Source organism: Martelella sp. AMO21009, assembly GCF_053484295.1.
This window is the reverse complement of record NZ_JBAKFR010000029.1, coordinates 1-50,258: the sequence shown is the minus strand read 5'-3', so window position 1 is coordinate 50,258 and position 50,258 is coordinate 1. Positions and strand designations below refer to the sequence as shown.

50 protein-coding genes are annotated in these 50,258 nt (G+C 62.3%); 20 read left to right on the top strand and 30 right to left on the bottom strand.

Going from position 1 to position 50,258, the window contains the following annotated elements:
* Positions 1 to 138: 138 nt before the first annotated feature.
* The 11 genes from V6766_RS21190 to rpiA all read right to left on the bottom strand — a co-directional run bounded on the left by V6766_RS21190 (position 139) and on the right by rpiA (position 12,503).
* Positions 139 to 753, bottom strand: a complete 615-nt coding sequence (locus tag V6766_RS21190; protein ID WP_448469926.1) for an ABC-type transport auxiliary lipoprotein family protein — start codon at positions 751 to 753, stop codon at positions 139 to 141.
* 149 nt (positions 754 to 902) lie between these two features.
* Positions 903 to 2,273 carry an MlaD family protein gene (locus V6766_RS21185; protein WP_448469924.1) on the bottom strand — a complete coding sequence of 457 codons (1,371 nt, stop codon included), beginning with the start codon at positions 2,271 to 2,273 and terminating at the stop codon, positions 903 to 905.
* Between the two features lie 15 nt (positions 2,274 to 2,288).
* A complete protein-coding gene (locus tag V6766_RS21180; protein ID WP_448469922.1) occupies positions 2,289 to 3,092 on the bottom strand; it encodes an ABC transporter ATP-binding protein in 804 nt (267 codons plus the stop codon).
* 9 nt (positions 3,093 to 3,101) lie between these two features.
* Positions 3,102 to 4,259: an MlaE family lipid ABC transporter permease subunit gene (locus tag V6766_RS21175; protein WP_448469920.1), complete on the bottom strand. Its 1,158-nt coding sequence runs from the start codon at positions 4,257 to 4,259 to the stop codon at positions 3,102 to 3,104.
* A 194-nt stretch (positions 4,260 to 4,453) separates the two neighbouring features.
* Positions 4,454 to 5,284, bottom strand: coding sequence for a UDP-2,3-diacylglucosamine diphosphatase (locus V6766_RS21170; RefSeq protein ID WP_448469918.1), 831 nt, complete (start codon positions 5,282 to 5,284; stop codon positions 4,454 to 4,456).
* 90 nt (positions 5,285 to 5,374) lie between these two features.
* On the bottom strand, positions 5,375 to 6,202 hold the full coding sequence (locus V6766_RS21165) for a TolB family protein (protein ID WP_448469915.1): 828 nt from the start codon (positions 6,200 to 6,202) through the stop codon (positions 5,375 to 5,377).
* Positions 6,203 to 6,264: 62 nt separating this feature from the next.
* Positions 6,265 to 7,923, bottom strand: coding sequence for an NAD+ synthase (locus V6766_RS21160; RefSeq protein ID WP_448469913.1), 1,659 nt, complete (start codon positions 7,921 to 7,923; stop codon positions 6,265 to 6,267).
* Positions 7,924 to 8,214: 291 nt separating this feature from the next.
* Positions 8,215 to 9,594, bottom strand: coding sequence for a class II 3-deoxy-7-phosphoheptulonate synthase (locus V6766_RS21155; protein ID WP_448469930.1), 1,380 nt, complete (start codon positions 9,592 to 9,594; stop codon positions 8,215 to 8,217).
* Between the two features lie 128 nt (positions 9,595 to 9,722).
* On the bottom strand, positions 9,723 to 11,111 hold the full coding sequence (gene gor, locus V6766_RS21150; protein ID WP_448469911.1) for a glutathione-disulfide reductase: 1,389 nt from the start codon (positions 11,109 to 11,111) through the stop codon (positions 9,723 to 9,725).
* A 122-nt stretch (positions 11,112 to 11,233) separates the two neighbouring features.
* The gene (locus V6766_RS21145; RefSeq protein WP_448469909.1) at positions 11,234 to 11,791 is read right to left on the bottom strand and encodes a DUF2059 domain-containing protein; all 558 of its coding nucleotides are present in this window, start codon (positions 11,789 to 11,791) and stop codon (positions 11,234 to 11,236) included.
* A 13-nt stretch (positions 11,792 to 11,804) separates the two neighbouring features.
* The gene (gene rpiA / locus V6766_RS21140; RefSeq protein WP_448428116.1) at positions 11,805 to 12,503 is read right to left on the bottom strand and encodes a ribose-5-phosphate isomerase RpiA; all 699 of its coding nucleotides are present in this window, start codon (positions 12,501 to 12,503) and stop codon (positions 11,805 to 11,807) included.
* A gap of 176 nt (positions 12,504 to 12,679) precedes the next feature.
* Here rpiA and V6766_RS21135 point away from each other — a divergent pair, with 176 nt between their 5' ends.
* Positions 12,680 to 13,357, top strand: a complete 678-nt coding sequence (locus V6766_RS21135; protein ID WP_448428114.1) for an HAD family hydrolase — start codon at positions 12,680 to 12,682, stop codon at positions 13,355 to 13,357.
* Positions 13,358 to 13,441: 84 nt separating this feature from the next.
* On the opposite strand, the gene V6766_RS21130 is transcribed toward V6766_RS21135, so the two are convergent.
* The gene (locus V6766_RS21130; RefSeq protein WP_448469907.1) at positions 13,442 to 15,340 is read right to left on the bottom strand and encodes a L,D-transpeptidase family protein; all 1,899 of its coding nucleotides are present in this window, start codon (positions 15,338 to 15,340) and stop codon (positions 13,442 to 13,444) included.
* A gap of 532 nt (positions 15,341 to 15,872) precedes the next feature.
* Here V6766_RS21130 and fumC point away from each other — a divergent pair.
* Positions 15,873 to 17,264, top strand: coding sequence for a class II fumarate hydratase (gene fumC / locus V6766_RS21125; protein WP_448469905.1), 1,392 nt, complete (start codon positions 15,873 to 15,875; stop codon positions 17,262 to 17,264).
* A 53-nt stretch (positions 17,265 to 17,317) separates the two neighbouring features.
* On the opposite strand, the gene V6766_RS21120 is transcribed toward fumC, so the two are convergent.
* The 3 genes from V6766_RS21120 to V6766_RS21110 all read right to left on the bottom strand — a co-directional run bounded on the left by V6766_RS21120 (position 17,318) and on the right by V6766_RS21110 (position 20,613).
* Positions 17,318 to 18,706, bottom strand: a complete 1,389-nt coding sequence (locus V6766_RS21120) for an MATE family efflux transporter (protein WP_448469903.1) — start codon at positions 18,704 to 18,706, stop codon at positions 17,318 to 17,320.
* A gap of 122 nt (positions 18,707 to 18,828) precedes the next feature.
* Positions 18,829 to 19,506, bottom strand: coding sequence for a glutathione S-transferase (locus tag V6766_RS21115; RefSeq protein WP_448469901.1), 678 nt, complete (start codon positions 19,504 to 19,506; stop codon positions 18,829 to 18,831).
* A 78-nt stretch (positions 19,507 to 19,584) separates the two neighbouring features.
* Complete coding sequence (locus tag V6766_RS21110) at positions 19,585 to 20,613, bottom strand: sodium:calcium antiporter (RefSeq protein WP_448469898.1); 1,029 nt, start codon at positions 20,611 to 20,613, stop codon at positions 19,585 to 19,587.
* Positions 20,614 to 20,756: 143 nt separating this feature from the next.
* Here V6766_RS21110 and V6766_RS21105 point away from each other — a divergent pair, with 143 nt between their 5' ends.
* On the top strand, positions 20,757 to 21,581 hold the full coding sequence (locus V6766_RS21105) for an isocitrate lyase/PEP mutase family protein (protein ID WP_448469896.1): 825 nt from the start codon (positions 20,757 to 20,759) through the stop codon (positions 21,579 to 21,581).
* A gap of 34 nt (positions 21,582 to 21,615) precedes the next feature.
* Here V6766_RS21105 and V6766_RS21100 read toward each other — a convergent pair whose 3' ends face one another.
* Positions 21,616 to 21,783 (bottom strand): hypothetical protein, encoded by a 168-nt coding sequence (locus tag V6766_RS21100; protein ID WP_448469894.1) that lies wholly within the window; start codon positions 21,781 to 21,783, stop codon positions 21,616 to 21,618.
* 243 nt (positions 21,784 to 22,026) lie between these two features.
* Here V6766_RS21100 and carB point away from each other — a divergent pair, with 243 nt between their 5' ends.
* The 4 genes from carB (at position 22,027) to V6766_RS21080 (ending at position 27,107) form a co-directional block, all read left to right on the top strand.
* Complete coding sequence (gene carB / locus V6766_RS21095) at positions 22,027 to 25,509, top strand: carbamoyl-phosphate synthase large subunit (protein WP_448469892.1); 3,483 nt, start codon at positions 22,027 to 22,029, stop codon at positions 25,507 to 25,509.
* A gap of 352 nt (positions 25,510 to 25,861) precedes the next feature.
* Positions 25,862 to 26,194 (top strand): ArsR/SmtB family transcription factor, encoded by a 333-nt coding sequence (locus V6766_RS21090; RefSeq protein ID WP_448469890.1) that lies wholly within the window; start codon positions 25,862 to 25,864, stop codon positions 26,192 to 26,194.
* Positions 26,191 to 26,646, top strand: coding sequence for an SRPBCC domain-containing protein (locus V6766_RS21085; protein WP_448469888.1), 456 nt, complete (start codon positions 26,191 to 26,193; stop codon positions 26,644 to 26,646). The genes V6766_RS21090 and V6766_RS21085 overlap by 4 nt, the downstream gene beginning before the upstream one ends.
* Positions 26,643 to 27,107, top strand: coding sequence for an SRPBCC family protein (locus V6766_RS21080; RefSeq protein WP_448469886.1), 465 nt, complete (start codon positions 26,643 to 26,645; stop codon positions 27,105 to 27,107). The genes V6766_RS21085 and V6766_RS21080 overlap by 4 nt, the downstream gene beginning before the upstream one ends.
* A 15-nt stretch (positions 27,108 to 27,122) precedes the next feature.
* Here V6766_RS21080 and V6766_RS21075 read toward each other — a convergent pair whose 3' ends face one another.
* Complete coding sequence (locus V6766_RS21075) at positions 27,123 to 28,343, bottom strand: aminopeptidase P family protein (RefSeq protein ID WP_448469884.1); 1,221 nt, start codon at positions 28,341 to 28,343, stop codon at positions 27,123 to 27,125.
* Positions 28,344 to 28,688: 345 nt separating this feature from the next.
* Here V6766_RS21075 and V6766_RS21070 point away from each other — a divergent pair, with 345 nt between their 5' ends.
* From V6766_RS21070 to V6766_RS21055, 4 genes are all read left to right on the top strand, one after another.
* Complete coding sequence (locus V6766_RS21070) at positions 28,689 to 29,465, top strand: VOC family protein (RefSeq protein WP_448469882.1); 777 nt, start codon at positions 28,689 to 28,691, stop codon at positions 29,463 to 29,465.
* 183 nt (positions 29,466 to 29,648) lie between these two features.
* Entirely contained in the window at positions 29,649 to 31,172 is a 1,524-nt protein-coding gene (locus V6766_RS21065; protein ID WP_448469880.1) for an MFS transporter, read from the top strand.
* 278 nt (positions 31,173 to 31,450) lie between these two features.
* Entirely contained in the window at positions 31,451 to 31,927 is a 477-nt protein-coding gene (gene greA, locus V6766_RS21060) for a transcription elongation factor GreA (protein WP_448428085.1), read from the top strand.
* A 32-nt stretch (positions 31,928 to 31,959) separates the two neighbouring features.
* Entirely contained in the window at positions 31,960 to 33,030 is a 1,071-nt protein-coding gene (locus tag V6766_RS21055) for a glycosyltransferase family 10 domain-containing protein (RefSeq protein WP_448469878.1), read from the top strand.
* Here the strand turns inward: V6766_RS21055 and V6766_RS21050 are convergent.
* The 4 genes from V6766_RS21050 to V6766_RS21035 all read right to left on the bottom strand — a co-directional run bounded on the left by V6766_RS21050 (position 33,027) and on the right by V6766_RS21035 (position 38,419).
* Positions 33,027 to 33,788, bottom strand: a complete 762-nt coding sequence (locus V6766_RS21050) for a sulfite exporter TauE/SafE family protein (RefSeq protein ID WP_448469876.1) — start codon at positions 33,786 to 33,788, stop codon at positions 33,027 to 33,029. The two genes, V6766_RS21055 and V6766_RS21050, sit on opposite strands and share 4 nt — an antisense overlap.
* A 53-nt stretch (positions 33,789 to 33,841) precedes the next feature.
* Positions 33,842 to 34,846, bottom strand: coding sequence for a phosphate acetyltransferase (gene pta, locus V6766_RS21045; protein WP_448469874.1), 1,005 nt, complete (start codon positions 34,844 to 34,846; stop codon positions 33,842 to 33,844).
* A gap of 148 nt (positions 34,847 to 34,994) precedes the next feature.
* The gene (gene xsc / locus V6766_RS21040; RefSeq protein WP_448469872.1) at positions 34,995 to 36,770 is read right to left on the bottom strand and encodes a sulfoacetaldehyde acetyltransferase; all 1,776 of its coding nucleotides are present in this window, start codon (positions 36,768 to 36,770) and stop codon (positions 34,995 to 34,997) included.
* Positions 36,771 to 36,802: 32 nt separating this feature from the next.
* Complete coding sequence (locus V6766_RS21035; RefSeq protein ID WP_448469870.1) at positions 36,803 to 38,419, bottom strand: GMC family oxidoreductase; 1,617 nt, start codon at positions 38,417 to 38,419, stop codon at positions 36,803 to 36,805.
* A 117-nt stretch (positions 38,420 to 38,536) separates the two neighbouring features.
* Here V6766_RS21035 and V6766_RS21030 point away from each other — a divergent pair, with 117 nt between their 5' ends.
* From V6766_RS21030 to V6766_RS21015, 4 genes are all read left to right on the top strand, one after another.
* Complete coding sequence (locus V6766_RS21030; protein ID WP_448469868.1) at positions 38,537 to 39,772, top strand: TRAP transporter substrate-binding protein; 1,236 nt, start codon at positions 38,537 to 38,539, stop codon at positions 39,770 to 39,772.
* Between the two features lie 91 nt (positions 39,773 to 39,863).
* Complete coding sequence (locus V6766_RS21025; RefSeq protein ID WP_448469866.1) at positions 39,864 to 40,532, top strand: TRAP transporter small permease; 669 nt, start codon at positions 39,864 to 39,866, stop codon at positions 40,530 to 40,532.
* A gap of 9 nt (positions 40,533 to 40,541) precedes the next feature.
* Complete coding sequence (locus V6766_RS21020) at positions 40,542 to 41,903, top strand: TRAP transporter large permease (protein ID WP_448469864.1); 1,362 nt, start codon at positions 40,542 to 40,544, stop codon at positions 41,901 to 41,903.
* A 66-nt stretch (positions 41,904 to 41,969) separates the two neighbouring features.
* The gene (locus V6766_RS21015; RefSeq protein WP_230720847.1) at positions 41,970 to 42,743 is read left to right on the top strand and encodes an IclR family transcriptional regulator; all 774 of its coding nucleotides are present in this window, start codon (positions 41,970 to 41,972) and stop codon (positions 42,741 to 42,743) included.
* 54 nt (positions 42,744 to 42,797) lie between these two features.
* On the opposite strand, the gene V6766_RS21010 is transcribed toward V6766_RS21015, so the two are convergent.
* Positions 42,798 to 43,592 (bottom strand): M23 family metallopeptidase, encoded by a 795-nt coding sequence (locus tag V6766_RS21010; protein ID WP_448469862.1) that lies wholly within the window; start codon positions 43,590 to 43,592, stop codon positions 42,798 to 42,800.
* Positions 43,593 to 43,638: 46 nt separating this feature from the next.
* Here V6766_RS21010 and V6766_RS21005 point away from each other — a divergent pair, with 46 nt between their 5' ends.
* Together V6766_RS21005 and V6766_RS21000 are read left to right on the top strand one after the other, a co-directional pair.
* Positions 43,639 to 44,022 carry a BrnT family toxin gene (locus V6766_RS21005; RefSeq protein ID WP_448469860.1) on the top strand — a complete coding sequence of 128 codons (384 nt, stop codon included), beginning with the start codon at positions 43,639 to 43,641 and terminating at the stop codon, positions 44,020 to 44,022.
* On the top strand, positions 43,997 to 44,245 hold the full coding sequence (locus tag V6766_RS21000) for a BrnA antitoxin family protein (protein ID WP_448469858.1): 249 nt from the start codon (positions 43,997 to 43,999) through the stop codon (positions 44,243 to 44,245). The genes V6766_RS21005 and V6766_RS21000 overlap by 26 nt, the downstream gene beginning before the upstream one ends.
* A 21-nt stretch (positions 44,246 to 44,266) precedes the next feature.
* On the opposite strand, the gene V6766_RS20995 is transcribed toward V6766_RS21000, so the two are convergent.
* The 4 genes from V6766_RS20995 to V6766_RS20980 form a co-directional block, all read right to left on the bottom strand.
* Positions 44,267 to 44,638, bottom strand: coding sequence for a hypothetical protein (locus V6766_RS20995; RefSeq protein ID WP_448469856.1), 372 nt, complete (start codon positions 44,636 to 44,638; stop codon positions 44,267 to 44,269).
* A 16-nt stretch (positions 44,639 to 44,654) separates the two neighbouring features.
* Complete coding sequence (gatA, locus tag V6766_RS20990) at positions 44,655 to 46,136, bottom strand: Asp-tRNA(Asn)/Glu-tRNA(Gln) amidotransferase subunit GatA (protein WP_448469854.1); 1,482 nt, start codon at positions 46,134 to 46,136, stop codon at positions 44,655 to 44,657.
* Between the two features lie 42 nt (positions 46,137 to 46,178).
* Positions 46,179 to 46,466, bottom strand: a complete 288-nt coding sequence (gatC, locus tag V6766_RS20985) for an Asp-tRNA(Asn)/Glu-tRNA(Gln) amidotransferase subunit GatC (protein ID WP_448469848.1) — start codon at positions 46,464 to 46,466, stop codon at positions 46,179 to 46,181.
* A gap of 72 nt (positions 46,467 to 46,538) precedes the next feature.
* A complete protein-coding gene (locus V6766_RS20980; RefSeq protein ID WP_448469846.1) occupies positions 46,539 to 47,243 on the bottom strand; it encodes a metal-dependent hydrolase in 705 nt (234 codons plus the stop codon).
* 111 nt (positions 47,244 to 47,354) lie between these two features.
* On the opposite strand from V6766_RS20980, the gene ruvX reads away from it, so the two are divergent.
* Positions 47,355 to 47,831 carry a Holliday junction resolvase RuvX gene (gene ruvX / locus V6766_RS20975; RefSeq protein ID WP_448469844.1) on the top strand — a complete coding sequence of 159 codons (477 nt, stop codon included), beginning with the start codon at positions 47,355 to 47,357 and terminating at the stop codon, positions 47,829 to 47,831.
* 4 nt (positions 47,832 to 47,835) lie between these two features.
* Here ruvX and V6766_RS20970 read toward each other — a convergent pair whose 3' ends face one another.
* Positions 47,836 to 48,009, bottom strand: a complete 174-nt coding sequence (locus V6766_RS20970) for a hypothetical protein (protein ID WP_448469842.1) — start codon at positions 48,007 to 48,009, stop codon at positions 47,836 to 47,838.
* A gap of 105 nt (positions 48,010 to 48,114) precedes the next feature.
* Between V6766_RS20970 and V6766_RS20965 the strand changes: the two genes are divergently transcribed.
* Entirely contained in the window at positions 48,115 to 49,041 is a 927-nt protein-coding gene (locus V6766_RS20965) for an AEC family transporter (RefSeq protein ID WP_448469840.1), read from the top strand.
* A 4-nt stretch (positions 49,042 to 49,045) separates the two neighbouring features.
* On the top strand, positions 49,046 to 49,423 hold the full coding sequence (locus V6766_RS20960) for a VOC family protein (protein ID WP_448469838.1): 378 nt from the start codon (positions 49,046 to 49,048) through the stop codon (positions 49,421 to 49,423).
* Between the two features lie 22 nt (positions 49,424 to 49,445).
* Here V6766_RS20960 and V6766_RS20955 read toward each other — a convergent pair whose 3' ends face one another.
* The 3 genes from V6766_RS20955 to V6766_RS20945 form a co-directional block, all read right to left on the bottom strand.
* Complete coding sequence (locus V6766_RS20955; protein WP_448469836.1) at positions 49,446 to 49,634, bottom strand: helix-turn-helix transcriptional regulator; 189 nt, start codon at positions 49,632 to 49,634, stop codon at positions 49,446 to 49,448.
* Positions 49,631 to 50,002 carry a hypothetical protein gene (locus tag V6766_RS20950; RefSeq protein ID WP_448469834.1) on the bottom strand — a complete coding sequence of 124 codons (372 nt, stop codon included), beginning with the start codon at positions 50,000 to 50,002 and terminating at the stop codon, positions 49,631 to 49,633. Before V6766_RS20950 ends, V6766_RS20955 begins: the two co-directional genes overlap by 4 nt.
* 143 nt (positions 50,003 to 50,145) lie before the next feature.
* Positions 50,146 to 50,258 (bottom strand): EF-Tu C-terminal domain-related protein (locus V6766_RS20945; RefSeq protein ID WP_448469928.1); only part of this gene is annotated, 113 nt, incomplete at its 5' end.

The window sequence follows — 50,258 nt, the reverse complement described above, 5'->3', positions numbered from 1 at the left end:
GGGTTCACCCCTCTCTGCCCCTGTCGGGGCATCTCTCCCTCAAGGGGAGAGATTGGGGTTGCCAACGCCTCACTCAAAACCCGGCGGCAAGTGCATTTAACCACGCCTGCCAGATAACCTAACCGCAGCATCGCCGGTTCAAAGCGTGAGGGCGATCCAGCTTACGATTTCGGACTGTACCTTGGAAAAGGCATCGTCGAGCGCGGCCACGAGAACGCCGCTGGCTGCGTTGGAGCTGACGGGCACGCTTGCCGTAAACAGCCTCTGCGCCCGCACCACGCCGGTTCTGTCATCCAGCAGCTTGACCGAGAGCTCGACATTGGCGGAGCCCGGCCCCGCGGCGTTGATCGCGAATTCGCGCACCTCGACCACGACCTGATAGTCGATCGCAAGCCCCTGCCCCGGCATTCCGACGCCGGCAAACAGGCCGGTGTTCTCAAGGCCTGCCACAAGCTGCGCCTGGATCACCACGGGAAGCTGGTCGCTCCACTGGGCGCCGGCAAGATAACGCAGTTCCGCGCCGCCGAGACGCACGACGATGCCGCGATTGTTGAGCACCTGGATCGCGGACGGCGTCGGCACCAGAAGCTGGGAGCGCAGCGCCTTCTGGCTCTCGAAGGTCACCACGGGCTGTGCGGACAGATCAAAGGTGTCGGGCGCCGGGCGCAACGCGCAGCCGCTCAGCCCTGCCGCCAGCAGACCGAGCGCGAGAAGCGGTCTCACTCCGGTTTTAACGATCGCGGCAAAAAGCATCTATCCAAACTTCCCCGGGCTTGCCGAATTGGTATCTGTCAGAATTAAGGCATACGCTGGCGATTGCAAAGACCTGACATGCTTGTTTTTTCAGTGGCTTGCCGGATTGCAACCATAGCCCGCATCCGCACGCGTCGTTCGCCGGGCGCTTAGTAACGCTTGCGCCCGTCATAGGTCTTCACGCTGTCGGACCCGAAGATGAATTGCTGCGGGTCGTTGCTGATCGACTCGATCGTGCGGTTCAGATTGTCCACCGTGCGGCGAGTGTCGCTGACGAGACCGCGCACATCCCTGAGGCCGGAGCCCGAGAAGTTCTCGATATTCGCCGCGATCGGCCCGATCCGGGCATTCAGGGTCTCGGCCGCCTGCTTCACCGCGACGAGCGTATCGCGCGCCTGGTCGGACAGCGATTCGACATTGTCGGAGCCGAGCAGATCGTCGACCTTCACCAGGATCTCGTTCACCCGCGTGGACGCCTGATTGAGCTTGATCGACATGTTGGAGACGTTTTCGATCGCCGTATCGATGCTCTGGGTCTTGGCATCGATCGACGCGGCAACGTCCTTGACGGAAGCGACCGCGGATTTGGCGTCGGCCATGACAACCGAGAAATCGTCGATCGAGCTGCCGACCTTTTCAGGGTCGATCGTGGTGACGATCGCATCGACTTGCTTGAACACATCCTGCGCCGTTTTTCCGAACGTAGCGTAGCTTTCGATTGCGTCGCCGAACTGCGTAATGACCTCATCCAGGTTCTTCGAGGCGACGGCAACGTTGGACGTGATCGTCTCAGCATTGTTGACGATCTTGCCGACCTCCTCCGGATTGACCGCCTTGATCAGGACGTCAAGCGAGGCAACGGTCTTGTCGAGGCGTCCGGCGAGCCCGTCGACGGTATCGGACATCTTGCCGATGGATTCGAGGAACTCCCCGATCTGATCGGAATTGTCGGCCAGCGCGCCGGTGAATGTGTCGACGTTCTTGACCGTCTGTGTCAGCGGCGTGCTGACATCATCCACCAGTGTCTGCACCTGCCCGACGGTGTCGTCGAGACGCTTCATGATCCGGTCGGCGGTGGTCAGCAGGTTGGAGAGGCCCGATTTGTCCGCCGTCAGCTCCGCCGGCTCGTCGGTGCGCAGCGATTCCTGCAGGATATTATCTCCTTGCTCGCCATTGGCCGACAATTCGATATAGCCCGTGCCGGTCAGGCCCTGGAGCTCCAGCTTCGCATTGGTGCTCTTGTAGACCGGCGTGGTCGCCTTAACCTGGGTCCGGGCCATGGTATAGCGGGAGTCGGCGGGATCGATCTCCAGCGACTTGATCGAGCCCACCTGGATGCCGTTGAAGCGCACCGCGGAACCGACGCTGAGGCCGTTTGCGGAGCCGGGGATGCGCACGATAAGGTCGGCGACGGGGCCCTGGCGGCCATATTCCTGCATCCAGAAGATAAACCCGGCCCCGGCGGCCAGCACCAGCAGGACGAAGAAGCCGACAACGGTATAATTTGCTTTGGTTTCCATAACTGCCCGTCCGCGCTATTGGCTATTCTGGCCGGCGCCGAAAATGGCGCGGGATCGTTTGCCCCTGAAATAACTCTGAACCCAGGGGTCGTCAAAGGCGAGGAGCTTGTCCAGCGTTCCCTCGACAAGAACTCTCTTCTTGCCCAGCACCGCGATCCTGTCGCAAACGGCGTGCAGGCTGTCGAGGTCATGGGTCACCATATAGACCGTCAGGCCCAAAGTGTCACGCAGCCGGGCGATCAGCTCGTCGAACTCCGCCGCGCCGATCGGATCGAGGCCCGATGTCGGCTCGTCCAGAAAGACGAGATCGGGGTCGAGCGCCAGCGCGCGGGCAAGGGCGGCGCGCTTGATCATCCCGCCTGACAGTTCCGAGGGAAAGCGCTCGGCCGCCTCCGGCCTCAGGCCCACCATCTCGATCTTCAGCCGCGCCAGGTCGTCCATCAGCTTTTTTGGCAGGTCGAGATATTCGCGCATCGGCACCTGCACGTTCTCAAGCACGGTCAGGCCCGAAAACAGCGCGCCGTGCTGGAACAGCACGCCGATGCGCATATCGATCGCCAGCCGCTCCTCGTAGCTCAGCTCGTCGAAATCCTTGCCGAAAATATTGATCGTTCCCGCCTGCCGCTGGTTCAGCCGCAAGACGGTGCGCATCAGCACGGATTTGCCGGTGCCCGATCCGCCGACGAAGCCGAGGATTTCGCCGCGATAGACATCGAGGTCGAGGTTTTCGAGAACCGTCGGCCCGCCGAACCCCACAGTGAGGTCGCGCACACTGAGCACCCTGTCCTTGTCGCCCTGCGGTTGCTGTTCGATATCCACCTCGGCTCCTCAGTAATCGATCGCGGCGTAGAAGATCGCGAAGATGCCGTCGGCGAGAATGACGACGAAGATCGACTTCACCACGGAAGCCGTGACCTTGTGGCCGAGCGATTCCGCACTTCCGCCGACCTTCATGCCCTCAAGCGCTGCAACGATCGAAATGATCACGGCCATCACCGGGGCCTTGGCCAGACCGGAAATCAGGTCGGGAAGGTCGATCGCCTCCTGCAGCCGCTGCAGGAAGGTCTCATAGGTGATGCCGGCATAAAGATCGACCACGACCGCGGCGCCGACGAGTGCAGCAAAATTCGCCAGAATCGTCAGCAGCGGCAAGGCGATGAGCAGCGCCAGCATGCGCGGAAAGACCAGCACCGCGATCGGATCGAACCCCATGACCCTGAGCGCATCGATTTCCTCGCGCATGCGCATCGCGCCGATTTCGGCGGTGATCGCGCTGCCCGAGCGACCGGCGATCATGATCGCGGTCAAAAGCACGCCGATCTCGCGAAGCTGCAGGATGCCGACCAGATCGACCACGAACAGCTCGGCGCCGAAATAGCTGAGCTGGAACGCGCCCTGCTGGGCGATGATCGCGCCGACCAGAAACGACATCAGCGCGATGATCGGCACGGCGCGGACGCCCATATTGTCGATCTGGGCCGCGATCGCGGCCATGTTGACGCCGCCGCGTTTCGAAAACAGTTCGCCGAGCCCGACGAAAAGCGCGCCGAAGAAACCGACGCCGGTATAGATGTCACGACCGGCCGCCACCGCGGAAATGCCGACCGGCTCCAGCACATGCTGGACGATCGACCGGCGTCTGGTCGGCGCTTTTTCGGGCTCCGGCAGTTCCTCGGGAATGGCCTCGAGCAATTCGCCGAGACGGTCCGTCATGCCCTGCATCTCGACTTTAAGACCGGCATCGCCGCATTTGGCCTCGGCCTCGCGAATCAGCCACCCGCCCGCCGTGTCGATAACCCCGACGCCGGAGAGATCGAATGTCACGGAGCCGCCGCCGGCGCCTTTCAGCTTGCCGCCAAGGCCGTCGAGTTCGCCGTAGAGCGCTGCGGCGTTGTGAACGGTCCAGTCGCCTTCAAATGACAGCGTCGCCGGCTGTTCGCCGGACTTGAAGGTGAGAGAGGCTGTGGAATTATCCGCTTTCTGCAAAAGCCATTATCCAGTTTCGTGCGCTCTTGGAACGGGTGGACGCCGCGATCCGGCCGACCGGACAGCGCGCCCCGCGACCTTCGAAGCCGGCGCGCAGCCATGGCGCAACCCTGCAAATAACATTTGCTAGGCTTTTCACGGCCTGTCGGAGATTGCAAGTCTTTTCAATGGCGAGGAGAAGCGTTTGCTGAAGCTTACGCCGCGTGATCCCTGTCGCGGGCGGCCAGAAGCAAGGGCACGGGATCGACCTCCACCGGTTCGGCCGCGACGGGAGCCTCTGCCGTTTCGATCTTCTGCCAGGAGATCAGTTCGAACGTGCCGTCGAAATGCTCGGCCACCGCCGTGCAGCTTTCCACCCAGTCGCCGGTATTGATGTAGCGAAGGCCATCCATATCCTCGATCACGGCGTGATGGATATGACCGCAGATGACGCCGTCGACCTCGTTGCGGCGGGCCTCCTCGACGACCACGCGCTGGAACTCGCCGATGAAGTTGACCGCGTGCTTGACCTGCAGCTTGGCCCAGGCCGAAAACGACCAGTACGGCAACCCCAGCTTGCGGCGGAAGAAGGCGAGAACCTGGTTGATGGCAATCGCAGCATCATAGGCCCAGTCGCCGAGATAGGCGACGACGCGGGCATGGCGCACGACCACATCGAATTCGTCGCCGTGGATGACGAGGTATTTCTTGCCGTCGCCGGCCTCGAAGATCATCCGCTCCGCAACCTCGACGCCGCCGAAATGGGTGCCAGGGAAGTTGCGCAGGAACTCGTCGTGATTGCCGGGAATATAGATGATGCGCGCACCCTTGCGCGCCTTGCGCAGCATTTTCTGGATGACATCGTTGAAGACCTGAGGCCAGTACCAGTTCCGCTTCAGCCGCCAGCCGTCGATGATATCGCCGACGAGCACGATAGTGTCGGCTTCGTGATGACGCATGAAATCGAGCAGGAAATCCGCCTTGGCGGCCTTGGAGCCGAGATGAACATCGGAAATGAACAATGTTCTGAATTGCCTGGGTTCCATGCCTTCGACCCGCCCTGCGTGTGTTGCCGTCACAGGAGTTAAAAGCAGAGTCGTATTTCAACTTGATGACATGCCGTTTTTGGCGGGGATTCAGGCCGGCTGATAGCGCACGAAGGCGAAGGCATCGCCTGTCGGCGACCAGTTCGGCGAATTCATCGTGCCCTGCCCACCGAAAAGCTCGAACAGGGTTTCGAGATTTCCGCCATCCATGTCCATCATCCGCACACGCACCTGGCAGTCGCGGGGGTGATCGAATACGTCCGGATCGTAGGAGATCAGGATGACGCGGTCATTGGTCGGGCATGGATGGGCAAACCAGTTGCCGTAGTCATCGCCGGTGATCTGCTCAAGGCCCGTGCCATCGGGATGCATGCGCCAGATCTGCATCAGCCCGGTGCGCGAGGAATTGAAATAGATCCATTCGCCATCGAAGGAATAGTCCGGCCCGTCATTGCGGCCCTCGCCATGGGTGAGCCGCAGCTCCTCGCCGCCTTCAGCCGCGATCGTGTAGATATCGAAGACATCGTCGCGGATGCCGCAATAGGCAAAGCGCGCGCCATCCGGCGACCAGCCATGCCAGTAGGATGGCAGGTTTTCGGTCACCAGTTTCGGCATGCCGCCTGCGGCCGCAACCGTGTAGATCGCCGATTTGCCGAACTCGCACTTGTCGGAAATCGCGATGGTGGCGCCGTCGGGCGAGATGCCGTGATCATTGTTGCACTGGACGGCGAATCCGGTGTCGATGCGCTGGAGGACGGGTGCGCCCTCAAGCGGCAGCCGATACATGATGCCGTCGCTGTTGACCATCAGGTGGCCGCCATCCGGCGACCAGTTCGGCGCCTCGATCAGCGCATCCGACTGGAACACGACGCGCGCCTGCCGGCTTGCGATATCATAGATTTCAACCGAACTGCGCACCGGACATCTCCTCCACGAACCGCCCGGACCATATCATTCCGAGCGCCGATGTCACGCATCCCTCAACGATCGCGGAAACGGTTGGTGATCGGATAGCGCCGGTCGCGGCCGAAATTCTTCTTGGTGATCTTGACGCCCGGCGCGGACTGGCGTCGCTTGTATTCCGCAATATAGAGCAGATGCTCGATGCGGTGCACGGTTTCCACATCATGGCCGCGCGCGACGATCGCCTCGACCGACATTTCCTTCTCCACCAGGCATTCCAGAATATCGTCCAGCGCCGGATAGGGCGGTAGCGAATCCTGATCGGTCTGGTTGGGGCGCAGCTCGGCGGACGGTTTCTTGTCGATGATGTTCTGCGGGATCACACCGCGCTCCGGCCCCAGCATGCCGTCCGGCCGTTCGCCGTTGCGCCAGGCAGAGACGCCGTAGACCTGCATCTTGTAGAGATCCTTGATCGGGTTGAAGCCGCCATTCATGTCGCCGTAAAGGGTCGCGTAGCCGACCGACATTTCCGACTTGTTGCCGGTGGTCACCACCATTGCGCCAAACTTGTTGGAGATCGCCATCAGGATCGTGCCGCGGGTGCGGCTTTGCAGGTTCTCCTCGGTGATCCCCTCTTCCGTACCCTCAAACATATCGGCAAGCGCCGACATGAAGCCGGTGACAGGCTCCTCGATCGGCACGATATCATAGCGGCAGCCGAGCGCCCTGGCGCAATCGGCGGCGTCCTTGAGCGACTCGTCCGAGGTGTAGCGATAGGGCAGCATCACGCAATGCACCCGCTCCGCGCCCAGCGCATCGACGGCGATCGCCGCGCACAGAGCCGAATCGATGCCGCCGGAAAGGCCGAGCACCACGCTCTTGAAGCCGTTCTTGTTGACGTAATCGGCAAAGCCCAGCACGCAGGCGTGATAATCCGAGGCCTCGCCCACGGGCAATGCCGCCATCTCGCCGGTTTCGATGATCCAGCCATCCGCGCCGCGCCGCCATTTGGAAAGCGCGATCTCCTCGGCAAATTGCGGCATCTGGAATGCAAGCGAGCGGTCTGCATTGAAGCCGAAACTGCCGCCGTCATAGACCAGCTCATCCTGACCGCCGAGCGTGTTGAGATAGACCAGCGGCAGGCCGGTCTCGATCACCTGGCGCAGCGCCACCTGATGGCGGACATCGACCTTGCCGCGGTAATAGGGCGAGCCGTTGGGCGACAGCAGCAGTTCCGCGCCCGATTCGGCGAGCGTCTCGCAAACGCCGAGTTCGCCCCAGATATCCTCGCAGATCGGGATGCCGATCCGGACCCCGCGGAAGTTCACCGGACCGGGCATTTCGCCGGCCACGAATACCCGCTTCTCGTCGAACTCGCCATAGTTCGGCAGGTCGACCTTGTCGCGGATGGCGATGATTTCGCCGCCATCGAGCACCGCGACGGAATTGTGCCGCCCGGCCTCGCCCTGGCGCGGAAAACCGACGATCACGCCGGGACCGCCATCGGCGGTGTCCTTCGCCAGCGCTTCCACCGCCTTCTCACAGGCCGCGAGAAAGGCCGGCTTCATCACCAGGTCTTCGGGCTGGTAGCCGGAGATGAACAGCTCCGTCGACATGATGAGGTCCGCGCCCTTGTCGGCCGCCGTCCGCCGCGCCGCCCGCAACTTCTCCAGATTGCCGGCGATATCGCCAACCGTCGGGTTGAGCTGGGCAAGTGCGATTGTGATGCTGTCCATGGCAAATCCACCTTTCAGGTCTGCAGGGATGGACACCATGTTTTCAGGGAAAAATCAAACCTGAAAAGGCGGAAAGCGCAAAACCACATCGCGCACCAACAATCTCCCCCCTTGAGGGGGAGATGCCCCGACAGGGGCAGAGAGGGGTGAACCCTCTCGGCAAATTCGGAGCTTGCGGCTTTTAGGGCTTACGCCCTTTACCCCTCTCTGTCGCTTTCGCGACATCTCCCCCTCAAGGGGGGGAGATTGTTGGGGGGCTATGCGGCTATGCGCCTTAAAAGCCGATCGCCATCACTCGTTGATCGCGAGCTTCTTTTCCTCGTACGCCGTCTTCATCCGCTCGGCGAGCAGGAAGGCGAGTTCCAGTGCCTGGTCGGCGTTGAGGCGCGGGTCGCAATGGGTGTGGTAGCGGTCGTGCAGGTCGTCGCCGGTCAGCGCCCAGGCGCCGCCGGTGCACTCGGTCACGTCCTTGCCGGTCATCTCGATATGGATGCCGCCCGGATAGCTGCCCTCGGCGCGGTGGATCTGGAAGAAGCTTTCGACTTCCGAGAGAATCCGCTCGAACGGCCGGGTCTTGTACGAGTTGAGCGTGATCGTGTTGCCGTGCATCGGATCGCAGGACCAGACCACCTTCTTGCCCTCGCGCTCCACGGCACGGATCAGGCGCGGCAGGTGATCGGCGACCTTGTCGTGGCCGAAACGGCAGATCAGCGTCAGCCGGCCGGCCTCGTTTTCCGGGTTCACCGCATCGATAAGCCGCAAGAGGTCATCCTCGGCAAGCGAAGGGCCGCATTTGAGACCAAGCGGGTTCTTGATGCCGCGGGCATATTCGATATGGGCATGATCGGCCTGGCGGGTGCGATCGCCGATCCAGATCATGTGGCCCGAGGTCGCGTACCAGTCGCCCGAGGTCGAATCAACACGGGTCAGCGCCTCTTCATAGCCAAGCAGCAGCGCCTCGTGGCTGGTGAAGAAATCGGTCTCCGACAGCGCATGGTTGTTCTCGGCGCGAATGCCGATCGCGCGCATGAACGACATGGTTTCCGACAGCCGGTCGGCGAGCTTCTGGTAGCGTTCGCCCTGCGGGCTATCCTTTACGAAGCCGAGCATCCACTGATGGACGTTTTCCAGATTGGCATAGCCGCCCATGGAAAAGGCGCGCAGCAGGTTCAGTGTCGCGGCCGACTGGCGGTAGGCCATCAGCTGGCGCTGCGGATCGGGAATACGGGCTTCCTCGGTGAAATCGATGCCGTTGATGATGTCGCCGCGATAGCTCGGCAGCGTCACCCCGTTGATCGTCTCGTTCGGGCTGGAGCGCGGCTTGGCGAACTGGCCGGCGATGCGGCCGACCTTGACCACCGGCTGCTGCGCGCCGAAGGTCAGCACCACGGCCATCTGCAGGAAGGCGCGGAAGAAATCGCGGATCGTATCGGCGCCGTGCTCGGCGAAGCTTTCGGCGCAGTCACCGCCCTGGAGCAGGAAACCGCGGCCCTCGGCCACCTCGCCCAGCGCCTTCTTCAGACGGCGCGCCTCGCCGGCAAACACCAGCGGCGGATAGCTCGCAAGCGCGGCCTCTGCCTCGGCCAGTTTTGCCTCGTCAGGATATTCCGGCACCTGAAGGATCGGCTTGTGACGCCAACTTCCGGGGGTCCAGTTCTTCGCGCTCGTCATCATCTCATACCTGCTTTTTGGCGGCCCCGTTTCCTGGGCCGAGCCGTTCTCTCTCCCATTGTGGGCGCGCTTATAGACGTTTCCGGCTTTTTTGTATAGCCGCGACGACCGCACGCGCGGCAGCGGATCTAAACCCGCTCGCCGTTCTTCACGCGGTAGGTCGGCTGGTACATCGTCACCAGTTCCTCCGAGGCCGTCGGGTGAACCGCCATGGTGCGGTCGAAATCGTCCTTGGTGCAGCCGCCCTTCAGCGCGATGCCGATCAGCTGCGCCATTTCGCCGGCCTCATGGCCGAGAATATGGGCGCCGACCACCTTGCGGTCGGCGGCGTTGACGATGAGCTTCATAACCGTGCGCTCGTCGCGGCCCGACAGCGTCGCCTTCATCGGCCGGAACTTGGCGAGGTAGACCTCGAGTTCCTCGTAGCGTTCGGCCGCAACATGTTCCGGCAGGCCGACCGTGCCGATTTCCGGCTGCGAGAACACCGCCGTTGCGATCAGGTCGTGATCCGGCTTGGTCGGGTTGTCCTTGTATTCGGTCTCGATGAAGCACATCGCCTCGTGGATCGCGACCGGGGTGAGCTGGACGCGATCGGTGACATCGCCCAGTGCCCAGATATAGTCGACATTGGTGCGCGAATAGTCGTCCACCATGATCGCGCCCTTGGCGTCCAGTTCGACGCCAACGGATTCAAGGCCAAGCCCCTTGGTGTTCGGCTGCCGTCCGAGCGCCATCATCACCTTGTCGGCGTTGAAGACGTGGCCGTTATGGGTCTGGGCCTTGAGCCGGCCATCGGCCGCCTGGGCGACGTCGACAATCGTGTCGCGGCAGATGACCTGGATGCCCTTCTTCTCCATCGCCTCGCGCAGATTGACGCGCATGTCCATATCGAAGCCGCGCAGGATTTCCGGGCCGCGATAGATCAGCGTGGTCTCGACGCCGAGCCCGGCGAAGATATTGGCGAATTCAACCGCGATATAGCCGCCGCCGGTGATCGCGATCGACTTCGGCAGTTCCTCCAGATGAAAGGCCTCGTTGGAGGAGATGCAAAGCTCGGAGCCCGGCATTTCCGGGTGCGGATTTGGGTGGCCACCGACGGCGACCAGGATCTTCTCCGCGGTCACTTCCTGCCCGGAGGACAGAAGCCGGACGCGATGGTCACCGGCGATCTCCGCCCGGGTCTCGAGAATCTCGGCGCCGTTGGTTTCCAGCCCCTTGCGGTAGAGCCCTTCCAGCCGGGTAATTTCCCGGTCCTTGGCGGCAATCAGCGCCGGCCAGGAGAAACTGCGCTCGCCGACGGTCCAGCCATAACCGGCCGCGTCCTCGAAATGCTCGGGATATTGCGAGGCATAGACGAACAGCTTTTTCGGCACGCAGCCGCGAATGACGCAGGTGCCGCCGAACCGGTATTCCTCGGCGATTGCCACCCTCTTGCCCATGCTAGCGGCAAGGCGGGCGGCGCGCACACCGCCGGAACCGCCGCCGATCACAAACAGGTCGAAGTCATATTGCGTCATGGGAGGGCTCCTTGCGGTGGGGTATTCCGGGACAATCGATTTTGGCTGAATATGGCGACTTTCCGCCAAAAATAAAGCCCGCCGGGGTCGGCGGGCTGTTATGCAACGGGCGAATGGCCCTTTTACTGCGCGGGCAGTGCCGGAACCTCGGTCGCCTCGACGGGCGTGCCGCCATCGGCTTCGATGCGCCGGTTCAGCTCTGCCTGGGCCTGCTGGGAGAGATCGCGGGCGATGCCGCGGGCCCATATATCGCCGGCCTGGCCGAGTTCGCGCGCGGCGATCGGGCCGTACTGGATGAACTTCTTGCCGACATCGGAGTTGTAGAATTCAGCAAGCTGGTTGAGTTCTTCCGCAGTGAAGATGTTGGCGTAGATCTGCGCGCCTTCCTTCTCGAGATCGGCCCGGCGCGGGGCCAGCGCGATCGCCGTATCGGTGACGACCTCGTCGATCACCGTGTGGTAGTTCGGATAGACCTGCGTGAGTTGGGCCTGAACGAGGTCCGCCTGATTCGGCAGGATCTCGTCGAACTGGTTGTTGATGCCCAACGCCTGGAGCGCGGCTTTGGCGGCGGCCTCATGCTCAGGCGAAATGTCCTGCGCAGAAGCAACCGAAAAGGCGCCAAGTCCCATAATCGTCGCGGCGATGGCCACGGAAAGGCCGAACCTGGATTTCATTTTCATAAAGGACTCCTGTCTACTCAGTTGCTTTGAGTGTACGTACACCGCCGTCGGATGCAACGATGGCGAGTGTCGCGATGTCAATGAACAGCCCGTGCTCCACAACGCCGGCGATGGCGTTGAGCGCGTCTGACAATGCCTGTGCATCGTGAATGCGGCCAAATGATGCATCGATAATATAGTGTCCGCCATCGGTCATATAGGGCCCGTCGCCCGATTGGCGAAGGTCGAGCGACCCAGAAAGATTGAGCCGCGACGCGGCGCGTTCGATGGCAAGGCGGGTCGCGCCGAGCCCGAACGGCATGACCTCGATGGGCAGCGGAAAGGCGCCGAGGCAATCCACGACCTTGGTCTCGTCAGCAATCACGATCATCGCTTTAGAGGACGAGGCCACGATCTTTTCGCGCAACAGCGCGCCGCCGCCGCCCTTGATGAGATTGAGCGCCGGATCGATCTCGTCGGCGCCGTCGATCGTGAGATCGAGCTCCGGCGTTTCGTCGAGCGAATTCAGCGTGATGCCCAGTTCCAGGCACTGACGCGCCGTCGCCTCGGAGGTCGGAACCCCGATGACATTGAAGCCGTTGGCAACCTTTTCGCCGAGGAGCGCGATGAATTCCCGCGCCGTGCTGCCGGTTCCGATGCCGAGCCGCATACCGTCCTCGACATATTCAAGCGCGGTTTCCGCAGCCTTTATCTTCAATTGACGCGCATCCATGCGTCACATGCTCCTTTTGGCTAACGGTAAGGTGTTTACACGCCACGCGCGTCAAACAAAAGACCTTTTGCGCCGAGGCCGCGCAAATGCTTGGCATGCTTGCTGCCGGCGGTTATGAACCGGGCCGGGAAGCGGACGGCGAGCGTCGTCTGCCGGAAAATGAAGGATCGTCCCCAATGCCCGCACCGCTCGCCATATTCGACCTCGACGGCACGCTGATCGATACAGCGCCCGATCTGATCGCAAGCCTGAACCACGCCATCGCGCCTGCGGGGCTCGCCCCCTATGGCATCGAGGACACGAAGATACTGGTCGGCCGCGGCGTAAGAGTGATGATCGAAAGGGCCTTCGAACATCGCGACCGATCGCTCGACGAGGATACGTTCGATGCCTGTTTCGAACGCTTCAGCGAACACTATCGCGCCGGCATCCCCGGTGAAAGCCGCCCCTACCCCGGCATCGTCGCGGCGCTCGACCGGCTGAAATCCACGGGCTTCGATCTCGCCGTGTGCACCAACAAGCGCGAATCGTTCACCATGCCGCTGCTCGAAGCACTCGGTCTCACCGGCTATTTCACCGCGATCACCGGCGGCGACACATTCGCCTTCCGCAAGCCCGATCCCCGCCACATCACGGAGACCATCGCGCGCGCCGGGGGCGACGTCGCCAATGCGGTCATGGTCGGCGACAGTTCCAATGATATCGATTCGGCAAAGGGCGCCGGCGTTGCAACCATCGCCGTCACCTTCGGCTATGCCGACCGCCCGGTCGCCGAAATGGCCGCCGACCGGATGATAAGCGACTATGCGGCGCTGACGTCGGAACTGGCGCTCGCGGTGATCGCACGGCGATAGCTGCCGCCGTCCCCGAGCCCGACAACGCAAAAGGCGCACCCGCAAAACGGACGCGCCTTCTTTGATTTAGGGCCCTGGCAGCGGTCAGCTACCGAGGCGGGCCTTGCTTTCGGCTTCCATGGCCCGCTTCAGATACATGTCGCGGTCATAGACATCGTCATAATACTGGACCTTGCCGGTATCATCCGGCCAGGCCGTGAAATAGGCGACATAGACCGGGAATTTCTCCGGAACGTCGACCGGGGTGTTCTTGCCGGTCGCGATATAGTCGTCGATATCCGACTCCGGCACGCCGAGAACGGCGGCGGCCATCTTGTTGGGATCGGAGAGACGCACGCAGCCATGGCTCAACGCCCGCATGTCGCGCTCGAAATAGCTCTTCTGCGGCGTATCATGCATGTAGATCGCATGATCGTTCGGGAACAGGATCTTGAGCTGGCCAAGCGCGTTGCGCTCGCCCGGCGGCTGACGCACATCGACCATCGGGGCGGACGCCCAATTGACGGAAGACGATGACACCCGGCGGCCATTATAGCTGACCTCGTAACCGATCTGGTCGAAATAGCTCGGATTGGCGCGCAGCTTCGGCAGGTATTCGTTGACGACGATCGAGCGCGGAATGCCCCAATAGGGGTTGAATTCGACCGTTTCGATCTCGTCCTTGAAGAAATAGGTCTGGTTGGTGGGGTTGCCCACCACGACGCCCATGTCGAAGCTTTCGCCGTTATCGTCATGATAATAGACGCGGTAGGCCGGCTGATTGATGAAGACATAGCGCGGACCGAAATCATCCGGCAGCCAGCGCAGACGCTCCATGGCATCGAGCACCTTCTGGGTGCGGTCGTCATTGGTTTCGACGTCGAAGGCCCTCACCGTGTTGGGGCCGACAACGCCGTCGACATAGAGACCTGCCGACTTCTGGAAGTCCTTCACCAGGGTCACCAGTTCGGGCGTGTATTCCTCGCTGACGCCGTCATAGGCCGCGAAGATTTCCGCATGGTCCACCTTGAATTCGGGCGAAGCCTTGCGTTCAATCGCCTTGACCACGCTCGGGACGTTCTGGTTGGTCTGGCCCGGACGGATGAACACGCTGCCGGTGAAAACGATCGGCTCGACCACGTTTTCGGTGTTGCGCAGTTCGGCGAGCTCCGCCTTCAGGTCCTGGAAAAACTGGTTCTGCGGATTGTAGCTTTCGATGAATTCGGCAACGTCAACCGTTCCGGGGAGGCTGTCGATCGCTTCGCCGAGATCGACCGGGGTGCGCTTCAGGTCGTGGAACTCGGAAATCCGGTTAGGATCGACGCGGCCGCGCCTGGCATCCTGCATGTAGGCAAGCACCTTGGCGGAAAGGGCGAGCTCGAACTGCATCAGGGCAGCCTTTTCCTCATCCTCGTTCTCGGCCGCGAGCAGATCCGGCAGCTGGACCCGGTAGTTGTCGGGTTCGAGGCCGAAGACGTCGGCATTGCCGAGCGTCCGCATGGCCGCGCGGGCCTTCTGCGAAACCTTGCCGTCCTCCACCCAGATCAGTTCGCCGCCATTGGAATAATAGTCCTCGATCGCCGAAGCGACATCATCAATGGCCTTGACCTGGGCATCGGCGAGATACTGGCGCGGATCATCTTCAGCGATCGCGACCGTGGTTTCCGTTTCGACGGCGTCGGTCATCGAGCCCTGATCCAGCGCGGCGACTTCCGTCGTCGTCTCTTCCATATCGGCATCATCGGGGGTGATCGAGCCGGTGACCACCGGATCGCGAATTTCGCCGATATCGATCATGCGGACAGGATCGGCTCGATAGGCGTAATATTTCGGCGGGGCGACCTTGGGGGCGGAGTAGGTGCGCTGAACCTGCTTTTTCTGCTGCACCTGAGGCTGCTGCTCGACGACCGGCGCGCGCTGCGATTCTTTCTGTCGGCCGCGCAAGATGTCCATCAACGTCAGGGCGTTGGCCGCACTCGGCACGAAGGCGGCAGAAACCGCCACGGCCAGAGCCACAGATGAAACGCGAACTGAGAGTTTGTTGCGCAATGTTCTACCCCGTTTTGCAAGTCAACGTTTTCATTGACATCCTATCCGCAAGCTCTTTAGCGAGCCAATAACATTTGCGCTATCTGTGCGCAAACCTTCTGGTTGTGTCATGAAAAAACAACACTTTGGTCAGCTTGCCGATCGATTGCCGTTCCGGATCAGCCTATCAAGCGCCTGTTAACAGGGGCTTAAACGCGAACGATTTCTGTGTGCGTTGCAACATGCGCGCCATCCATAAAGTCACATACTTCAACGCAGAGATATCGCCCCGGTTCCGTGACGGAGAACATGGCGTCGTCATTGGTCCGGTCGCAGGCCGGGTTCGCGGCGCCGACCCTGCATTTTTTCTGTTTCGGTTGGCAATCGGCGATACTAATCGAATAAGTTTTCGCCGATTATTGACAGAACTGCTCGGCGCGCGCGATTGCATATCCCGATTTTCGCAAGGACGATCGCCCACCGGGGCAATGGCAGGAGTAGAAACACCATGACCGCAACCCGTACAGAAACCGACACATTCGGCCCGATCGAGGTCGCCGCCGACCGCTACTGGGGCGCGCAGGCCCAGCGTTCGCTCGGCAATTTCAAGATCGGCTGGGAAAAGCAGCCGCTTTCCGTGGTCCGCGCGCTCGGCATCGTCAAGCAGGCGGCCGCCAGGGCCAATATGGCGCTCGACCGGCTGCCCGCCGAAATCGGCAACGCCATCGTCGAGGCCGCCCAGGAAGTCATCGACGGCAAGCTTAACGACCACTTCCCGCTAGTCGTGTGGCAGACGGGCTCCGGCACGCAGTCGAACATGAATGCCAATGAGGTGATCTCGAACCGCGCGATCGAACTCCTCGGCGGCGAGATGGGCTCGAAGAAGCCGGTCCACCCCAACGACCACTGCAATATGAGCCAGTCGTCGAACGACACCTATCCGACGGCAATGCACATCGCCTGTGCCGAGCAGATCGTTCACCACCTGTTGCCGAACCTGAAGCACCTTCATGATGCGCTCGCCGCCAAGGAGAAGGAATTCGCCGATATCATCAAGATCGGCCGCACCCATACCCAGGATGCGACGCCGCTGACGCTCGGCCAGGAGTTCTCCGGCTACACCGCGCAGATCGCCTCCGCCATCGAACGCATCGAGTTGACGCTGCCGGGCCTTTACCAACTCGCCCAGGGCGGCACCGCCGTCGGCACCGGCCTCAACGCGCCGGTCGGCTTTGCGGAGAAGGTGGCCGAGGAAGTCGCCGGCATCACCGGCCTGCCCTTCGTTACCGCGCCGAACAAGTTCGAGGTGCTCGCCGCCCATGACGCCATGGTGTTCTCGCACGGCGCCATCAACGCGGCGGCCATGGCCTGCTTCAAGATCGCCAACGATATCCGCTACCTCGCCTCCGGCCCGCGCTCCGGCCTCGGCGAATTGTCGCTGCCGGAAAACGAGCCCGGCTCCTCGATCATGCCCGGCAAGGTCAACCCGACGCAGAACGAGGCGATGACCCAGGTCTGCGCTCATATCGCCGGCAATCAGGCCGCGATCGGCTTTGCCGGCAGCCAGGGCCAGTTCGAGCTCAACGTCTACAACCCAATGATGGCCTACAACTTCCTGCAGTCGGTGCAGCTTCTGGGCGATGCCGCCCGCTCCTTCACCGATCATTGCGTCGTCGGCATCCAGGCGCGCGAGGAAAACATCAAGGCCGGCGTCGAGCGCTCGCTGATGCTGGTGACGGCGCTCGCCCCGAAGATCGGCTACGACAACGCCGCCAAGATCGCCAAGACCGCGCACAAGAACAACACCACCCTGCGCGAGGAAGCGCTGGCGACCGGGCTTGTGACCGGCGAGGAATATGACGAGATCGTCCGCCCCGAACTGATGATCTCGCCCAAGTAAGACTACGGTTTTCGTAGATAAAAAGAGCGGCCGGAGCCCCCGGCCGCTCTTTTCTACACTGACGCCGCTCCGGCGCGCAGCAGATGGCGGAAACGCAGCGCCAGCAGCACCGCCGCCGCCCCCAGCCCCAGCATGAAGCCGACCCAGATGCCGACACCTTCAAGAGCGAAGGGAAACGCCAGCAGCCAGGCGAGCGGAAGGCCGATGATCCAGTAGGCAATCAGCACCAGAAACATCGGAACCCGGGTATCCTTGAGGCCGCGCAGCAGGCCGTTCATGGTCGCCTGCCCGCCGTCGAGCAGTTGAAACAGCGCCGCAACAAACACCAGCGGCACGGCATAAGCGAGCACCTCCGGCGCATTCGGCAGGCCGGTATCCATGAACAGCGATACGAGCGGCACGGGTGCGAGCGCGAAGGTCAGGCCGCTTGCGACGGCAAAGCAGATCGCGATCGCCATCACCGTGACCGAAGCGCGGATGACATTGGCCCTGTCGCCGGCCCCGTGGAACATGCCGACGCGGACCGTCCCCGCCTGGGAAAGGCCGAGCGGAACCATGAAGGCAATCGAGGCCAGTTGCAGCACGATCCCATGGGCGGCGAGCGGGATCGCCCCGATCTGCCCCATCAGAACCGATGACACGGTGAACATCGAAACCTCCGCCAGAACGGAAATCCCGATCGGCAGGCCGAGCAGAACGACCTCTTTCAGCGCCTGCCAGTCCGGCTTCCAGAAGCGGACAAAAAGCTCATAGCGGGCAAGCATCGCGTCGCGGCCGATATAGGCGACCAGATAGAGGAAACCGAAGACCTGACCGACGAAGGTCGCGATCGCCGCGCCGCGAATGCCGATTTGCGGCATCCCGAACCCGCCCAGCACCAGCGCGTAGGCGACCACGGCGTTGACGACCAGCGTCAGCAACGAAACCCACAGAACCACCCGCGCCCGCCCCGTGGCGCTGACCAGCGAACGCAGGACCTGGAACAACAGCGCAGGAAACAGCGCGAAGCCGACGATGTGAAGATATTGCGCCGCCTTGGCCGCGACATCCGGTTCCTGACCGAGCGCCAGAAGGATCGGCTCGGACCAGAAGAACAATGGCAGAGCCAGCGCGCCGTAAATGATCGAAGCCCACATGCCCATGCGCATGGATCGGCGCACGGCAACCTCGTCGCCGCGGCCATAGGCCTGCGCGACCATGGGCATCACCGCAATGGCAAGCCCCATGCCGAAGATGAAGATCGTGAAATAATACTGCGTGGCAAGGACCGCGGCCGCGAGATCCAGCGCGCTCAATTGCCCGAGAATGAAGATATCGGTGGCATTGATGCCCTGCTGGGCCAGTTGCGCGCCGATGAGGGGGATGCCGAGGGTAAGGGTTTCCTTGAGGTGGGAGAACCACGAATGGCCGGCTGCTTGCGCAGAAGGCATTGTGACAGACATGAAATTCACCAGAAGCTGACGCGCCGGGGCCATGCAATATCGGGGCCCCGGCGGCGCAAATTCCTTAGCTTCTTTTTTCGGCAATTGCCACCCTTATGGGCAAACCGGGATGAAGCAGCCGATCACGAGATCGGGTTGCCGCCGTAGCGATAGGCGCCACCGCGTTGCAGGGCGTGGCGATAGGCCGGGCGGGCGTGGATCTTGACCAGATAGTCGAGCACGGCCTGCGGGCGCTCTCCGAAGGGAATCCGGTCCATGCCGACTTCGACCGGGAAGCTCATCATGATGTCGGCGGCGGTGAAATTGGCGCCAGCGAACCAGCCGTCGCGCTTCAGTTCTTCGTCCCAGAAGGCTCCGTGGGTCTTCAGTTGCGGGTCGGTGAGCTTCGTTGTCACCGCCTTGGAAATCATGTTCATCAGCGGCTTCATCAGGCGGGGACCCTGCTCCGGGATTTTCTGGAACACCAGCTTCATCACCAGAAGCGGCATGGCCGAGCCTTCGGAATAATGCAGCCAGTAGCGATAGCGCAGCGCCTCATCCGTGCCCGGCTCCGGCCTGAGGCCCTTGCCGTCGCCGTAGCGGTCGATCAGATATTCGACGATCGCGCCGCTTTCGGCGATGACCCGGCCGTCGTCTTCGATAATGGGCGACTTGCCGAGCGGGTGGATCTGCTTCAGTTCACGCGGCGCGCTCATATCCTCGGCCCGCTTGTAGCGCTTGATCTCATAGTCGACCCCGAGCTCCTCCAGAAGCCAGAGAATGCGATGGGCGCGGGAGTCTTCCAGATAATGAACGAGCATGAAACCACCTTCGAATGTTGATCGAACCGAACGGTTCGATTTAGATATGCACTCCTTTATACGTGTTGACAAGCCCGGTCAGATTGCCGTGATCGCGATTGCGCCGAAATAAAGAAAGAGGATGCCCGCGCTCTCGAACCCGATGCGCCCCGGCCCCGCCTTCTGGCGCACGATCAGGCCGAGCAGCAGGATCGCCGTTGCCGACAGGCCAACGGCAAGCCAGATCAGATCATCCTTTCCGATCGCGTGATAGAGTGAGCCGTCGCGATATGCGAGGTCCGAAAGTGTCAGGAACAGGGTATCAAACGTGTTGCCGCCGATAATGCCGCCGACGGCAAGCTGCAGCGCGCCGCGCCTGACCGCCGCCAGCGTCGTCACCAGTTCCGGCAGCGATGTTACCACCGCCGTCATCAGCGCGCCGACGAGAGAGGCGGAAAGGCCGTAACGGTCGGTGATCACGGCCGCGATCTCCGAGATCACATAGCCGGCAATGCCCATCAGCAGCATCAGAGCGATGAACACCGCGAAGATACTCACATTGCCGCGGGCATCGCTTTGCTCTTCCTCGGGCTGGTCCGTGCGCGTCTCATGCGTGCCGACAGGCTTCCACATCGGCTCGTCGCGCACCCTTTTCGAGGCGACCACGCCGGCGATGTAGACGCCGAAAATGGCAAGCGACATCGGGCTGACGGCAAACAGCGTGATTTCCGGCGAGGTATAGGCCAGAAGCGGCATGCTGAGCAGCAACACCAGCAGTGCGCCCTGAAACAGGTTGGAAAGATCGGCCGCCGCATGCTCGAGGTTCACCCGCCGATAGATCATGTCGGCAAGGGCCAGAAACGCTGTCTGCGCGGCAATGCCGCCGACGGCGTTGGAAAAGCTGAGCGACGCCCGCCCATCGAGCGCCGAGGTCACCGACACGACCGTGCCCGAGAGCGAGGTCGCCGCGCCCAGCAGCAGCCCGCCGATCAGCGCCTCGCCAAGCCCGGTGCGGTCGGCAATCCTGTCCGCTACGTCGGTGATCCTGACGCCGCAACCGAGAATGACCGCGCCGGCCATCACAAAGAGAACGATCAGCCAGATCAAAGTCAGGTTTTCAAAATTCATAAATGTCTCCGGTTTGAAAAGCTAACGCGCCACCCTCCCCTTTGTTCAACCCGTGCTGGCAGCGCGCGACCCCGGTCTGATCTCTTTACAGTTGAAGATGTTCCCTATACGTTCCTCAAGATCATGACTGGAGGAGGCGGCTTATGGCGACGCAGGAAGAAAAATATCACCGGTTCATGACGCTGCATGCGCGCGAGCATGCTTTCGTCATGCCCAATCCATGGGATGCCGGCTCGGCACGCCTGCTCGCCCATCTCGGCTTCGAGGCGCTTGCGACCACCAGCGCGGGGCTTGCCTTTTCGCTCGGCCGCCGCGATTCGGCCTCGGACCTGTCACGCGACGACATTCTTGCCAACGCCAAAGCCATCGTGGAGGCGACCGACCTGCCGGTTTCCGCCGACCTTGAAAACGGCTTCGGAGATTCGCCGGAAGATTGCGCGCTGACGATCCGGCTCGCCATCGAAACCGGCCTCGTCGGCGGCTCGATCGAGGATGCCACGGGGCGGCCCGACGATCCGATCTATGATTTCGACGCGGCTGTCGAGCGCGTGCGCGCGGCAGCCCAGGCTGGGGCCGGAAAGCCATTCGTTCTCACCGCGCGCTCGGAAAATTTCCTGTGGGGCCGCCCCGATCTTGCCGACACGATCCGGCGTCTCCAGGCCTTTTCCGAGGCCGGCGCGGATGTGCTCTACGCACCCGGATTGCCGGATATCGAGGCGATCGCCACGGTCTGCCGCGCCGTCGACAAGCCGGTCAACGTGGTGATGGGGCTTCAGGGCGAGAACTATTCCGTGGCCGCGCTGGAACAGGTCGGCGTCAGACGTATCAGCGTCGGCGGCTCGTTTGCCCGGGCCGCGCTCGCCGGCCTGAAACAGGCGGCGGAAGAGGTGCTGACGGAAGGAACGTTCAATTACGAAAGGATAGAAGGCAGCGAGGCGGAAAGGCTGACCGCGCCGCCGAAGCGGTGACGCCGGCGGGCGTCACCGGGCGAGATGCGCGCGCTCAGGCATGCGACGTCTTGCTGGCCCTGCGAAAGATTTCCCCATGGCCTGCCTTGCGCTCGGCATCGTCCGCGCCGAAAATCCTGCCGCCGACGATCCGGTAAAGAATAGCAAGTCCTGCAGCCGCGAACACGATCTGGAATGCGATAAGAGGCAGATATTCAAACATGGTTTTGTCTCCGGTTTGGAGTAATAACGCAGCATGTAGACGAAAAGTTCACACTTAAGTGCATCGGAGCGCGAAAAACTTGGTTGATTGCGGTTCACGCGGTGCATTTTCGGGGTTCCGTTGCCATGGCAATTTCCCTATAAGGCCCACCTAGCCTACATGATTTCACGTCCCGTACCCGGCCCGGTCAACCGCGCCGGTTTTTGATGCAGGGATGATAAAAAGAAACGACGGATACCGCCCATGCCCAAGCGCCAAGACCTCAAATCCATCCTCATCATCGGCGCGGGGCCGATCGTCATCGGCCAGGCCTGCGAGTTCGACTATTCCGGCGCGCAGGCCTGCAAGGCGCTGAAGGAGGAAGGCTACCGGGTCATTCTGGTCAACTCCAATCCGGCCACGATCATGACCGACCCGGAGCTTGCCGACGCCACCTATGTCGAGCCGATCACCCCGGAAGTCGTCGCCAAGATCATCGCCAAGGAACGGCCGGACGCGCTGCTGCCGACCATGGGCGGCCAGACCGCGCTCAACACCGCATTGTCGCTGCGCCGCATGGGCGTGCTGGAACGCTACAATGTCGAGATGATCGGCGCCAAGCCGGACGCGATCGACAAGGCCGAGGACCGCGCGCTTTTCCGCGAGGCGATGGCCAAGATTGGCCTTGAGACGCCGAAATCGATGCTGGCGAACGCCACCGAGATCAAGGATCAGCATCGCCAGGAACATGAAGCCAAGCGCGCCGAGCTGAAGAAGACGCTCTCCGGCGATGCGCTGGATGCGGCACTGGACGAGCTGGAGAACCAGTGGAACCTCGGCAATACCGACCGCAAGCAGCGCTACATGGCGCATGCGATGGCGATCGCCGCCCAGGCGCTCGACACGATCGGCCTGCCGGCGATCATCCGCCCGTCCTTCACGCTCGGCGGCACCGGCGGCGGGATTGCCTATAACCGCTCCGAGTTCTTCGAGATCGTGGAACGCGGCCTCGATGCCTCGCCGACAACGGAAGTGCTGATCGAGGAATCCGTGCTCGGCTGGAAGGAATACGAGATGGAAGTGGTCCGCGACAAGGCGGACAACTGCATCATCATCTGCTCGATCGAAAACGTCGATCCGATGGGCGTGCACACCGGCGATTCGATCACCGTTGCCCCTGCCCTCACCTTGACCGACAAGGAATACCAGATCATGCGCAACGCCTCGCTGGCTGTTCTGCGCGAGATCGGTGTCGAGACCGGCGGCTCGAACGTGCAGTTCGCCGTCAACCCGGCCGATGGCCGCCTCGTCGTCATCGAAATGAACCCGCGCGTATCGCGCTCCTCGGCGCTGGCTTCCAAGGCCACCGGCTTCCCGATTGCCAAGGTCGCCGCCAAGCTTGCCGTCGGCTATACGCTCGACGAGCTTGAAAACGACATCACCGGCGGCGCGACGCCGGCCTCGTTCGAACCCTCGATCGATTATGTCGTCACCAAGATCCCGCGCTTCGCCTTCGAGAAATTCCCGGGCGCGGAAAACACCCTGACCACGGCGATGAAGTCCGTTGGCGAAGTCATGGCGATCGGCCGAACCTTCCCGGAATCGCTGCAGAAGGCGCTGCGCGGGCTGGAGCGCGGCCTAACCGGCCTCGACGAGATCGAAATCCCGGGCATCGAGAACGGCGAGCCGAGCAACGCCATTCGCGCGGCCATCGGCACCGGCACGCCGGACCGGCTGCGCATGGTCGCCCAGGCGATGCGTCTTGGCGTCAGCCAGAACGAAATCCATGAACATTCCAAGATCGACCCCTGGTTCCTCGATCAGCTGCGCGCCATCGTCGACATGGAAGAGCGCGTGCGCGAGCACGGCCTGCCGCAGGATGCCGAAAACCTGCGCATGCTGAAGGCCATGGGTTTTTCCGACCAGCGTCTGGCAAGCCTCACCCATGGCCGCCCGAAGGAAGTCGCCCAGCTGCGCAACAAGCTCGGCGTGCGCCCGGTCTACAAGCGCATCGACACCTGCGCCGCCGAGTTCGCCTCGCCGACCGCCTATATGTATTCGACCTACGAAACGCCCTTTGATGGCGCCACGCGCTCCGAGGCCGGCATTTCGGATGCGAAGAAGGTCGTCATCCTCGGCGGCGGCCCGAACCGGATCGGACAGGGCATCGAATTCGACTATTGCTGCTGCCATGCCGCCTTCGCGCTGAAGGATGCCGGCTACGAGTCGATCATGGTCAACTGCAACCCGGAAACGGTCTCGACCGACTACGACACCTCCGACCGGCTTTATTTCGAGCCGCTGACGGCGGAAGACGTCATCGAGATCATGCGCGCGGAACAGGAAAAGGGCACGCTCGCCGGCGTGATCGTGCAGTTCGGCGGCCAGACGCCGCTGAAGTTGGCCGAAGCGCTGGAAAAGAACGGCATCCCGATCCTTGGCACCGCGCCGGACATGATCGACCTTGCCGAGGACCGCGACCGCTTCCAGAAGCTCCTGATCAAGCTCGACCTCAACCAGCCGAATAACGGCATCGCCTATTCGGTCGAACAGGCCCGTCTGGTGGCCGGCGAGATCGGCTACCCGCTGGTGGTCCGCCCGTCTTATGTTCTCGGCGGCCGCGCCATGGAGATCGTCCATAACGAGGCCGGCCTTTCGCATTATCTGCTGGAAGTCGTGCCGGAACTCGTCACCGAAGACATCAAGCAGCGCTACCCGAACGACAAGACCGGGCAAATCAACACCATGCTCGGCAAGAACCCGCTTCTGTTCGACAGCTATCTGACCAACGCCATCGAAGTGGACGTCGACTGCCTCTCCGACGGCCATGACGTGTTCATCGCCGGCATCATGGAGCATATCGAGGAGGCCGGCATCCATTCCGGCGACAGCGCCTGCGCGCTTCCGCCGCATTCGCTCTCGCCGGAGGTGCTGGATGAACTCGAGGAGCAGTCCCGCGCGCTGGCGCTGGCGCTTAACGTCAAGGGCCTGATGAACGTGCAGTTCGCCATCAAGGACGGCACGGTCTATATCCTCGAAGTGAACCCACGCGCCTCGCGCACCGTACCTTTCGTGGCGAAGACCATCGGCGCGCCGATCGCCAAGATTGCCGCCCGCGTGATGGCCGGCGAGAAGCTTTTCGATGTGATCGACTCCTATGGCGAGCGGCCGAACCCGCGCAAGCTGAACCATATCGCGGTCAAGGAGGCCGTCTTCCCCTTCGCCAAGTTCCCGGGCGTCGACACCCTGCTCGGCCCGGAAATGCGCTCCACCGGCGAGGTCATCGGCCTCGACAAGGATTTCGCGATCGCCTTCGCCAAATCCCAGCTCGGCGCCAGCGTCGACCTGCCGCGCGATGGCTGCGTCTTCGTCTCGGTCCGCTCGGAAGACAAGGAGCGCGTGCTCCCCGCCGTCCGGCTTCTGGTCGAACAGGGCTTCACCGTAATGGCGACCGGCGGCACCCGCGACTTCCTGGAGGAGAACGGCATTTCCGCCACCAAGATCAACAAGGTACGCGAGGGCCGTCCGCATATCGAGGACGCGATCCGCAACCGTCAGGTCCAGCTTGTGTTCAACACCACCAGCAACGACAAGACGATCTCGGATTCGAAGTCTCTCCGCCGTGCCGCACTCACCCAGAAGGTGCCCTATTACACCACCATGGCCGGCGCCATGGCCGCTGCCCAGGCAATCAGGGCGCTGAAACAGGGCCAGCTCGAAGTGCGGCCGCTGCAGAGCTACGCCTGAGAGGCGTTGCGCACGATATGACAAGAAGGCGGGCCAGACCCCGCCTTCAGACTGCTGACAAAGCACCAAGCTTTGACCATCGTGTGTCATCAGCCCTTCGTCTTGTGTCATACTCGGACCTGATCCGAGCATCCAGGCGGTTTAAGCTGCTGAATTTGCAAAGATTTATGACTAGCCCTTACCGCGCGGCCTGGATCCTCGGGTCAAGCCCGAGGATGACGCGGAGTGTGAGGATAGGTTTGTCAACAAACCGAGGGCAGGCCCAGCGCCTGCCCTTTTCTTAGGGCTTGACGCACGGGTTTGCGTCCTTTATTTATCCACTAGGTTAATTAACTGACAGGATAAATACAGAATGTCCGATCCGCTGAGCCAGACGCTCTCCGCCCTCGCCGATCCCACCCGCCGCGCGATCCTTGCCCGGTTGTCCAAGGGCGAAGCGACGGTGAATGAACTGGCCGAGCCATTCAACATGTCGCTGCCGGCGGTGTCCAAGCATCTGAAGGTGTTGGAGCGCGCCGGGCTGATCTCCCGCGGCCGAGAGGCGCAGACCCGGCCCTGCCGGATAGAGCCCGAGACGCTGAAGGCGGTCGATGGCTGGCTTTCGGACTACCGGACGCTGTGGGAACGGCGGCTCGACCGGCTGGAAGCCCATCTTGCGAAAATTCAGAAGGAGGAAACGCCATGAGCGAGGAAATGCCCAACGCAAGCCTCGAAATCCACAACGAAAGACGCTTTCCGCAGGACCGCGATACGCTGTTTTCAGCGGTAGCCGATCCCCAAAAGCTCGCCCGATGGTGGGGACCGCACGGGTTCGAAAACCGCATCACGGCATTCGATTTTCGCCCGGGCGGCCGCTGGCGGATCATCATGACCGCCTCGAACGGCGATGAATTCGACAACCACTGGAGCTTTCTGGCAATCGAAGACGGGCGCTTGGTCCGCGCCCGCCATCACCTGCCGATGCATGATTTCATCCTGGAAATGCGGTTCGAGGATCACGCCGGGGGAAGCCGCCTTGTCTGGAGAATGGAATTCGAGCCCACCGAGGAAAACCAGGCTATGGCGCACTTCCTCAAGGCCGCCAACGACCAGAATCTCGACCGCCTCGCACAGTTTCTGCAAGGAGAAAACCAATGACCGCTGAACTTGATCCCGCAAAAATCATCCGTCTGGAGCGCGTCATGGACGCCCCGCTCGAACTGGTGTTCAAGGCGCTGTCCGATGAGAAGCATCTGGACCAATGGTGGGGACCGGACGGCTTCACCAACGAAACCCACGCGATGGACTTTTCCGTCGGCGGGCTGTGGCACTACACGATGCACGGCCCCGACGGCAAGGACTGGCCCAACTGGATCCGCTATACGGAGATCACCCCTCCGGCCCGCATTGCCTACGACCATGGCGGCGAACTCGGCGAGCCCGCCCATTTTCGGGGCCTGATCCTGCTCGAGGACGACGGCGGAAAGACCCGCGTTTCGCTGATCCTGATCTTCGAGACGACTGAAGCTCGCGATGCGACCGTCGAGTTCGGCGCCGTAGAAGGTGGCCGGCAGACGCTGGCAAAGCTCGATGCCTATGCCAGCCGCCTGCACGGCTAAATCGGTGCGTTTGCTCTAGCCAGCAATGATGTTGTGCTCTGGGCCATAGGGGAAGCCGGTGATGTTCTCGGCGCCGTCTTCGCCCACGACCAGAATGTCGTGCTCGCGGTAGCCGCCGGCGCCCGGCGTGCCCTCCGGCACGAACAACATCGGTTCCATCGAGATCACCATGCCGGGCGCAAGCACGGTCTCGATATCCTCGCGTAGTTCCAGCCCCGCCTCGCGGCCGTAATAGTGGCTGAGGATGCCGAAGGAGTGGCCGTAGCCAAAGGAACGGTATTGCAGCACGCCGGCATCGGCGAAGAAGCGGTTGACCTCCTCGCAGATCGCGGCACACGAGATGCCGGGGCGGATCAGCGACATGCCGAGTTCATGGGCGGCGACATTCGTCTCCCAGAGATTCAGCGATGCTGCATCCGGCTCCCCGAGAAACAGCGTGCGTTCCAGCGCGGTGTAATAGCCCGAAATCATCGGGAAGGCGTTGAGGCTGAGAATATCGCCCTGCCGAAGACGCCGCGCGGTCACCGGATTATGCGCGCCGTCGGTGTTCAGCCCCGACTGGAACCAGACCCAGGTGTCGCGATATTCCGCATCCGGAAAAGCCTCGGCAATGGCAAGCTCCATCGCATCACGCCCCGCCATGGCCACATCGATCTCGCGCGCGCCTTCGCGGATTGCCTCGCGGATCGCCGCTCCACCGATATCGGCGACCCGCGCACCCGCGCGAATCAGCGCGATCTCCTCCGCCGACTTCAGCATCCGCAGCGTCATGACATCCGGCGCAAGATCGATGACTTCGCGGGCGCCGATCGCGGTTTCAAGCGCGGCACGGGCGGCAAGCGTCATGTGATCGCCCTCGATGCCGATCCGGTCATGTCCCTTGAGAAGGCCGGCAGCCGTGCGCCAGAAATTGTCGCGCTTCCAATCGGTGTAGATGATGTTGTCGCCATGGCTGCGCCGCCAGGGCTGGCCGGCATCGATATTGGCCGAGATCGTGGTGCAGCGCTCAGCGGTCACCACGCAGCCGAAGGGCCTTCCGAAGGCGCAGTACAGAAAGCCGGAATAATAGGCGATGTTGTGCATGGAGGTGAACAGCGCGGCGGTGACGCCGCGTTCCTCCATCCTCGCGCGCAAAAGCGCGAGGCGGCGGTCATATTCCGCCTGGCTGAAGGGCAGCGGCGCCTTCTCGCCATTCTCGCAAACGAAATTCTCGGGGCGGGTGGCCAGTTCGTTCATGGGTCAATCCTCATCCGCTGAACCGGACGGACTGCTCCCCTGCCCGGTTCGAAGCGCCTCTTCACAAGCGCTCAAACGTCCGGGCGTGCAGGACCATCATCATGGTGATCGCGGCCTTCCCCTGCGCACGACGCCATCGGCGCGAAGGTCCGCTGAGGAAAGTCTAGCGCTGGCCTCAAAACTTGGCAATGCCGGTTGAGGCCGTTTGCCTCCAGTCCTGCTCTTGTCATGATCGGCGGCTACGATCGCTATGCTGATACAGGCTTGACCGAAACATTATAGGTTGATATCAACTTAAACAACAGACCACACAGCACCGGTTTCCGGCGACAGGGAGAACAGCACATGGCGAGCGAATTTATCTGGTACGATCTGATGACGACGGATGCCGAGGCCGCGAAGGCCTTCTATCAGGATGTCGTCGGCTGGAAGGCTCAGGATGCCGGCCATCCCGATGTGGCCTACACGCTGCTCGGCATCGAAGGCTATGAGAGCCATGTCTGCGGCCTGATGCAGCTGACCGAGGACATGTGCGCGCAGAACATTCCGCCGCACTGGATGGGCTATGTCGATGTCGAGGATGTCGACGCCAAGGCAGCCGAGTTCAAGGCCGCTGGCGGCAACGTGCTGATGGAGCCGCATGACATTCAGGGGGTCGGCCGGTTTGCGGTGGTGAGCGATCCGCAGGGCGCGGCGATCAGCGTCTTCACGCCGATCCCGCCGGAAGGCGGCATGCCGGAATTTCCGCCGCGCGGCACGCCCGGCACCGCTGCCTGGCGCGAGCTCTACACGAGCGACCCCGAAGCCGCTGTTACCTTCTACGGCAAGGTGTTCGGCTGGAAACAGACCCAGGCGATGGATATGGGCCGCATGGGCAAATACCACCTGTTCAGCGCCGGCGGCGATGATCTCGGCGGGATGATGCGGATGCCCGACGGCATGCCCACGCCGGCCTGGAGCTATTATTTCCAGGTCGATGGCCTGAATGCTGCGATCGAGCGGGTGAAGGCCGGCGGCGGGCAGTTGCTCAACGGTCCGATGGATGTGCCGGACGGCGCGGTCATCGGCCAGTTTCTCGATCCGCAGGGCGCATATTTCTGCCTCGTGTCGATGAAACGCTGAAGCCTTAGCGCCAATCTCAATCCAGCTTGCGCCGGACACCCCCTCCGGCGCATTTTTTCGCGCGGGCCAATCAACTGGAGACCGGTTTGCCGTGCCGCGCGCACAAAACAGAGTAATAGTATGCGTCGGCGATTCGCGGCAACGCGGATACACCGTGCCCAGTCCGAATCCGGAGCATGAATCATGACTGTAGCCGCCAAGGCGACCCGCCGCGAATGGGTGGGCCTCGTGGTCCTCTCTGTCGCCTGTCTGGTCTATTCGATGGACCTTTCGGTGCTGTTCCTCGCCATTCCCTCGATCGTGCGCGAACTGGAGCCATCCGCGCCGCAGCTTCTGTGGATGAACGATATCTACGGCTTCATGGTCGCGGGTTTCCTGGTGACCATGGGTGCGCTCGGCGACCGGATCGGCCGGCGCAAGCTTCTCCTGATCGGCGCGGCGGCCTTCGCCCTGACCTCGATCCTCGCCGCCATGGCCCAGACGGCGGGCATGCTGATCTTCGCCCGCGCGCTGCTGGGCATTGCCGGCGCCACGGTCGCGCCCTCGACGCTGTCCTTGATCATGAACATGTTTCGCGACGAGAGCGAACGCAACCGCGCGATCGGCGTGTGGGGCACGGCCTTTGCGCTCGGCGGCCTCGTCGGCCCGCTGATCGGCGGGGTGCTGCTTCATTTCTTTCACTGGGGCTCGGTGTTTCTGGTCAACGTGCCGATCATGCTGGCGCTTCTGGCAAGCGGTCCCTTTCTGCTGCCGGAATACCGTTCAGGCGAGAGCCCCCGGCTCGATCTGACGAGCGTTTTCCTGTCGCTGGCGACCGTGCTGCCGGTGATCTACGGCTTCAAGCAGATCGCCGCCCACGGCTTTCACGCGACCGATCTGCTGCCGGTGGCCGCGGGAATTGCCTTCGGCGTTCTGTTCGTCCGGCGGCAGAACCGGATTGCCGAGCCGCTGATCGACCTCAGGCTGTTCCGCCGTCCGGCCTTTACGGTCTCTATGCTGGTCAATATGGCGGTCGTGTTCTTCATGTTCTCGATCTTCCTGCTGCAGGCCCAGTTCTTCCAGCTCGTGCTGGGCATGAGCCCGCTGGAGGCGGCGTTCTGGAGCGCCCTGCCCGGCGTATTCTTCACCGTGATGTCGCTACAGGCCTGGCGAGTGACGAACCGCCTCGGGCCAATCCCGACGGTCGTCACGGGGCTTGCGATCAACGCCGTCGGCGCGGCGGCCATCGGTCTTGCCGCATGGTATCAGAGCCTGGCCGGCATGCTGATCGCCAATGTCGTTATGGGCCTCGGCTTCATTCCCGCGATCCTGACCACGACCGGGCTGATCATCGGCTCGGCGGCGCCGGAGCGCGGCGGGGTCGCCTCGGCGATGTCGGAAACCTGCGCCGAGTTCGGCGGCGCGCTCGGCGTCGGCCTGCTGGGAAGCCTCGCGACCGTGATCTACCGCTTCGCCATGCGGCCCGTTGACCTCTCCGCCCTGCCGCCATCCGCCGCCTTCGACACCGGCCAGACGCTTGCCGGCGCGGTAGATGCCGCCCGTGAGCTGGGCGTCAACGATGCCCCCTGGCTCACTGCTGCGCGCGATGCCTATTGCGCAAGCTTCGCCGCCTGCGCGCTCGTTGCGCTGCTCGCCTTGCTCGCCCTGTCATTTTCCGCAAACAGGGTCTATCGCAAAGAGCCACCGCGTCCGGTGGAAGGGCACTGAAGCGTCTCTGCCACAGCCCCGGCCGCGCCGCTCCCGATCACCGTGGCTGGATGGGTGAGACGATTTGTCTGGAATTCGCGCCGCCGCATCTGTTATAAGGCCCGTTAGCTATGAAACTGGTTCCGGGGTCACGCTTCGGAACCTGTTTCTTTTTGTGTTGCAAATCGGCCGGGAACTTCCCAAGTGAACGGCTGTTCGCCCCACGAAAACGAAGAACATGCACGGACGCGACGGAGCCCGTCTCTGCCGCGTCGAACGACAGACCAAAGGACAGTAATATGGTCGAAAAAGTACCGATGACGAAGGTCGGGGCTGCCAAGCTCAGCGAGGAGCTGCGCTGGCGCCAGCAGGAGGAACGTCCCCGGATCATCCAGGCAATCGCGGAAGCGCGCGCCCATGGCGACCTTTCCGAAAACGCCGAATACCACGCCGCCAAGGAAGCCCAGAGCTACAATGAGGGCCGCATCAGCGAGCTCGAGGACGTGACCACGCGCGCGGAGATCTTCGATCCCGCCAAGATGTCGGGCGACAAGGTTCGCTTTGGCGCGACGGTCAAGCTCGTCGACGAGGACACCGAGGAAGAAAAAGTCTACCAGATCGTCGGCGATCTCGAAGCCGATGTGAAGGAAGGCCGCATCTCGATTTCGTCCCCGATCTCGCGCGCCCTGATCGGCAAGGAAGTCGGCGATTCGATCGAGGTGAATGCGCCGGGCGGCGCCCGCGCCTACGAGATTCTGGAAGTCATCTGGAAGTAATACCAAGGACGTCTCGCATGGAATGATCCGCCATGGCGACCAAAGTCAAATTCCTAAGCCGCTCTCCGCCGGACTTGCCGGGCAACCCCCGGTTCGCCCGGCAATTGCCGACGGGCTGGGCCGCGCGCAAAGACCTCGACTTCATTTTCGACATCGAGGCCAGGAACTACGACTGGCTGGTCGTCTATGACGACCTGCCCCGCTTTGTCGGCATGAATGAGGAGCCGCTTGCCTGCCCGCCTGAAAACACGGTGCTGATCACCTCGGAGCCAAGCGGCGTCAAGGTTTACGGCCGGTCTTTCGTGCGCCAATTCGGCCATGTCCTGACCAGCCAGGAACCGGTGGCGCTGCGCCACCCCGACCGTATCTGGCACCAGGCTGGACTGATCTGGTACTACGGCATGGACGAGGACCATCACCGCTATCTGCCCGTCGACAAGATCATTAACCGCGTCCCCGAAAAGACCGAAACGATCGCGACCGTCTGCTCCAGCAAGCGCCAAAGCCATACGCTTCACCGGCTGCGCTATGATTTCACGGAATATGCCGCCAAACACCTGCCGGAACTTCAGGTTTTCGGGCATGGCCGCCGGCCTATGGATGACAAGGCCGAAGCCATCGACAGGTTCCGCTATCATCTGGCGATCGAGAACCACGTCGCCCCGCACCACATCACCGAGAAGCTATCGGACCCGTTTCTCGGCCTTTCGCTGCCCTTCTATTTCGGCGCGCCCAATGTGTTCGATTACTTCCCCGAAGACAGCGTCATCCCGGTCGACATCCGCAAACCGGCCGAAGCCGTCGAGATCATGCGAGCGGCCATCGCCTCCAACGAATATGAGAAGCGTCTGCCGGCGATCATCGAGGCCAAGCGTCGCGTGATCGAGGACTACAATCTGTTTGCGCTGATCGCGGGGATCGTGCGCAGCGACAAGCCGGTGCGTTACGTCCCCCCTGTCACCGCGATCGGCAGCCAGCGCGCCGCGCGCAAGGCCGCCCCGGTCTCGGGCATCATCGATTTCGCCTTCCGCACCGGCTTGCAACTCAAGAACCGTATTGCCAACCTGCGTTCGCCGGACTGGAGCAGCCCCAAGGCGGGTTAAATTCGCAACCAGGCCGATGTACCAAGTACGATAGCGAACAACGCTGAGCACACCATCGCCAGAAGCGCCACATTGCGATAGCTGGTCTCGGACCCGCGCCGGAAGAAATAAGCGCCGAGCGCGGAGCCGCCGGCGCAGAGCGGCGCGGAAAAAAGTCCGAGCAGAACGACGTGAAGGTGAAGCGCGCCCTTGAAGGCCGCCGTCGCCAGCGCGAACACCGCCAGAATCGCGAACAGGATGATCATCGAGGCCCGCTTGGTCCGCGCCGGCACCTCGCGCGCCAGAAAATAGGCCACGACCGGCGGACCGGGCGCTGCGGCAAGCCCGCTGAACAGACCGGCGAAAAACCCGACCGCCGTGGTGGAGACCGCGCCCGGCCGGGGCCCGAGTGAGAACCTGAAGAACAGCGCCGCGGCAGCCCCGGCCGTGATCGTGCCGATCACGATCTGCGCCAGCCAGAGCGGCACGACGGATATGAACAGCAGCCCCACCGGCGTCCCGAAAAGGGCGGCGAGCGTCAGCAGGCCGACGGCGCGGCGATCGGCATGGCCGATGCATTCCGGCAAATCGATCAGAGTCAGCGTGATCTGCACCACCAGCACGGCAAGCACGGCATCAGCCGGCGGCACCAAGATCACCAGAAACGGCATTGCAACCAGCGCCATGCCGAAGCCGGCCAGCCCGCGCAGGAAGGCGCCCATCGCCAGACAGGCGGCAAAGCCGGCGAACACCGGAAAGGAGATGGCAAGGTCGGGCATGCGCCCTCACCTTATGCCGGGATGAGGGGCGACGCCGCGCGTGGTCGCGCGTCTCATTTCTGCGCGCCCGCCTGGCAGGCGGTCACCGCGATCATGTCGAGCACGTCCTCAGCCGAACAGCCGCGCGAGAGATCATTGGCCGGCTTGTCCAGCCCCTGCAGCACCGGCCCGATAGCCGACGCGCCGCCGATGCGCTGGGCGATCTTGTAGCCGATATTGCCGGCCTGGAGATCGGGAAAGATGAAGATATTGGCTTCCCCGCCGAGCGGTTCGCCCGCCCCCTTGGATTTGGCGATCTCGGGAACGAAGGCGGCATCGAATTGCAGCGCGCCGTCGACCGCGAGATCCGGGCGGTTGAGCCGCACCAGCTTCACGGCCTGCTCGACCTTGTCGACCATGGGATGGGAGGCGCTGCCGCGGGTGGCGAACGACAGCATGGCCACGCGCGGCGTATCGCCGGTCAACATCGTGTAGGAACCGGCGGCGGCGATTGCGATCTTGCTGAGTTCGGCGGCATCCGGATCGATGACCAGCCCGCAATCGGAAAACAGAAAGGCGCCCTTCTTGGCATGGTGGTCGGCCTCCAGCATCATCAGGAAGAAGCTGGAGACAAGTCGGGTACCGGGCGCCGCGCCGATCACCTGGATCGCGGTGCGAACCACATCGGCGGTCGAACATGCCGCGCCGGAGACCGTGCCGTCCGCATGCCCGGCCTTCACCATCAGGGCCGCGAAAACATAAGGGTTGCGCGCCGCCTTTTCGGCATCCTCCTCGGTGACGCCCTTGTGCTTACGCAGCGTGAAATAGAGCTTCGAGAGTTCGGGAAGGAGGGGCGAGCTTTCCGGGGAAACCACCTCTATGGCTTCAGGGCAGGTTATGCCGATCTCGGCGCAGAGCTTGTCGATGTCGGCCTTTACGCCGACCAGAATGATACGGGCGATGCCCATCTCGGCCGCCTTGCAGGCTGCCTCCAGCACGCGCCGGTCATTCGATTCCGGCAGAATGATCGTCTTCTTCAGCCGCTTTGCGTTGGCGAAAATCTTCTCTAGCTGGTTCATGTTCTCACCCTGCGGGTCTGATTGCGCTGATCGGGACGACGAGCCCATAAAAAGCATTTCAGGGGCGATTGGCAAGATCGCTCCCTGCCTCATTTTCAGCCGCCAAAGCGGGAAGGCGCGGCCTCCCCGCTCCGCGACGCGCGGCGGCTCACACGGCCTGTTTGCGCATGTCCGCCCGGTTGATGCCGGCGACCGAGACCGGCTTCTTCATGGCATCCCGGCGGAAGGGCTCGCCGAGTTCCTGGTTAAGCACCACCTCGATGAAGGTCGTCTTCTTTTCCTTCATCTGGCGTTCGACGGCCTTGTCGAGCTCCGCGGAAAGCTGGTCCATCGACGTCACCTGCACGCCTTCGACGCCGCAGGCCTTGGCGATATCGGCATAGCGGACATCGAGCGAGAGTTCGGTGCCCACGAAATTGTCGTCAAACCACAGCGTGGTATTCCGCTTTTCGGCGCCCCACTGATAGTTGCGGAAGATCACCATGGTGATCGCCGGCCAGTTGTCGCGCTTCAGCGACACCATCTCGTTCATGGAGATGCCGAAGGCGCCGTCGCCGGCAAAACCGACGACCGGCGTATCCGGCTGGCCGATCTTGGCGCCGACGATCGCCGGAAAGCCGTAACCGCAGGGGCCGAACAGGCCGGGAGCCAGATACTTGCGGCCTTCCTCAAAGGTCGGGTAGGCATTGCCGATCGCGCAGTTATTGCCGATATCGGAGGTAATGATCGCATTCTTCGGCAGCGTCTTCTGGATCGCGCGCCATGCCATGCGCGGGCTCATCCGCTCCGGCTCGCGGGCGCGGGCGCGTTCGTTCCAGGTGGTGCCCTCGTCGTCTTCCTCGTGGTCGAGCGAGGTCAGTTCCTGCGCCCAGGCCGATTTGGTCTTGGCGATCAGCGCCTTGCGGTCGTCGCGATCAATATCGCCCGCATTGTCGGCGAGCTTTTCCAGAATGCTTGTAGCAACCTTCTTCGAATCGCCGACGATGCCGACCGTGACCGGCTTGGTGAGACCGATCCGGTCCGGGTTGATGTCGACCTGAATGATCGCGGCATCCTTCGGCCAGTAATCGATGCCGTAACCAGGCAGTGTGGAGAACGGGTTCAAGCGGGTGCCGAGCGCCAGAACGACGTCTGCCTTGGCGATCAGTTCCATACCGGCCTTGGAGCCGTTATAGCCGAGCGGACCGGCAAACAGCGGATGGTTGCCGGGGAAGGCATCATTATGCTGGTAGCCGACGCAGACCGGTGCACCGAGCCGTTCGGCAAGCGCCTTCGAGGCTTCGATCGCGCCGCCGAGAACGACGCCCGCGCCGTTGAGGATCACGGGGAATTTGGCTTCGCCGAGGAGTTTCGCTGCACGGTCGATCGCCTGTTCACCGCCGGAGGGACGTTCGAACTCGACGATGGCCGGCAGTTCGATATCGATGACCTGGGTCCAGAAATCGCGCGGAATGTTGATCTGCGCCGGGCCACAGGCGCGCTTGGCCTTCAGGATCACGCGGTTCAGCACCTCGGCGATGCGTGAGGCGTCGCGCACTTCTTCCTGATAGGCGACCATGTCCTTGAACAGCGCCATCTGTTCCACTTCCTGGAAGCCGCCCTGCCCCATGGTCTTGTTAGCGGCCTGCGGGGTGACCACCAGAAGCGGCGTGTGGTTCCAGTAGGCGGTCTTGACCGGGGTTACCAGCGAGGTGATGCCCGGCCCGTTCTGGGCAACGACCATCGACATCTTGCCGGAAGCGCGGCTGTAGCCGTCGGCCATCATCCCGGCATTGCATTCATGGGCACAGTCCCAGAACTCTATGCCGGCCTGCGGAAACAGGTCGGAAATCGGCATCATCGCCGAACCGATGATCCCGAACGCGTGCTCGATGCCATGCATCTGAAGAACTTTGACGAAAGCCTCTTCGGTGGTCATTTTCATGGGTGGTCTCCTCTACGAAATTATATTCGGTGTCAGGCGGTCCGGCGGTTGTCCTCACGCACGAGATCGCTGCATTTCTCGCCGATCATGATCGCCGGCGCGTTGGTATTGCCGGAAACAATCTCCGGCATGATGGAACAATCGGCAACGCGAAGGCCTGCAATGCCGCGCACCCGCAGACGCTCGTCGACAACCGCGCGCTCGTCCTGCCCCATTCGGCACGTGCCGGTCGGATGATAGATCGAGGCGGTGTAGTGGCGCGCCCAATCGAGCGTGCCCTCGTAATCATCCATGCCAAGATCGGCGGACGGCCGGAACTCCTCGGAGATCTTCGACTTGAGCGGCGCGTGACGGGCAATCTTCCGGGCGATCCTGACGCCCTCAACGATCGTGCGCCGATCTGTCTCCGTGGAGAGATAGTTTGCGAAGATCTTGGGGTAGGTTCGCGGGTCCGGCCCGTTGAGCACGATCTGGCCGCGGCTTTCCGGCCTGAGCTGGCAGACCGACATGGTAAAGGCGGAAAACGGATGCACGCCTTCGCCGGGACTGTCGGCCGACCACGGTTGAACATGGAACTGGATATCTGGCGTCTCCACATGATCGCCAGTGCGCATGAAGCCGGTGGCAAGGCTTGCCGCCATGGCCATCGGCCCGGCCCGGAACATCGCATATTTCAGCGCGATCCGCGCCTGATTGAACAGCGAGCGGACCTCGTCGTTCAGCGTCGGCTCGTTGCATTTGAACACCAGGCGGGCCTGGAGATGATCCTGCAGATTGCGCCCGACATCCGGCGCGTGATGGACGACCTCGATGCCATTGTCCTTCAGCTGCGCGCCGTCGCCGATGCCCGACAGCATCAGCAGTTGCGGCGAGTTGATCGTGCCCGACGACAGGATCACCTCGCGCCGGCAGGTCACCAGCGCATCGCTTCTGCCATGCGCCAGATAGCTGACGCCGGTGGCGCGGCCATTCTCGATCTCGACCTTCTTCACCAGCGCGCCGGTGACGATCTTAAGGTTGGGGCGGCTCTTGACCGGGTTGAGAAAGGCGACGGCGGCGCTGCAGCGCCGGCCCTTGCGGGCGGTGAGCTGAAAATAGCCGACGCCCTCCTGGGTCTCGCCGTTATAATCCGGGTTGAAGGGGTAGCCCGCCGCGGTGGCGGCCGCCACCCAGGCATCGCAGATCGGGCGCTGCAGCCGCATGTTGGAGACCGAGAGCTCGCCATCGGCGCCATGAAATTCGTCGGCCCCGCGCTCCTGGTTTTCCGAGCGCTTGAACAACGGCAGCACATCCTCCCAACTCCAGCCACGATTGCCCATCTGCGCCCAGCGGTCGTAGTCGCTCGACTGGCCGCGCACATAAAGCAGCCCGTTGAGGGAGGAGGAGCCGCCGAGCACCTTGCCGCGCGGCCAGTCGAGCGAGCGGCCGTTGAGGCCGGGGTCCGGTTCGGTCTTGTAGCACCAGTCAACCGTTGGGTTGTGCATGGTCTTGAAATAGCCGACCGGAATGTGAATCCACGGATTGCGATCCGCCGGCCCCGCCTCCAGCAGCACGACGCTGACATTCGGATCGGCGCTCAGCCGGTTGGCGATGACGCAGCCGGCGGAACCCGCGCCGACGATCACATAATCTGCTTCCAGCCGCTCCATGAGCCCCCCTCAAGCCCTGAATTTGCCGCCGAAGCGACGAAAGTATCTTGCAAGGGCATTCGATATATGATTGATTTCGATACCGCAAGTCTCATTTTTTCATAGGGAGGGAAGAAAATGTCGGGACTGGATGAGAAGCTGCGCAACATATCGCGCCGCGATCTTTTCAAATTATCGGGACGTTTCGGATTGAGCTCGACGCTGCTGGCGGCAAGCTCGATGGCGGGGGTCGTCACACTACCGAGTCTGGCAAAGGCCGTTGAATCTACATACGAAAAACGCTTCGGCAACGAGCCGAAATACACGCTGAAATACGGCGCGGCCGGCTTTAATGCCCAGAACACGCTGATCGAACGCGTCGGCTGCCTGGAATTTGCCCGCGACCTGGAAGAACGCACCAACGGGCTGGTTCGCGTCGAGTTCATCGGCGACAACCAGATCTGCGGCCAGCTCAACTGCGTCGAAAAGACCCAGCTCGGCATTGTCGATATCTACACCGCCTCGACCCAGAACTCGGCCGGCGGCGCACCCTATCTGAACGTGCTCGACTACGCCTACATGTTCCCGGGCCGGGCCTCGCAGTATCACTTCTTCTACAGCCCCGAATCCCAGCGCATCCTGCGCGACCCGCTGGAAAAGCGCCACGGGCTGAAATTCCTGTTCACCCATTGCGAGTTGCGCGGCATCCAGCTCGGCCTGAAATATTCCGACAAGCCGACGATCACCAAGCTCGAGGAACTGTTCGGCACCAAGAACCGGGTCACCGGCACCCAGCTCGGCCGCATCGCGATGCAGCTTCTGAACCTCAACCCAGTTCCGATCGCCTGGGAGGAGACGCTGGACGGGCTGAAGCAGGGCCTTATCGACGGCGCGGAAACCTGGGCCTCGGCCGTGGCCTATGCCAATATGGCGCCGGTGGTCTCGCAGTCGGTGGACCTGAAATTCTTCTGCGGCACCGAGCACACCTCGATGAATGCCAAGGTGTTCGACAGTTTCGAGCCGGAAGTGCAGGACGCGGTGATGGAATCGTCCTACTTCACGCAGGCAGTGATCCAGGGCGCGAACGAGGCCGCACTTGTGAAGACGGTCGGCTTCTCCGATCCACAGCTTCCCAATACGGTGTTTGCCGACAACAATGTCCGCCCGGCCTTCCTTGCCGACGACCAGATCAAGATGGCGGAAGAAATGTGCTCGCCGGAATACAATCCGGAACCGTGGGAACAGTGGCGCGAGCGCCTCAACAACTGGGCCGGCGGCATCGACACCTATGCCGAGATCAGCGCCATCGCGCGGCAGGTGCCGGCCGACATGAAGCCGGAAAACGTCGAGCCGCGCCGCTGGTGGAAGAGCTGACCTGACCCGCTAAAACAAGATTGCGGCCGGCATTTCGAGGAGGAATGCCGGCTGTCGGTAATCATGCCCGCATTTTGGGAGGAGAATGACCTTGGATTCGTTGTTTGGCGAAGCCTGGTCGATCGTCACGGCGATCGGAAGCTGGGATTCTTGGACGATCAGCGAGGCGATGCGCTCCGATGGCGCATGGCTCGTTGGTCTGGTTGTGACGATTGTGGGCGGCCTGCTGGTGGCGTTTATCTACGCCCGCCTGCCCTTCCTCGAACGGCATCTCGAAAAGACGGTGATGATCTGGTCCTACCTCCTGATCGCCACCATTCTCTCGGTGGAAGTCTTCCGCCGCTTCGTCTTTTCCGTTCAGGAGCCGTGGTCGACCACCCTGCCCCCGTTCCTGTTCCTGTTCATGACCTGGGCAGGCTGCGCCTATAACATGAAGTTCCGCAACCATCTGAGTTTCGCAGAGTTCCGCGCCATGATGCCGCGCGCCGGGCAGTTCGCCTGCCTCGTGCTGGACGCGGCACTCTGGCTGGTATTCTCCTGGGTGGTCATCGTCACCTCGACGCGGGTGGTGTTCAACTCCGCCGCCAATTTCCAGATCCTGCTCGGCACCGACAATGTGCTGCAATGGTGGCTTCTCACCTCCGTTCCGGTCAGCTTTCTGCTGATGGCCGGACGCGCCTTCGAAAATCTGGCGATCGACTACCAGAACTACCGGGACGGCGCGCCGCTGATTTCCGCCACGACCCAATTCGGCGACTGAGGAGCCTTTATGTCCGATTCTCTCTGGATCACCCTTATCTCGCTTGGCGCAACCGGCGTATTCCTGCTCGGCGTGCCCGTGTTGCTGGTCATCGGCATCTGGGTCATCGGCATGAGCCTGCTGCTCGGCCTGCCGCTCGACAATCTCGGCTCCGCGCTTTCCGACGTCTTCACCGATGGCTTCGCGCTGCTTGCCATGCCGCTGTTCATCCTCACCGGCGACCTGATCAACCAGTCGGGCATCGCGCGGCGCATGTCGGACTTCGCCTATGCGTGCCTCGGGTGGCTGCGCGGCGGTCTGGCCATGGCCGCGATCGGGGCCTGCGGACTGTTTGCGGCGATCTCCGGCTCCAACTCGGCAACCACCGCCACGATCGGCTCCATGCTGCACCCGGAAATGAAGAAGGGCGGCTATGACGAGCGGTTCTCGGCGGCGACGGCCGCGGCCGGCGGCACGCTCGGCATCATCATTCCGCCGTCGATCATCTTCATCGTCTACGGCTTCCTGATGAACCTGCCGATCTCCGAACTGTTCGTCGCCGGCATCATTCCCGGCATATTGATGGGCCTAGCGATGATGGCGTTCTGCTGGGTCATCTGCTCGATCAATGGCTGGGGCCATCTGATCCGGCTGCAGCCGTCCCGGGTCTTCAAGACCGGCCTCGGCTCCTGGCTCGGCTTCTTCGCCATCGGCATCGTGCTGTGGGGCATCTATACCGGCAAGTTCTCGCCGACGGAGGCCGCCGCCGTCACGGTCGCGTTCTGCGTCGTCGTTGGCTTCATCAGCCTGCCGCTGCACAAGATGATGGGTTCGCCCAGCGAGGACCGCCCGCCGAGCGAACGCAGCTATGGTGAAATGCTGGTGGTGCGCGGCTTCAGCCCGATCGATATTCCGAAGATCACGCTGCGTTCGGCCCAGATCACCGGCATTCTGGCCCCGCTGATCGCAATCTCGGTCGTGATGCAGCAGATCCTGTCGGTCATGGGCGCGGAAGACGCGATCGGCGGTTTCGTGCGCTCCATGGGCGGTTACTATCCGGTGCTGTTCACCGCGATGGCGATCGTCTTCATCACCGGCATGGTGCTGGAAAGCCTGCCGACCACGATCATCATGGCCCCGATCCTGGCGCCGATCGCGGCCTCGATCGGCGTTGATCCGATCCAGTTCGCGGTGATCTTCCTGGTCGGCGCCTCGATCGGCTTCATCACGCCGCCCTACGGGCTGAACCTTTATGTGGCATCGGGCGTGACCGGCGTCTCCTATTTCAGGATATTGCGCTATATCTATCCCTATATCCTGGCGCTTATCGCCGTGTGGATACTGGTGGCGCTTGTGCCTTCGCTTTCCACAATGCTACTGCCGAACAGATAATGCCGCCGGGAGTGGCGATGCCGTTCCCGGACAAACCGAAATGACCAATGTGAACGGTGGCAACCCGTGGACGATCAAACCGGCCAGATACCGACCAACCTTCGCCTGCTGATGGTGCTGGAGGCGCTCGCCGAAGCGGGCGCGCCGGTCACGCCGACGGAGGTCAACCAGGCACTGGGCCTGCCGAAACCGACCATTCACAGGCTTTTCTCGACGCTTGAGGCCGAGGGCTTCATCCAGCGCGAGATCGACGGCCGGGGCTATTCGCCCGGCAGCCGGCTCCGGATCATGTCGGCCGGCATCATGTCGTCACTGAGGATCCGCACCGCCCGTCAGGCGATCCTGACGGCGCTTGCCGAACAGATCAACGAGACCTGCAACATCTCGCTACCGGACCGCGACGCGATGATCTATCTGGAGCGCGTGGAGACCAAATGGCCGCTGAGGATCCAGCTTCCGGTGGGCTCGCGGGTGCCGTTCTACTGCACCTCCGCCGGCAAGATCTATCTGAGTTCGCTCGATGACAAGCATCTGAAAGGCTATCTGAACGCGGCCGAACTGACGCCGCGCGCGGCCAACACCATGACGACGCCCGAGGCGGTCATGGCCGAAATCCAGCGCATCCGCAAGAACGGCTATTCCACCGACAACGAGGAATTCATGGACGGCATGATCGCCGTCGCCGTGCCGATCCGCGACGCCTTCGGCCGCCTGGTCTCGTCGCTTTCCTTCCACGCCCCCTTGCAGCGCCTGTCACTGGAAGAGGCAATCGGCCATGTCGGCCTCTTGAACGAGGCTTCGGCAAAGCTCTCGGCACTGATCACCAGCCCGGCGGAGTGAGGCCGAGGCAGGTCGTTCACGCGTGCAGGCCTCCGCCGACACTCCGAAGTGTCTTCAGGCGTCTTCGCCTCCGTTCACATAGTCCTTGAATTTGGCCAGCGCCGTGCCCTCAAGCTTGCCCTCGCGGATGAAATGTACCTTTCGCGGATCGACCTTGCGACCGTTGATCGAAACCTCGTAATGCAGATGCGCGCCGGTGACGAGGCCGGTCTTGCCGACATAGCCGATCAACTGGCCCTGCTCCACGTGGCTGCCCGCCGCCACGCCCGCGGCAAACTTGCTCTGGTGGCTGTAGCTGGTCTTGTAGCTGTGCCCGTGATCGATCTCGATCATCTTGCCATCGCCGCCATGGGAGCCGGCAAAGGAGACCGTGCCGTCGGCCGCGGCATAGATCGGGGTGCCGACCGGGGCCGCCCAGTCCGCGCCCGCATGCATGCGCGAATAGCCGAGCACCGGATGATGGCGCGGACCGAAACCGGAGGTCGCCCGGCCATCCGGTACCGGATTGCGCAACAGATACTGTCCCAGCCGGTTGCCGTCGCCATCGAAATAGCCGGCCTGCCCGCTTTCCGGATCGCGGTAGCGATAGACGCTGATCTTGTTGCTGCCGAGCTGGAGCACCATGTCGAGCGCCTTCGAGGCCGCCGTCAATGACTGGGCGGGCTTGTCCGCAGCATAGGACAGCCGCAGCCGGTCATCGGGACCGGCAGCACCGTCGGCCTCCGACTTGCCCTCCAGCGGGCTCACGAAATGATCGATCGCGGCGGCCTCGTTCTGCGGCGAGAGCGCAGGCGTACAGGCCGACAGCGCGACGAGGCCTGCCAGCATCACCAGGGGAAACGTTTTCAAACCTTGCCTTCCAAATCAGTTGTCGGCCGGCAAGAGCCCTTGGAATATGGCGGAAATGACACCCGGTTCCGGCAGGAAAATGATGCCGCAGGAATGTCACGAAATCGCCATTGATGGACAATACAATTGTAACTACACTTGGCGTATGGAGTTTGAATGGGACCGCGCCAAAAGCCAAAGAAATCTGGAGAAGCACGGCATCAGCTTCGAAGACGCCTGCCGGATATTCGAAGGGCCGGTGCTGACGAAACGCGACGACCGCTTCGAATACGGAGAAGCCCGCTTCACAAGCATAGGCTCGATCGAAAACCTGCTGATTATCTTGGTGGTGCACACGGGTAGGAACGGACGCACCCGTCTGATTTCAGCGCGGCGCGCCAACAGAAGAGAAAGGGCTCTATTCAATGACGCCATCGAACGCAAAGCTTAAGACCCTTGCCGAACGTGACGACGACGATATCGACTACAGCGACATTCCGGAACTGGACGAGACCTTCTTCCGTGAAGCAAGGCTTGTCGAGCCGGTCGCCAAGACACAGATCACGATGCGTCTCGACAGCGACGTTCTGGAGTGGTTCAGATCACAGGGGAAAGGCTATCAGACCCGCATCAACGCGGTTTTGAAGGCCTATATGAGGACGCAGGAGAAGTAGCCGGCCGTAGTACGGCTCTCATCACGTTGTCACGTAAACACCCCGCCGATCGTATCGGGCGTGGCCGAGTAGCGAGAAAATGCCACCGATCGTAGTGAAATTACAAGAGTCGTTGCTGACGCATTCAGGTATGTGTGCGTTGGCCCAAGCATGGGTTAGCATTCCACTGCGGGTGAGTTCGGCAAATGCCTTGGAAAACTCCGTGAAGGTTACGCCCTTCTGGTGAGGACGTCCGCCTTTGTTATTTGGAATATAGTACACGAGGGCGTCCTCGCCTCTTCGCGTTCCTATTCCTTTAACCATGAACGGGCTGCGCGCCTCAGGCTTCGGAATGACAGTTCCGGGCGGAAGCTGGCGAATACGTTCGATGATCTCGTTGTAGTCAGCTTCCATTCCCGGCTCCCTTTTCCTACCACCACTTCTCCGGCGTGAACCTGCCCGCTGACTGTTCCATCACGGCGGCGGTGCGGAAGAGCGTCTCTTCTTCGAACGGCTTGCCGATGAGCTGGAGGCCGAGGGGGAGGCCCTTGGGGTTGAGGCCAGCGGGCACCGAGATGCCGGGAAGACCGGCCATGTTGACCGTGACCGTGAAGATGTCGTTGAGATACATCTTCACCGGATCGTTGGCCATATCCTGATCGGCGATGCCGAAGGCGGCCGATGGCGTGGCCGGCGTCAGAATGGTGTCGATGCCGTCGGCGAACACGTTTTCGAAGTCGCGCTTGATCAGCGTGCGCACCTTCTGGGCCTTCAGGTAATAGGCGTCGTAATAGCCGGCGGAGAGCACATAGGTGCCGATCATGATGCGGCGCTGCACCTCCTTGCCGAAGCCTTCGGCGCGCGTCTTTTCATACATGTCGGCAATGTCCTTGCCGTCCACGCGCAGCCCGTATCGGACGCCGTCATAGCGGGCGAGGTTGGAAGAGGCCTCGGCGGGCGCGACGATGTAATAGGCGGGCAGCGCGTATTTGGTGTGCGGCAGCGAGATATCGACGATCTCGGCGCCGGCATCCTTCAGGATGGCGATGCCCTGCTGCCAGAGCTTCTCGATCTCCTCGGGCATGCCGTCAACGCGATATTCCCTCGGAATGCCGATCTTCATGCCTTTGACCGACTGGCCGATGGCGGCCTCGTAATCCGGGACCGGCAGATCGACCGAGGTCGTGTCCTTGGCATCGACGCTCGCCATGGATTTCAGCAGGATCGCCGCATCGCGAACATCGCGCGCGATCGGACCGGCCTGATCGAGCGAGGAGGCAAACGCCACCACGCCCCAGCGCGAGCAGCGGCCATAGGTGGGCTTGATTCCGACAGTACCGGTAAACGCCGCCGGTTGGCGGATCGAGCCGCCGGTATCGGTCGCCGTCGCGCCCGCGCACAGATGCGCCGCGACAGCCGCCGCCGAACCGCCGGACGAGCCGCCCGGCACCAGATCCATGTTTGAGCCTTTCGCCTTCCACGGATTGATCACCGGTCCGTAATGGGATGTCTCATTGGAGGAGCCCATGGCGAACTCGTCCATGTTGAGCTTGCCGAGCATCACCGCGCCGTCATCCCAGAGGTTCCGGGTCACGGTCGATTCATATTTCGGCTTGAACCCGTCGAGAATGTGGGATGCCGCCTGGGTATGGACATCGCGCGTGCCGAACAGATCCTTGACCCCGAGCGGAATGCCTTCCAGCGCGCCGGCCGTGCCCTGCGAGAGCTTCAGGTCGGAGGCCTTGGCCATCGCTGTCGCCTGTTCATGGGTGACCGCGACATAGGCGTTGAACGCGGCATTGTGCTCGTCGATCGCCTTCAGATAGGAAGCGGTGAGCTCGGTCGCGGTGATTTCCTTGCCCTTGAGCTTGTCGCGGGCCTCGGCAATGGTCAGGCTTGTCAGTTCGGTCATGTGCGTCACTTTGTTGCGGTCGCTGGGAGAGGCTTCGGGCGTCTATTCGACGACCTTGGGCACCAGGAAGAAATTGCGCTCGGTTTCGGGCGCGTTGGCGACGATGTCGTCGGCCTTGTCGCCGTCGGTGACGACATCTTCGCGCTTCTTCATCGCCATCGGCATGACCGAGGTCATCGGCTCGACGCCGTCGACATTGACCTCGCCAAGCTGTTCGACGAAACCGAGGATCGCGTTCAGCTCGCCGGTCATGCGCTCGGCCGCCTCATCATCGACGGCGATGCGGGCCAGCTTGGCAACACGTTTTACGGTCGCGGTGTCTACGGACATGAAAGCTCTCCGGTTCTAATCTGTCCCTGACGCTATAAAGGGCGTGACCGCCCTTCGCAACGGGGCAATTGATCAGAGTTCTACCGTTTCGCCCGGTTTCGGCGTCAGCACTTCCGTCGGCCCCGAGGCCATGCCGGTCACAAAGGACTCCGGCGTCTGGTCGATGATCGGGAACGTGCCGTAATGGATCGGCAGCACCGTCTCGAAGTTGAAATAGCGCTGGCAGGCAAGCGCCGCCACCGCGCCGCCCATGGTGAACCGGTCGCCGACCGGCACCAGCCCCACCTGCGGGGCATGCAACTCGTTGATCAGCGCCATGTCGGCGAAGATGTCAGTATCGCCCATGTGATAGGTCGTCGGCTCGTCATCGATATGCAGCATCAGCCCGTTGGGATTGCCGAGTGCATGGGAAACGCCGTCCTCGGTGATGAAGGCGGAGGAATGCAGCGCGTTGGTGAAGGTGACGGTGAAGCTTCCGAAATCGATCGTGCCGCCGGTATTGCCGGCCTCCAGCTTTTCCACGCCCTGCTTGCCGAGCCAGGCGGCAAGGTCCGCATTCGCAAGCACGGTCGCGCCCGTCTCCTTGGCGATCGGCACCGTATCACCGAGGTGGTCGCCGTGGCCGTGGGTGAGCAAGATATGGGTGACGCCCTTGACCGCGGCCTCGCGATCAAGGCCCTTGAACGACGGGTTGCCGCTCAGGAACGGGTCAATGAGAATGGTTGCCTTCGCGGTTTCCAGACGAAACGCGGAATGCCCGAGCCAGGTCAGCTTCATTTTGCTTTTCCTCCTTGCTGGCGTTAAGTGTTCCCCAACACCTAATGCGATAGCGCGCCATTTTCCATCAAAGCGTGGCAAAAGGCGCGAAGAAAAACCCAAGAAAAATCGATGACAGTGCAAACGATTGAAGAGCTGGCCGCAGCGCTTGCCCCCGCCACAGCCATTGCCGGGCTCGATCTCGGCACCAAGACCATCGGCCTTGCCGTTTCCGACCTCTCGCGGCGGTTCGCCACGCCGCGGCCGGTGCTGAAGCGGACCAAGTTCACCCGAGACGCCGAAACGCTGCTCGCCTTTGCCGAAAAGGAGCGCATCGCCGGTTTCGTCATCGGCCTGCCGATGAACATGGACGGTAGCGCCGGGCCGCGCGTGCAGGCGACCCGAGCCTTCGTGCGCAGCATGGAGCAGAAGACCGATCTGCCGTTCTGCTTCTGGGACGAGAGGCTGTCGACGGTGGCGGCAGAGCGCGCGCTGCTGGAAATGGATGTCTCGCGCCAGAAACGCGCCGGGCGGATCGATTCGGCGGCCGCCTCGTTTATCCTGCAAGGCGCGCTCGACCGCATGGCAGCCATCGGCCGGCAGCAATGACCTTCTATTCCTGCATCGGCTCCAGATCGCCGCGCAGCATGCGGTGGGGATCGAACATGTAATCCACGAAAGCGATCGCCAGCAGGATCGCGCCGCTGACGGCGAGTTCCACCGGCAGGCATGCGAGACACACGCCCAGTATCGCCACCTGATAACGCCGCAAGCGGACTTCCTGCATTTGTTTTATCCTTTGCGTCTTATCTCTGGCAGAAACCGCAGCCATCTGGCAAGCAATGATCCTCGCCAAAGTTAACCGAAGCGCAACTCACAGCCGGAAAACCGCATGCTCCTCATTTTTGAAAGCGTCCTGCCGATCTTCCTCGTCATCGCCTTCGGCGCGGTGCTGAAGCGCGTTCCGCTGTTCAGCGAGGCATTCTGGTCCGGCCTCAACCAGCTCGGCTATTATGTGCTGTTTCCGGCATTGCTGGTCACCACGCTGGCGCGGGCGGATTTCTCCTCGCTCGACGCCGGCAGCATCGGCTGGGTCGCGCTTCTGGCCGTTGCCGCGATAACCGCGCTTTCAATCGCGCTCTGGCCCATCCTGAGGCGCACCGGCCTCAGCCGGCCGGCCTTCACCTCGGTGTTCCAGACGACAACCCGCTGGAACGCCTTTGTGGCGCTCGCGATCGCCGACAAGTTTGCCGGCCTTGAGGGCATGGCTGTGATCTCGCTGATGATGACGGCGACGATCGTGCCGCTCAACATCATCAATGTTCTCGTGCTGGTCTCGTTTTCGGAGGAAAAGACCGACATCAGGGTCATGGTGCGCAATGTCGTCACCAATCCGATGATTATCGCCGCCCTCGTCTCGATCATCATCAATGTCTTGGGCATACCGATCTACGATCCGCTTTATGCCGCCCTCGATCTGCTTGCCCGCGCGGCGCTCGGCATGGGCCTACTTCTGGTCGGCGCGGGGCTGGTGATTGCCGACGCGCTGAAGCCCAAGCCGATGGTGCTGCTGCCGACGGCGCTGAAGCTGATCCTGTTTCCGCTGGTCACCTATGCGCTTGCCACGGCCTTCGGCATCACCGGCATGACGCTCACCGTCATGGTGCTCGGCGCCAGCGTTCCCACCGCCATGAACGGCTATGTGCTCGCCCGCCAGCTCGGTGGCGACGCCCGGCTCTATTCCGCCGTCGTCACCGTGCAAACGGTGGTATCGATCATCACGCTGCCGGTCGCCCTGCTGCTCGTGGGCGGCGGCTGAGACCATGGCAAGGCCGGTCTTCATCAATACGCTCGTCTTCGTTTCCGACATGAAACGGTCGCTCGCCTTCTATTGCGATCTGCTCGGCCAGACGATCGCGCAGGACCACGGCGATTTCGTCCAACTGGAAAACGGACTAGCGCTCCATACCGGCCCGGCGCTGGAGGCGATCATGTTCGGCGCGCCTGCCGGCGATCGAAGTCGCTACGGCCGCGGCAATCTCGTGCTCTATTTCGAGACCGACGAACTGGAGACGACGGTAGCGCGGATGGCGCAGGAAACCGAGCTGATCCACCCGATCGAAGCCCAGGCCTGGGGGCAGAAGGTGTTTCGCTGCTATGATCCGGACGGACACATTGTCGAGGTTGGGGAGCCGATGTAGCGCTGCTGCGGGCCAGGAGTTCCTAAGGCAGGAATATGTCCTCGATTGCCAGTTCGAACAGGCGCGCGATCGCAAAGGCGAGCGGCAGGCTCGGATCGTAACGTCCGCGTTCAAGCGCGTTGACGGTCTGGCGGGACACATCGAGCCGCGTGGCCAGATCCGCCTGCGACCAGCCGCGGGCGCGCCGCAGATCCTGAATACGGTTGTTCATCGATAGCGTATCCGCCCGACCACCAGACCGGCCACCCAAAGCACCGCCATCAGCGGCCAGACGACGAACATTGAAAGCCGCGGCAGGCCAATGCCTTCCAGAAACCCATAGCCGAAGGTGATCAGCGCCGTGCCCGCGAACGCGAGCGACAGCGCCTCCAGCTGCAATTTGCGCTGCATTTCATCGAGCCTGGCGATCGAACGAAACACGATCCAGCATATCCCCGCCGCCGGCAGCATGGGCGCGATCGAGAGGGAGATGCGCAACCAATCGGGCTCGACGCCACCTGCCAGAAGCCGTTGGGCGAGCAAGAGCGTCAGCATATATGCCGCGAGGCCTGCGAACATCACACCAAGATATTTTCTCATAGCGCACCTCCTGTAAAGCTTGCTTTACATTGAAGTTGAGCATTCCCGATGTCAAGCTCACTTTCCATGGATTGTAATCGCGCCAATAAAAAAGCCCCGCCGGATCGCTCCGGCGGGGCTTTCAAATTTCGTTCGATCAAGTCTTACTTGATGATCGAGGCGACGATGCCGGCGCCGACGGTGCGGCCGCCTTCGCGGATGGCGAAGCGCAGCTTTTCTTCCATCGCGATCGGAACGATCAGCTCGACGTCAACCG

Excerpts from the sequence above, each read along its gene's own strand:
- V6766_RS21170 (WP_448469918.1), bottom strand. The coding sequence starts at position 5,284 with ATGGAACCCAGGCAATTCAGAACATTGTTCATTTCCGATGTTCATCTC.
- V6766_RS21035 (WP_448469870.1), bottom strand. The coding sequence starts at position 38,419 with ATGGAGCGGCTGGAAGCAGATTATGTGATCGTCGGCGCGGGTTCCGCC.
- V6766_RS21055 (WP_448469878.1), top strand. The coding sequence starts at position 31,960 with ATGGCGACCAAAGTCAAATTCCTAAGCCGCTCTCCGCCGGACTTGCCG.
- V6766_RS20950 (WP_448469834.1), bottom strand. The coding sequence starts at position 50,002 with ATGAGAAAATATCTTGGTGTGATGTTCGCAGGCCTCGCGGCATATATG.
- gatA (WP_448469854.1), bottom strand. The coding sequence starts at position 46,136 with ATGACCGAACTGACAAGCCTGACCATTGCCGAGGCCCGCGACAAGCTC.
- V6766_RS20970 (WP_448469842.1), bottom strand. The coding sequence starts at position 48,009 with ATGCAGGAAGTCCGCTTGCGGCGTTATCAGGTGGCGATACTGGGCGTG.
- V6766_RS21115 (WP_448469901.1), bottom strand. The coding sequence starts at position 19,506 with ATGCTCGTTCATTATCTGGAAGACTCCCGCGCCCATCGCATTCTCTGG.
- gatC (WP_448469848.1), bottom strand. The coding sequence starts at position 46,466 with ATGTCCGTAGACACCGCGACCGTAAAACGTGTTGCCAAGCTGGCCCGC.
- V6766_RS21145 (WP_448469909.1), bottom strand. The coding sequence starts at position 11,791 with ATGAAAATGAAATCCAGGTTCGGCCTTTCCGTGGCCATCGCCGCGACG.
- fumC (WP_448469905.1), top strand. The coding sequence starts at position 15,873 with ATGACCGCAACCCGTACAGAAACCGACACATTCGGCCCGATCGAGGTC.
- V6766_RS21160 (WP_448469913.1), bottom strand. The coding sequence starts at position 7,923 with ATGGACAGCATCACAATCGCACTTGCCCAGCTCAACCCGACGGTTGGC.
- V6766_RS21050 (WP_448469876.1), bottom strand. The coding sequence starts at position 33,788 with ATGCCCGACCTTGCCATCTCCTTTCCGGTGTTCGCCGGCTTTGCCGCC.
- V6766_RS21065 (WP_448469880.1), top strand. The coding sequence starts at position 29,649 with ATGACTGTAGCCGCCAAGGCGACCCGCCGCGAATGGGTGGGCCTCGTG.
- V6766_RS21085 (WP_448469888.1), top strand. The coding sequence starts at position 26,191 with ATGAGCGAGGAAATGCCCAACGCAAGCCTCGAAATCCACAACGAAAGA.
- V6766_RS21030 (WP_448469868.1), top strand. The coding sequence starts at position 38,537 with ATGTCGGGACTGGATGAGAAGCTGCGCAACATATCGCGCCGCGATCTT.
- V6766_RS21020 (WP_448469864.1), top strand. The coding sequence starts at position 40,542 with ATGTCCGATTCTCTCTGGATCACCCTTATCTCGCTTGGCGCAACCGGC.
- V6766_RS20965 (WP_448469840.1), top strand. The coding sequence starts at position 48,115 with ATGCTCCTCATTTTTGAAAGCGTCCTGCCGATCTTCCTCGTCATCGCC.
- xsc (WP_448469872.1), bottom strand. The coding sequence starts at position 36,770 with ATGAAAATGACCACCGAAGAGGCTTTCGTCAAAGTTCTTCAGATGCAT.
- greA (WP_448428085.1), top strand. The coding sequence starts at position 31,451 with ATGGTCGAAAAAGTACCGATGACGAAGGTCGGGGCTGCCAAGCTCAGC.
- V6766_RS21110 (WP_448469898.1), bottom strand. The coding sequence starts at position 20,613 with ATGAATTTTGAAAACCTGACTTTGATCTGGCTGATCGTTCTCTTTGTG.
- V6766_RS21005 (WP_448469860.1), top strand. The coding sequence starts at position 43,639 with ATGGCGGAAATGACACCCGGTTCCGGCAGGAAAATGATGCCGCAGGAA.
- V6766_RS20960 (WP_448469838.1), top strand. The coding sequence starts at position 49,046 with ATGGCAAGGCCGGTCTTCATCAATACGCTCGTCTTCGTTTCCGACATG.
- V6766_RS21120 (WP_448469903.1), bottom strand. The coding sequence starts at position 18,706 with ATGTCTGTCACAATGCCTTCTGCGCAAGCAGCCGGCCATTCGTGGTTC.
- V6766_RS21080 (WP_448469886.1), top strand. The coding sequence starts at position 26,643 with ATGACCGCTGAACTTGATCCCGCAAAAATCATCCGTCTGGAGCGCGTC.
- V6766_RS20995 (WP_448469856.1), bottom strand. The coding sequence starts at position 44,638 with ATGGAAGCTGACTACAACGAGATCATCGAACGTATTCGCCAGCTTCCG.
- gor (WP_448469911.1), bottom strand. The coding sequence starts at position 11,111 with ATGACGCAATATGACTTCGACCTGTTTGTGATCGGCGGCGGTTCCGGC.
- V6766_RS21075 (WP_448469884.1), bottom strand. The coding sequence starts at position 28,343 with ATGAACGAACTGGCCACCCGCCCCGAGAATTTCGTTTGCGAGAATGGC.
- rpiA (WP_448428116.1), bottom strand. The coding sequence starts at position 12,503 with ATGGATGCGCGTCAATTGAAGATAAAGGCTGCGGAAACCGCGCTTGAA.
- V6766_RS21190 (WP_448469926.1), bottom strand. The coding sequence starts at position 753 with ATGCTTTTTGCCGCGATCGTTAAAACCGGAGTGAGACCGCTTCTCGCG.
- carB (WP_448469892.1), top strand. The coding sequence starts at position 22,027 with ATGCCCAAGCGCCAAGACCTCAAATCCATCCTCATCATCGGCGCGGGG.
- V6766_RS20980 (WP_448469846.1), bottom strand. The coding sequence starts at position 47,243 with ATGAAGCTGACCTGGCTCGGGCATTCCGCGTTTCGTCTGGAAACCGCG.
- V6766_RS21155 (WP_448469930.1), bottom strand. The coding sequence starts at position 9,594 with ATGACGAGCGCGAAGAACTGGACCCCCGGAAGTTGGCGTCACAAGCCG.
- V6766_RS21070 (WP_448469882.1), top strand. The coding sequence starts at position 28,689 with ATGGCGAGCGAATTTATCTGGTACGATCTGATGACGACGGATGCCGAG.
- V6766_RS21090 (WP_448469890.1), top strand. The coding sequence starts at position 25,862 with ATGTCCGATCCGCTGAGCCAGACGCTCTCCGCCCTCGCCGATCCCACC.
- V6766_RS21000 (WP_448469858.1), top strand. The coding sequence starts at position 43,997 with ATGACGCCATCGAACGCAAAGCTTAAGACCCTTGCCGAACGTGACGAC.
- V6766_RS21105 (WP_448469896.1), top strand. The coding sequence starts at position 20,757 with ATGGCGACGCAGGAAGAAAAATATCACCGGTTCATGACGCTGCATGCG.
- pta (WP_448469874.1), bottom strand. The coding sequence starts at position 34,846 with ATGAACCAGCTAGAGAAGATTTTCGCCAACGCAAAGCGGCTGAAGAAG.
- ruvX (WP_448469844.1), top strand. The coding sequence starts at position 47,355 with ATGACAGTGCAAACGATTGAAGAGCTGGCCGCAGCGCTTGCCCCCGCC.
- V6766_RS21100 (WP_448469894.1), bottom strand. The coding sequence starts at position 21,783 with ATGTTTGAATATCTGCCTCTTATCGCATTCCAGATCGTGTTCGCGGCT.
- V6766_RS21185 (WP_448469924.1), bottom strand. The coding sequence starts at position 2,273 with ATGGAAACCAAAGCAAATTATACCGTTGTCGGCTTCTTCGTCCTGCTG.
- V6766_RS21135 (WP_448428114.1), top strand. The coding sequence starts at position 12,680 with ATGCCCGCACCGCTCGCCATATTCGACCTCGACGGCACGCTGATCGAT.
- V6766_RS20955 (WP_448469836.1), bottom strand. The coding sequence starts at position 49,634 with ATGAACAACCGTATTCAGGATCTGCGGCGCGCCCGCGGCTGGTCGCAG.